The organism is Arthrobacter sp. AL05 (assembly GCF_029960715.1).
GTDB lineage: Bacteria > Actinomycetota > Actinomycetes > Actinomycetales > Micrococcaceae > Arthrobacter.
Window position 1 is genome coordinate 303,129 of record NZ_JASBRC010000004.1, and the last position, 57,671, is coordinate 360,799.

The 57,671-nt window shown below is 65.4% G+C and carries 52 protein-coding genes and 1 tRNA gene (1 of these 53 only partly in view); 24 read left to right on the top strand and 29 right to left on the bottom strand.

Annotated elements, in window-relative coordinates:
* Positions 1-82 precede the first annotated feature (82 nt).
* Entirely contained in the window at positions 83-3,982 is a 3,900-nt protein-coding gene (locus tag QK287_RS07805; protein ID WP_226774759.1) for a DNA-directed RNA polymerase subunit beta', read from the bottom strand.
* A 101-nt stretch (positions 3,983-4,083) separates the two neighbouring features.
* Complete coding sequence (gene rpoB / locus QK287_RS07810; protein ID WP_282359754.1) at positions 4,084-7,602, bottom strand: DNA-directed RNA polymerase subunit beta; 3,519 nt, start codon at positions 7,600-7,602, stop codon at positions 4,084-4,086.
* Positions 7,603-7,993: 391 nt separating this feature from the next.
* Here rpoB and QK287_RS07815 point away from each other — a divergent pair, with 391 nt between their 5' ends.
* Together QK287_RS07815 and QK287_RS07820 are read left to right on the top strand one after the other, a co-directional pair.
* Complete coding sequence (locus QK287_RS07815; RefSeq protein WP_282359755.1) at positions 7,994-9,193, top strand: acetyl-CoA C-acetyltransferase; 1,200 nt, start codon at positions 7,994-7,996, stop codon at positions 9,191-9,193.
* Positions 9,194-9,213: 20 nt separating this feature from the next.
* Positions 9,214-9,747 carry a YbaK/EbsC family protein gene (locus QK287_RS07820; protein ID WP_282359756.1) on the top strand — a complete coding sequence of 178 codons (534 nt, stop codon included), beginning with the start codon at positions 9,214-9,216 and terminating at the stop codon, positions 9,745-9,747.
* A gap of 103 nt (positions 9,748-9,850) precedes the next feature.
* Here QK287_RS07820 and QK287_RS07825 read toward each other — a convergent pair whose 3' ends face one another.
* The 9 genes from QK287_RS07825 to QK287_RS07865 all read right to left on the bottom strand — a co-directional run bounded on the left by QK287_RS07825 (position 9,851) and on the right by QK287_RS07865 (position 17,423).
* Complete coding sequence (locus QK287_RS07825; RefSeq protein WP_282359757.1) at positions 9,851-11,683, bottom strand: 5'-nucleotidase C-terminal domain-containing protein; 1,833 nt, start codon at positions 11,681-11,683, stop codon at positions 9,851-9,853.
* 215 nt (positions 11,684-11,898) lie between these two features.
* A complete protein-coding gene (gene rplL, locus QK287_RS07830) occupies positions 11,899-12,273 on the bottom strand; it encodes a 50S ribosomal protein L7/L12 (protein WP_024365995.1) in 375 nt (124 codons plus the stop codon).
* Between the two features lie 77 nt (positions 12,274-12,350).
* A complete protein-coding gene (gene rplJ / locus QK287_RS07835) occupies positions 12,351-12,953 on the bottom strand; it encodes a 50S ribosomal protein L10 (protein ID WP_226774764.1) in 603 nt (200 codons plus the stop codon).
* A 308-nt stretch (positions 12,954-13,261) separates the two neighbouring features.
* Complete coding sequence (locus tag QK287_RS07840; protein ID WP_226774765.1) at positions 13,262-14,371, bottom strand: GNAT family N-acetyltransferase; 1,110 nt, start codon at positions 14,369-14,371, stop codon at positions 13,262-13,264.
* Positions 14,372-14,592: 221 nt separating this feature from the next.
* Positions 14,593-15,300 carry a 50S ribosomal protein L1 gene (gene rplA / locus QK287_RS07845; protein WP_024365991.1) on the bottom strand — a complete coding sequence of 236 codons (708 nt, stop codon included), beginning with the start codon at positions 15,298-15,300 and terminating at the stop codon, positions 14,593-14,595.
* 141 nt (positions 15,301-15,441) lie between these two features.
* A complete protein-coding gene (gene rplK, locus QK287_RS07850; protein WP_024365990.1) occupies positions 15,442-15,873 on the bottom strand; it encodes a 50S ribosomal protein L11 in 432 nt (143 codons plus the stop codon).
* 130 nt (positions 15,874-16,003) lie between these two features.
* Positions 16,004-16,873: a transcription termination/antitermination protein NusG gene (nusG, locus tag QK287_RS07855; RefSeq protein ID WP_282359759.1), complete on the bottom strand. Its 870-nt coding sequence runs from the start codon at positions 16,871-16,873 to the stop codon at positions 16,004-16,006.
* Positions 16,874-16,987: 114 nt separating this feature from the next.
* Positions 16,988-17,272: a preprotein translocase subunit SecE gene (secE, locus tag QK287_RS07860; protein WP_226774768.1), complete on the bottom strand. Its 285-nt coding sequence runs from the start codon at positions 17,270-17,272 to the stop codon at positions 16,988-16,990.
* Between the two features lie 78 nt (positions 17,273-17,350).
* A tRNA-Trp gene (locus QK287_RS07865) sits at positions 17,351-17,423 on the bottom strand.
* 297 nt (positions 17,424-17,720) lie between these two features.
* Here QK287_RS07865 and QK287_RS07870 point away from each other — a divergent pair.
* Positions 17,721-18,938 (top strand): pyridoxal phosphate-dependent aminotransferase, encoded by a 1,218-nt coding sequence (locus QK287_RS07870; protein WP_226774769.1) that lies wholly within the window; start codon positions 17,721-17,723, stop codon positions 18,936-18,938.
* Between the two features lie 181 nt (positions 18,939-19,119).
* On the opposite strand, the gene QK287_RS07875 is transcribed toward QK287_RS07870, so the two are convergent.
* Positions 19,120-19,794: a response regulator transcription factor gene (locus QK287_RS07875; RefSeq protein WP_226774770.1), complete on the bottom strand. Its 675-nt coding sequence runs from the start codon at positions 19,792-19,794 to the stop codon at positions 19,120-19,122.
* Positions 19,791-21,098 (bottom strand): ATP-binding protein, encoded by a 1,308-nt coding sequence (locus tag QK287_RS07880; RefSeq protein ID WP_282359760.1) that lies wholly within the window; start codon positions 21,096-21,098, stop codon positions 19,791-19,793. The genes QK287_RS07875 and QK287_RS07880 overlap by 4 nt, the downstream gene beginning before the upstream one ends.
* Before the next feature lie 124 nt (positions 21,099-21,222).
* Between QK287_RS07880 and QK287_RS07885 the strand changes: the two genes are divergently transcribed.
* From QK287_RS07885 to QK287_RS07905, 5 genes are all read left to right on the top strand, one after another.
* A complete protein-coding gene (locus tag QK287_RS07885) occupies positions 21,223-22,818 on the top strand; it encodes a PspC domain-containing protein (RefSeq protein WP_226774772.1) in 1,596 nt (531 codons plus the stop codon).
* Position 22,819: 1 nt separating this feature from the next.
* Positions 22,820-23,101, top strand: a complete 282-nt coding sequence (locus QK287_RS07890; RefSeq protein ID WP_226774773.1) for a hypothetical protein — start codon at positions 22,820-22,822, stop codon at positions 23,099-23,101.
* Positions 23,102-23,104: 3 nt separating this feature from the next.
* On the top strand, positions 23,105-23,359 hold the full coding sequence (locus QK287_RS07895; protein ID WP_226774774.1) for a PspC domain-containing protein: 255 nt from the start codon (positions 23,105-23,107) through the stop codon (positions 23,357-23,359).
* A gap of 158 nt (positions 23,360-23,517) precedes the next feature.
* Complete coding sequence (locus QK287_RS07900; protein WP_226774775.1) at positions 23,518-24,543, top strand: 6-phosphofructokinase; 1,026 nt, start codon at positions 23,518-23,520, stop codon at positions 24,541-24,543.
* Positions 24,544-24,581: 38 nt separating this feature from the next.
* On the top strand, positions 24,582-25,292 hold the full coding sequence (locus QK287_RS07905; protein WP_282359761.1) for a GNAT family N-acetyltransferase: 711 nt from the start codon (positions 24,582-24,584) through the stop codon (positions 25,290-25,292).
* A 25-nt stretch (positions 25,293-25,317) separates the two neighbouring features.
* Here the strand turns inward: QK287_RS07905 and QK287_RS07910 are convergent, their stop codons facing one another.
* The 7 genes from QK287_RS07910 to QK287_RS07940 all read right to left on the bottom strand — a co-directional run bounded on the left by QK287_RS07910 (position 25,318) and on the right by QK287_RS07940 (position 31,420).
* On the bottom strand, positions 25,318-26,835 hold the full coding sequence (locus QK287_RS07910) for a DHA2 family efflux MFS transporter permease subunit (protein ID WP_226774777.1): 1,518 nt from the start codon (positions 26,833-26,835) through the stop codon (positions 25,318-25,320).
* Between the two features lie 72 nt (positions 26,836-26,907).
* Positions 26,908-27,471: a PadR family transcriptional regulator gene (locus QK287_RS07915; protein ID WP_226774778.1), complete on the bottom strand. Its 564-nt coding sequence runs from the start codon at positions 27,469-27,471 to the stop codon at positions 26,908-26,910.
* A gap of 111 nt (positions 27,472-27,582) precedes the next feature.
* Positions 27,583-27,978, bottom strand: coding sequence for an ankyrin repeat domain-containing protein (locus tag QK287_RS07920; protein ID WP_226774779.1), 396 nt, complete (start codon positions 27,976-27,978; stop codon positions 27,583-27,585).
* Positions 27,975-29,057: a folate-binding protein gene (locus tag QK287_RS07925; RefSeq protein ID WP_226774780.1), complete on the bottom strand. Its 1,083-nt coding sequence runs from the start codon at positions 29,055-29,057 to the stop codon at positions 27,975-27,977. The genes QK287_RS07920 and QK287_RS07925 overlap by 4 nt, the downstream gene beginning before the upstream one ends.
* A 22-nt stretch (positions 29,058-29,079) precedes the next feature.
* Positions 29,080-29,805 (bottom strand): flavodoxin family protein, encoded by a 726-nt coding sequence (locus QK287_RS07930; protein ID WP_226774781.1) that lies wholly within the window; start codon positions 29,803-29,805, stop codon positions 29,080-29,082.
* A 91-nt stretch (positions 29,806-29,896) separates the two neighbouring features.
* The gene (locus tag QK287_RS07935) at positions 29,897-30,511 is read right to left on the bottom strand and encodes an FABP family protein (RefSeq protein WP_282359763.1); all 615 of its coding nucleotides are present in this window, start codon (positions 30,509-30,511) and stop codon (positions 29,897-29,899) included.
* 174 nt (positions 30,512-30,685) lie between these two features.
* Complete coding sequence (locus tag QK287_RS07940; RefSeq protein ID WP_282359765.1) at positions 30,686-31,420, bottom strand: permease; 735 nt, start codon at positions 31,418-31,420, stop codon at positions 30,686-30,688.
* Between the two features lie 268 nt (positions 31,421-31,688).
* Between QK287_RS07940 and QK287_RS07945 the strand changes: the two genes are divergently transcribed.
* From QK287_RS07945 to asd, 11 genes are all read left to right on the top strand, one after another.
* Positions 31,689-32,387, top strand: a complete 699-nt coding sequence (locus tag QK287_RS07945; RefSeq protein ID WP_282359766.1) for a response regulator transcription factor — start codon at positions 31,689-31,691, stop codon at positions 32,385-32,387.
* Between the two features lie 277 nt (positions 32,388-32,664).
* Positions 32,665-33,648 carry a mycothiol synthase gene (gene mshD / locus QK287_RS07950; RefSeq protein ID WP_282359767.1) on the top strand — a complete coding sequence of 328 codons (984 nt, stop codon included), beginning with the start codon at positions 32,665-32,667 and terminating at the stop codon, positions 33,646-33,648.
* Positions 33,649-33,762: 114 nt separating this feature from the next.
* The gene (locus tag QK287_RS07955) at positions 33,763-36,027 is read left to right on the top strand and encodes an RNA degradosome polyphosphate kinase (RefSeq protein WP_226774786.1); all 2,265 of its coding nucleotides are present in this window, start codon (positions 33,763-33,765) and stop codon (positions 36,025-36,027) included.
* Positions 36,028-36,038: 11 nt separating this feature from the next.
* The gene (locus QK287_RS07960) at positions 36,039-37,016 is read left to right on the top strand and encodes an NUDIX hydrolase (protein ID WP_226774787.1); all 978 of its coding nucleotides are present in this window, start codon (positions 36,039-36,041) and stop codon (positions 37,014-37,016) included.
* Positions 37,017-37,090: 74 nt separating this feature from the next.
* Complete coding sequence (locus QK287_RS07965; protein WP_226774788.1) at positions 37,091-37,894, top strand: thymidylate synthase; 804 nt, start codon at positions 37,091-37,093, stop codon at positions 37,892-37,894.
* Positions 37,891-38,478: a dihydrofolate reductase gene (locus QK287_RS07970; protein WP_226774789.1), complete on the top strand. Its 588-nt coding sequence runs from the start codon at positions 37,891-37,893 to the stop codon at positions 38,476-38,478. The genes QK287_RS07965 and QK287_RS07970 overlap by 4 nt, the downstream gene beginning before the upstream one ends.
* A 3-nt stretch (positions 38,479-38,481) precedes the next feature.
* Positions 38,482-38,700, top strand: a complete 219-nt coding sequence (locus QK287_RS07975) for an NF038396 family protein (RefSeq protein WP_226774790.1) — start codon at positions 38,482-38,484, stop codon at positions 38,698-38,700.
* A 160-nt stretch (positions 38,701-38,860) separates the two neighbouring features.
* Entirely contained in the window at positions 38,861-39,955 is a 1,095-nt protein-coding gene (locus QK287_RS07980; RefSeq protein ID WP_226774791.1) for a WXG100 family type VII secretion target, read from the top strand.
* Between the two features lie 9 nt (positions 39,956-39,964).
* Positions 39,965-40,618 carry a hypothetical protein gene (locus QK287_RS07985; protein WP_226774792.1) on the top strand — a complete coding sequence of 218 codons (654 nt, stop codon included), beginning with the start codon at positions 39,965-39,967 and terminating at the stop codon, positions 40,616-40,618.
* On the top strand, positions 40,605-41,006 hold the full coding sequence (locus tag QK287_RS07990) for a hypothetical protein (RefSeq protein ID WP_226774793.1): 402 nt from the start codon (positions 40,605-40,607) through the stop codon (positions 41,004-41,006). The genes QK287_RS07985 and QK287_RS07990 overlap by 14 nt, the downstream gene beginning before the upstream one ends.
* Positions 41,007-41,072: 66 nt before the next feature.
* Positions 41,073-42,215 (top strand): aspartate-semialdehyde dehydrogenase, encoded by a 1,143-nt coding sequence (gene asd, locus QK287_RS07995; RefSeq protein WP_282359769.1) that lies wholly within the window; start codon positions 41,073-41,075, stop codon positions 42,213-42,215.
* A gap of 13 nt (positions 42,216-42,228) precedes the next feature.
* Here asd and QK287_RS08000 read toward each other — a convergent pair whose 3' ends face one another.
* A complete protein-coding gene (locus QK287_RS08000) occupies positions 42,229-43,335 on the bottom strand; it encodes a winged helix DNA-binding domain-containing protein (protein WP_282359771.1) in 1,107 nt (368 codons plus the stop codon).
* Between the two features lie 70 nt (positions 43,336-43,405).
* On the opposite strand from QK287_RS08000, the gene QK287_RS08005 reads away from it, so the two are divergent.
* Positions 43,406-43,885, top strand: coding sequence for a hypothetical protein (locus tag QK287_RS08005; RefSeq protein ID WP_282359772.1), 480 nt, complete (start codon positions 43,406-43,408; stop codon positions 43,883-43,885).
* A 47-nt stretch (positions 43,886-43,932) separates the two neighbouring features.
* On the opposite strand, the gene QK287_RS08010 is transcribed toward QK287_RS08005, so the two are convergent.
* The 4 genes from QK287_RS08010 to QK287_RS08025 are packed head-to-tail and all read right to left on the bottom strand — an operon-like array spanning position 43,933 to position 47,249.
* Positions 43,933-44,997 (bottom strand): UDP-N-acetylmuramate dehydrogenase, encoded by a 1,065-nt coding sequence (locus QK287_RS08010; protein ID WP_226774797.1) that lies wholly within the window; start codon positions 44,995-44,997, stop codon positions 43,933-43,935.
* Between the two features lie 33 nt (positions 44,998-45,030).
* Positions 45,031-46,320: an MFS transporter gene (locus QK287_RS08015; RefSeq protein WP_282359774.1), complete on the bottom strand. Its 1,290-nt coding sequence runs from the start codon at positions 46,318-46,320 to the stop codon at positions 45,031-45,033.
* A 15-nt stretch (positions 46,321-46,335) separates the two neighbouring features.
* On the bottom strand, positions 46,336-46,773 hold the full coding sequence (locus QK287_RS08020; RefSeq protein ID WP_282359775.1) for a MaoC family dehydratase: 438 nt from the start codon (positions 46,771-46,773) through the stop codon (positions 46,336-46,338).
* 2 nt (positions 46,774-46,775) lie between these two features.
* Positions 46,776-47,249 (bottom strand): MaoC family dehydratase N-terminal domain-containing protein, encoded by a 474-nt coding sequence (locus tag QK287_RS08025; RefSeq protein ID WP_282359777.1) that lies wholly within the window; start codon positions 47,247-47,249, stop codon positions 46,776-46,778.
* A 159-nt stretch (positions 47,250-47,408) separates the two neighbouring features.
* Here QK287_RS08025 and QK287_RS08030 point away from each other — a divergent pair, with 159 nt between their 5' ends.
* Together QK287_RS08030 and QK287_RS08035 are read left to right on the top strand one after the other, a co-directional pair.
* Positions 47,409-47,786 carry a metalloregulator ArsR/SmtB family transcription factor gene (locus QK287_RS08030; RefSeq protein ID WP_226774813.1) on the top strand — a complete coding sequence of 126 codons (378 nt, stop codon included), beginning with the start codon at positions 47,409-47,411 and terminating at the stop codon, positions 47,784-47,786.
* Positions 47,783-49,444: a SulP family inorganic anion transporter gene (locus QK287_RS08035; protein WP_282359778.1), complete on the top strand. Its 1,662-nt coding sequence runs from the start codon at positions 47,783-47,785 to the stop codon at positions 49,442-49,444. Before QK287_RS08030 ends, QK287_RS08035 begins: the two co-directional genes overlap by 4 nt.
* On the opposite strand, the gene QK287_RS08040 is transcribed toward QK287_RS08035, so the two are convergent.
* The 4 genes from QK287_RS08040 to QK287_RS08055 form a co-directional block, all read right to left on the bottom strand.
* Positions 49,434-49,658, bottom strand: a complete 225-nt coding sequence (locus QK287_RS08040; protein ID WP_226774802.1) for a DUF3188 domain-containing protein — start codon at positions 49,656-49,658, stop codon at positions 49,434-49,436. The two genes, QK287_RS08035 and QK287_RS08040, sit on opposite strands and share 11 nt — an antisense overlap.
* Positions 49,659-49,793: 135 nt before the next feature.
* Positions 49,794-50,657: a CoA ester lyase gene (locus QK287_RS08045; protein ID WP_226774803.1), complete on the bottom strand. Its 864-nt coding sequence runs from the start codon at positions 50,655-50,657 to the stop codon at positions 49,794-49,796.
* Positions 50,658-50,760: 103 nt separating this feature from the next.
* On the bottom strand, positions 50,761-51,741 hold the full coding sequence (locus QK287_RS08050; RefSeq protein ID WP_282359779.1) for an aldo/keto reductase: 981 nt from the start codon (positions 51,739-51,741) through the stop codon (positions 50,761-50,763).
* On the bottom strand, positions 51,738-53,444 hold the full coding sequence (locus QK287_RS08055) for a glycoside hydrolase family 13 protein (RefSeq protein ID WP_282359780.1): 1,707 nt from the start codon (positions 53,442-53,444) through the stop codon (positions 51,738-51,740). The genes QK287_RS08050 and QK287_RS08055 overlap by 4 nt, the downstream gene beginning before the upstream one ends.
* Positions 53,445-53,546: 102 nt before the next feature.
* On the opposite strand from QK287_RS08055, the gene QK287_RS08060 reads away from it, so the two are divergent.
* Positions 53,547-54,737: an ROK family protein gene (locus tag QK287_RS08060; protein ID WP_282359781.1), complete on the top strand. Its 1,191-nt coding sequence runs from the start codon at positions 53,547-53,549 to the stop codon at positions 54,735-54,737.
* A gap of 198 nt (positions 54,738-54,935) precedes the next feature.
* On the top strand, positions 54,936-57,671 hold the 5' portion of the coding sequence (locus tag QK287_RS08065; protein WP_282359782.1) for an FG-GAP-like repeat-containing protein. Its footprint extends 240 nt past the window's final position; 2,736 of the gene's 2,976 nt are visible here — the first part of the coding sequence; the start codon lies at positions 54,936-54,938; its stop codon lies off the right edge, out of view.

Sequence of the window (57,671 nt, forward strand, 5' to 3'; positions counted from 1 at the left end):
TCGAACCCAGCAAACGCAAAGGCCCCGCCTCCGCTCCGCTGTTAGGCGGAGCGGTGACGGGGCCCGACGTCGACCTGGCGGCTTAGCGGAAGTCGCTGCCCAGGTCGTAGTCATCCAGCGGGATGGCGTGGAACTCAGGAGCTCCGTCGCCGCCCAGGGAATCGTAGGAGAAGTCACTGAACGCGCTGGGGCCGGTAAACAGATTGGCCTTTGCTTCTTCAGTGGGCTCCACCGTGACCTCGGTGTAGCGCGGGAGACCCGTGCCGGCCGGGATGAGCTTACCGATGATGACGTTTTCCTTCAGGCCGAGCAGCGGATCGCTCTTGCCTTCCATGGCCGCCTGCGTCAGGACGCGGGTGGTTTCCTGGAAGGAAGCTGCGGACAGCCAGGACTCGGTCGCCAGGGACGCCTTGGTGATGCCCATCAGCTCGGGACGGCCGGAAGCCGGCGTCTTGCCCTCGGACACAACACGGCGGTTGGCATCTTCGAAGCGGCTGCGCTCGGCGAGCTCGCCGGGCAGCAGATCCGATTCGCCGGACTCGATGACAGTGACGCGGCGCAGCATCTGGCGGACGATAACCTCGACGTGCTTGTCGTGGATACCGATGCCCTGGCTGCGGTACACACCCTGGACTTCGTCCACCAGGAACTTCTGCGCGGCCCGGGGGCCCATGATGCGCAGAACCTGCTTGGGGTCGACCGGACCGTTGATGAGCTTCTGGCCGACGCTGACGTGATCGCCGTCTTCGATGAGAAGACGTGAACGGCGCAGCACCGGGTAAGCGATCTCTTCGGATCCGTCATCCGGGGTGATGACCAGGCGCATCTGGCGCTCGGACTCTTCGATGGTGATCCGGCCGGCTGCTTCAGCAATCGGCGCGACACCCTTCGGAGTACGGGCTTCAAAGAGCTCCTGGATACGGGGCAGACCCTGGGTGATGTCGTCGCCGCCGCTGGAGGAGACAGCACCACCGGTGTGGAACGTACGCATCGTCAGCTGGGTACCCGGCTCACCGATGGACTGTGCGGCGATGATGCCCACGGCCTCTCCGATGTCGACGGTCTTACCAGTGGCGAGCGAACGGCCGTAGCACAGGGCGCAGGTGCCGACGCTGGACTCACAGGTGAGTACGGAGCGGACCTTGACCTCGGTGATGCCGGCGGCGAACAGTTCGGCAATAACAACGTCGCCGCAGTCGGTGCCGCCCGCTGCCAGAACCTTGCCCTTGGAGTCAACGACATCCACGGCCAGGGTCCGGGCGTACGCGCTGTTCTCAACGTTCTCGTCCAGGACCAGCTCACCGTTGGCGTCAGCCACGGCAATGGCGGTCATCAGGCCGCGCTCGGTGCCGCAGTCTTCTTCCCGAACGATAACGTCCTGCGAGACGTCCACCAGACGGCGGGTCAGGTAACCCGAGTTGGCGGTACGCAGTGCGGTATCGGCCAGACCCTTACGGGCACCGTGCGTGGCGATGAAGTATTCCAGCACCGACAGGCCCTCGCGGTAGGAGGACTTGATCGGACGCGGGATGATCTCGCCCTTAGGGTTAGCCACCAGGCCACGGATACCCGCGATCTGGCGAACCTGCATCCAGTTACCACGTGCGCCCGAGGAGACCATGCGGTTGATGGTGTTCATCGGCGACAGGCTGTCACGCATCGCCTGGGCGATTTCGTTGGTTGCCTTGTTCCAGATCTCGATCAGTTCCTGGCGACGCTCGTCGTCGTCGATCAGGCCCTTGTCGTACTGTCCCTGGATCTTGGCAGCCATGGTCTCGTAACCGGCGAGGATCCGCGGCTTGTCCTTGGGTACCTCGATGTCGGAGATGGCGACGGTAACGCCGGACCGGGTGGCCCAGTAGAAACCGGCATCCTTCAGGTTGTCCAGCGTTGCCGCCGTGATCACCTTCGGGTAGCGCTCTGCGAGATCGTTGACGATCGTGGACAGTTCGCCCTTGTCCGCAACGTTCTCCACCCACGGGTAGTCCGCGGGCAGGGTCTCGTTGAAGAGGACCTGGCCCAGGGAGGTCTGGACGAGCACGGTCTGACCCGGCTCGTAGCCTTCCGGAGCTTCCCAGCCGGCGTAAGGGACAAAGCCCTCCAGCCGGATCTTGACCTGGGAGTTCAGGTGCAGCTCGTGCAGGTCGTACGCCATGATGGCTTCCGACACCGAGGAGAAGATCCGGCCTTCGCCAGCTGAACCGACACGCTTGGTGGTCAGGTGGTAGAGACCGATGATCATATCCTGCGACGGCAGGGTCACCGGGCGGCCGTCGGACGGCTTCAGGATGTTGTTCGAGGACAGCATCAGGATCCGGGCTTCCGCCTGGGCTTCGGGGCTCAGCGGCAGGTGCACTGCCATCTGGTCGCCGTCGAAGTCGGCGTTGAAGGCGCCACAAACCAGCGGGTGAAGCTGGATTGCCTTGCCTTCAACAAGCTGCGGTTCGAACGCCTGGATGCCGAGACGGTGCAGGGTGGGTGCACGGTTCAGCAGCACGGGGTGCTCGGTGATGATCTCTTCGAGGACGTCCCAGACCTGCGGGCGGTAACGCTCAACCATCCGCTTGGCCGACTTGATGTTCTGCGCGTGGTTGAGGTCAACCAGGCGCTTCATCACGAACGGCTTGAAGAGCTCCAGCGCCATCTGCTTCGGCAGACCACACTGGTGCAGCTTCAGCTGCGGGCCGACGACGATGACCGAACGGCCGGAGTAGTCAACGCGCTTGCCGAGGAGGTTCTGGCGGAACCGGCCCTGCTTGCCCTTGAGCATGTCGGACAGTGACTTCAGCGGACGGTTGCCCGGTCCGGTGACCGGACGGCCGCGGCGGCCGTTGTCGAAGAGGCTGTCAACGGCTTCCTGAAGCATCCGCTTCTCGTTGTTGACGATGATCTCCGGAGCGCCGAGGTCAAGCAGGCGCTTGAGCCGGTTGTTGCGGTTGATCACGCGGCGGTAGAGGTCGTTGAGGTCGGAGGTCGCGAAGCGGCCGCCGTCCAGCTGGACCATCGGGCGCAGTTCCGGCGGGATCACCGGGACCGCGTCCAGCACCATGCCGAGCGGGCTGTTGTTGGTCGTCAGGAAGGCGTTGACCACCTTGAGCCGCTTCAGGGCTCGGGTCTTGCGCTGGCCCTTGCCGTTGGCGATGATGTCCCGGAGCATGTCCGACTCGGCCTGCATGTCGAAGTTCTCAAGACGCTTCTTGATCGCCTCGGCACCCATGGAGCCTTCGAAGTACATGCCGTAGCGGTCACGCAGTTCGCGGTACAGGCCTTCGTCACCTTCGAGGTCGGCGACCTTGAGGTTCTTGAACCGGTCCCAGACCTGCTCGAGGCGCTCGATTTCAGCATCCGCGCGCTTGCGGACGTTAGCCATCTGGCGGTCGGCGGAGTCGCGGGCCTTCTTCTTGTCGGCAGCCTTGGCGCCTTCGCCTTCGAGACGGGCAAGCTCGTTCTCGAGGTCGCGGGCGATCGTGGCGATGTCGGAGTCGCGGTTGTCGATCAGCTGCTTCTTCTCGATATCGTGCTCAACCTGGAGGTTGGGCAGTTCTTCGTGGCGGCTGTCGGCGTCGACGCTCGTGATCATGTAGGCGGCGAAGTAAATGACCTTTTCGAGGTCCTTCGGTGCCAGGTCAAGGAGGTAGCCCAGACGGGACGGAACACCCTTGAAGTACCAGATGTGCGTGACCGGGGCGGCCAGCTCGATGTGGCCCATACGCTCACGGCGCACCTTGGCGCGGGTGACTTCAACGCCACACCGCTCGCAGATGATGCCCTTGAAGCGCACGCGCTTGTACTTACCGCAGTAGCACTCCCAGTCGCGGGACGGGCCGAAGATCTTCTCGCAGAAGAGGCCGTCCTTCTCAGGCTTGAGCGTGCGGTAATTGATGGTTTCCGGCTTCTTAACCTCGCCGTAAGACCAGCCACGGATGTCTTCCGCGGTGGCGAGGCCGATCTGCATGAGGCCGAAGGAGGATTCGCTGGACATATGGTCCCTGTTCTCTCTTGTTCTCTAAATTCTGAAGTCTTGGGTTACGGGAAGAGGGAGGTGCCGACGGCGGATGGGGACCACCCGCCGTCGGACGCCTGCTAAACCTCTTCTACGGAACTGGGCTCTGCACGAGACAGATCGATGCCCAGTTCTTCCGCAGCCGTGAAGACTGCGTCATCAGAGTCACGCATTTCAATTGTGGTTCCGTCCGTGGAAAGAACTTCCACGTTCAGGCACAGCGACTGCATTTCCTTGATCAAGACCTTGAAGGACTCAGGAACGCCCGGCTCGGGGATGTTCTCGCCCTTGACGATGGCTTCGTAGACCTTCACACGACCGTGGATATCATCCGACTTGATCGTGAGAAGTTCCTGAAGCGTGTAAGCGGCACCGTAAGCTTCGAGCGCCCACACTTCCATTTCACCGAAGCGCTGGCCACCGAACTGTGCCTTACCACCCAGCGGCTGCTGCGTGATCATGGAGTACGGGCCGGTGGAGCGCGCGTGGATCTTGTCGTCCACCAGGTGGTGGAGTTTCAGGATGTACATGTAGCCGACCGAGATCGGATCCGGGAACGGCTCGCCGGAGCGGCCGTCGAAGAGGCGGGTTTTGCCTGAGGAGTTGATCAGGCGGACGCCGTCGCGGGTGACGTTGGTGGAGTCGAGGAGACCGGTGATTTCCTCTTCCCGCGCACCATCGAAGACCGGCGTAGCGACAGTGGTCTGGCCACTCTCGCGCGGCAGGTTCGGCAGCTGCTTGACCCACTCGGGCTCGCCCTCGATCTTCCAGCCGGTCTTGGCAACCCAGCCGAGGTGCGTTTCCAGCACCTGGCCGACGTTCATACGGCCCGGAACACCCAGCGGGTTCAGGACAATATCAACGGGGGTACCGTCGGCAAGGAAGGGCATGTCCTCGATCGGAAGGATCTTGGAGATAACACCCTTGTTGCCGTGACGGCCGGCAAGCTTGTCGCCGTCGGTGATCTTGCGCTTGGCAGCGACGTACACCCGGACCAGCTGGTTGACGCCCGGGGGCAGCTCGTCGTCGTTGTCGCGGTCGAAGACGCGGACACCGATGACGGTGCCCGACTCACCGTGCGGAACCTTCAGGGAGGTGTCACGCACTTCGCGGGACTTCTCACCGAAGATGGCGCGCAGCAGGCGCTCTTCCGGGGTCAGCTCGGTCTCGCCCTTCGGGGTGACCTTTCCGACCAGGATGTCGCCTGCTTCAACCTCGGCACCGATGTGGATGATGCCGCGCTCGTCCAGGCCTGCGAGGACTTCCTCGGACACGTTGGGGATGTCACGGGTGATTTCCTCGGCACCAAGCTTGGTGTCGCGGGCGTCGATCTCGTGCTCCTCGATGTGGATGGAGGAAAGAACGTCCTCAGCCACGATCCGCTGGGACAGGATGATGGCATCCTCGAAGTTGTGGCCTTCCCATGACATAAATGCCACGAGCAGGTTCTTACCGAGGGCCAGTTCGCCCTGGTCCGTTGCCGGGCCGTCAGCGATGATGCCGCCGACTTCCAGGCGCTGGCCTTCGTTCACCAGAACGCGGTTGTTGTAGCAGTTGCCCTGGTTGGAGCGGGCGAACTTGTTGATGCGGTAGTTGGTTTCCGTACCGTCGTCGTTCAACACGATGACCAGCTCAGCGGAGACCTCGGTCACCACACCTGCCTTCTTCGCGATGGTGACGTCACCGGCGTCGACGGCTGCGGCACGCTCCATGCCGGTGCCGACGAACGGCGCCTCGGAACGGACCAGCGGCACGGCCTGGCGCTGCATGTTGGCACCCATAAGTGCGCGGTTGGCATCGTCATGCTCGAGGAACGGGATCAGGGCGGTAGCCACTGACACCATCTGGCGCGGGGAGACGTCCATGAACTCGACCTCGGCGGCGGGAACCAGCACGGGCTCGCCTCCACCACCACGGGCACGCACGAGGACGGTATCCTCGGCGAACTTCTTGTTCTGATCGAGCGGAGCGTTGGCCTGTGCAATCAGGACTTCAGCTTCGTCATCGGCCGTGAGGTACTCGACCTCGTCGGAGACGACCCCTTCAGCCACGAGGCGGTACGGGGTTTCGATGAATCCGAACGGGTTGATCCGCCCGTAGGACGCCAGCGAACCGATCAGGCCGATGTTCGGGCCTTCAGGAGTTTCGATGGGGCACATACGTCCGTAGTGGGACGGGTGAACGTCTCGGACTTCCATGCCTGCACGGTCACGGGACAGACCGCCCGGGCCGAGTGCGGACAGGCGGCGCTTGTGGGTCAGACCCGAGAGCGGGTTGTTCTGGTCCATAAACTGGGACAGCTGGGAGGTTCCGAAGAACTCCTTGATCGCTGCCACAACGGGACGGATGTTGATCAGGGTCTGCGGCGTGATGGCCTCGACGTCCTGGGTCGTCATCCGTTCGCGGACAACGCGCTCCATCCGGGACAGGCCGGTGCGGACCTGGTTCTCGATGAGCTCGCCGACGGCGCGGATACGGCGGTTGCCGAAGTGGTCGATGTCATCGATCTCCACACGGAGCTCGTGGTCCTGGCCGTCGCGCTTACCCGTGAGGGTCTTCTCACCGGCGTGCAGGGCAACGAGGAACTTGATCATGGCGACGATGTCTTCAACGTGCAGCACTGAGGCTTCCTTGTCACCAAGGGAGCGGTCGATGCCGAGCTTGCGGTTGATCTTGTAGCGGCCAACCTTGGCCAGATCGTAGCGCTTGGAGTTGAAGTACAGGTTGTCCAGCAGGGACTGGGCAGCCTCGACCGTGGGCGGCTCGCCCGGTCGCAGCTTCCGGTAGATGTCCAGCAAGGCATCTTCGCGGGTTTCGGTGGCGTCCTTCTCCAGCGTTGCGCGCATGGAGTCGTACTGGCCGAACTCTTCGAGGATCTGGCCTTCGGTCCAGCCGAGGGCCTTCAGCAGCACCGTGACGGACTGCTTGCGCTTACGGTCGAGGCGAACGCCGACCTGGTCGCGCTTGTCGATTTCGAGTTCAAACCAGGCGCCGCGGGACGGGATGATCTTCGCGGTGAAGATGTCCTTGTCGCTGGTCTTGTCGGCGGTGCGCTCAAAGTAGGCGCCCGGGGAACGGACCAGCTGCGAGACAACAACACGCTCGGTGCCGTTGACGACGAAGGTGCCCTTCTCGGTCATCAGCGGGAAGTCACCCATGAACACGGTCTGCTGCTTGATTTCGCCCGTGTTGTTGTTCATGAATTCGGCCTTGACATACAGCGGAGCCGAGTACGTTGCGTCCCGGTCCTTGCATTCAGCCATGGTGTACTTCGGATCAGCGAACTCCGGCTCCGAGAAGCTCAGGGACATGGTGCCCTGGAAATCCTCGATCGGGGAGATCTCTTCAAAGATGTCCGACAAACCCGAGGAGGAGGCGACGCTGAGGTCGCCTTCTTCGACGGCTTTGGCGACGCGTGCCTGCCAGCGTTCGTTTCCGACCAGCCAGTCAAAGCTGTCCGTCTGCAGGGCAAGCAGGTTCGGAACGTCAAGAGGTTCGTGAATCTTTGCGAATGAGAGCCGGCGGGTTGCACCGTCGGTACTGTCGGCATTGATAGCGGTTGCAGCGTTGTTTACATTAGAGGTGCTCGAGGCGACCAAGAGGGATCCTTCCACAGACCTTCAGGCGTTTTCAGATCTCCCCCGCTATGCACCCTGCGGAGTGACTCCGCAGTGCTACCAGTCCGGTTCCGCTATATGACCCGGGACCCGCGCTGGCCATGGTGGTGCACGTTGTAGACGGCACAATGATGGCGCAGCTGCCAGGCTAAGCCCACCGCTATATGAAGGCTGAAGGTAAACAGGGAAGACGCAAATATCTACGATACGGCAAAGCAACCTACTTGTCTACCCCACTTCGCCCGCGATTGCAAGCACTGGACCCGGCTCCCGGCTGGGGTGTCCACCCCCTGTGCCACAGGCCGCCGGATGGCCCCGTGACTGGGGTCACGATAGCCTTGCTGTACAACGTTCACGATTGGAAGAGACAACCATGAGCCACTCTGCAGACAACAATGATGTTGTCATCCTCGCCGCCGCCCGCACCCCCCAGGGGCGCCTCAACGGCCAGCTCGCAAGTTTCACGGCCGTAGAACTCGGCGCACACGCCATCCGGGCGGCCCTGGCCGCCAGCGGTGTAAAGGCCGAGCAGGTGGACTCTGTCATCATGGGACAGGTGCTGCAGGCCGGCGCGGGCCAGAACCCTGCACGGCAGAGCGCCATCGCGGCCGGACTCGGCTGGAACGTTCCCAGTGTGACCATCAACAAGGTCTGCCTGTCCGGGCTAACTGCCGTCATCGACGCGGCCCGAATGATCCGCAGCGGCGACGCCGCCGTTGTTATAGCCGGCGGCCAGGAGTCGATGTCCCGCGCGCCGCACATCCTCCCCGGTTCCCGGCAGGGCTGGACCTACGGGTCCATCCAGGCCCTGGATGTTGCAGCGCACGACGGCCTGACCGACGCTTTCGACGGGCAATCCATGGGCCTGTCCACCGAGACCAAGAACCTTTCGCTGGGCATTGACCGCAGCTCCCAGGACGAAGTGGCGGCAGCGTCCCACCAGCGCGCCGCGCGGGCCGCCAAGGACGGTGTGTTCGACGGCGAAATCGCCCCCATCAGCGTCAAGCAGCGCAAAGGCGAGCCGATTGTCCTGGCCTCGGACGAGGGGATCCGGCCGGACACAACTGTCGGCTCACTGGCGGGCCTGCGGGCGGCGTTCGTCACCGACGGCACCATCACGGCGGGCAATTCCTCCCCCCTGTCCGACGGCGCCTCCGCCCTCGTGCTCTCCTCACGGAAGTTTGCCGAAGAGAACGGCCTTGAGTACCTGGCCGTCGTCGGCAAGCCCGGGCAGGTGGCCGGCCCGGACAACTCGCTGCACTCCCAGCCCGCCAACGCGATTGCCAGCGCGCTGCAGAAAGCCGGCTGGTCTGCCGCGGACCTGGACTTCATCGAGATCAACGAGGCTTTCGGTTCGGTGGCCGTGCAGTCGCTCAAGGACCTCGGCTACCCGCTGGCGCAGTGCAACATCCACGGCGGCGCGATCGCCCTGGGCCACCCGATCGGCGCCTCCGGCGCCCGGCTGGCCCTGCATGCGGCGCACGAGCTGAAGCGGAGAGGCAGCGGCAAGGCTGCCGTGTCGCTGTGCGGCGGCGGAGGCCAGGGCGAAGCGCTCCTGCTGTTCCGCGACTGAGTTTGGTCAATGAGCCCACCATGAACGATCCAGGCGCGGCGGCGGACGCTCGTGGCGGCACCGGCCGGGAGCGGTTCCTGGCGGACGCCGCCGCCCGTGGCCTCAGCATCCGTCTGGTGGAACGCCAAGCCGCGAAAAGCCTCGAGGAGGCGGCCGATATCCTCGGAATTCAGCCCGCGGATATCGTGAAGTCCCTTGTGGTCAAACACAAGGACGGCAGCTTCCTCTTTGCGCTCATCCCGGGCGACCGGCAGATTTCCTGGCCCAAGCTGCGCGCGCTGCTTGGTGTCAACAAACTGTCCCTTCCCAGTGCGGAGGTCGCCCTTGGCGCCACCGGCTACGAACGCGGCACGATCACCCCGCTGGGAAGTACCAGGCCATGGCCGGTCTATGTGGACCGCAGCATCACCGGGCGCAGGATTGCCCTGGGCGCGGGCGAGCATGGCTACAGCGCGTTTGTGGACGCCGATGCCTTCGCCGCCGCCCTCGACGCCGTGGTCGCGGACATCTCCGAATTGAACGAACAGCATGCCGCGGCGCGGCACGGCGCGTGACGGCACGTGCCGGCGCGGGCCGTCACGCGCCGGCACGTGCCGGCACGTGCCGGCGCGGGATCTAGCCTGTCCGGGTTAAATCGTCCGGGTTAACCCGGGCCGGCTAGGCGGTGACGGTGAGTGCCGCGCCGTTGACGGTCAGCCGCCAGTTGTCCTGGCTGAACACCGAAACGTCCAGGGTGCCGTGATCCACAACGTAGTCGATAATCCGCTGCCGGATCTCCTGCTGGCTGTTGGAGAGTACCGGAGCCGCCATGACTGCCGGGAAGTTGCCGCCGCCGCTTTGCCGGTAGTTGTTGATGGCCAGCGCGAATTCCTGGTCCCGCCGAAGGACCTCGCCACCGTAGCGCAGCCCGGTGATCCGCTCCCCCACCGGTTTGGCAAGGTCGATCTCGTAGTTCAGTGCTGCGTCAAGACCGTAGACAACGTCGTAGTTGTAGTCCGGCGTCCCGCCCGGCGCCATCGCGGTGGCAGCGTTGGTAACGTCGGCGGCGCGTGCCGGGCTGCTGAACACCGGCTTGAAGTACCGCGCGGACCACTCCAGATAGTCCCGGACCTGAGCCCCGGTGACCTTGACGGAGAGCAGCGTGTTGTCGAAGATGTACAGCCCGGCAACGTCCCGGATGGTCAGCGGCCCGGCTTTGACGTCCACCGAGCGGGAGAAGGCCGCAGCGATGGAGAGCACCGGCAACCCGGCGGACGGGCCGCCGGCCAGCTCGGCCTTGATGGTGCTGGCCTGGACATAGTTGATGGCATCGATGGCCGCCGAGTCCTCCCAGCAAGCGGTGGCGGTGTTCAGCGGCGCCGTGGACGTGCCGATGACTTCGTTGACATACTTTACAGTCGCCTCGTGCCCTGCCTGGACGGCGCGCACAACGGCGGGATCGGCATCGACCGTCTTGGCGTCCAGCAAGTGCGAGTGGGCGGCGGTGACCGTCCACCGGCCTTTGTCCTTGGCCACTTCCAAATCCATTACAGCCACGCGCATGCCCCACTTCAGCGGCTCCGTCAGCAGTACCTGCCTTCCGGTGGCCTTGTTGGTGACAAAACGTTCCGGGATTTCCAGGTGCGCGTGCCCGACCAGGATAGCGTCGATGCCGGGGACCTCTTCGGCCAACTGCGTGGAGGCGTTCTCCGGGAACGGCAGCGCATCGCCGTAGGACGACCCCGGGGTTGCGCCCGAGTGGCTGGTGACGATAACGACGTCGGCTCCGGCTGCCTTGAGCTGCGGGATAACCGTCCTGGCTTCCTCCACGATGCCGTTGAAATCCAGTTTTCCCTGGACGTTGTCGCGGTCCCAGAGGGCGCAGCCGGGGGTGACAAAGCCAACCAGGCCCACGGTCAGCCAGCCGTTGTTCGTCTTCACGCGTTTGAGTACGTAGGGTGTAAAAGCGCGTTTGCCGGTAGTGGCGTCGTGGACGTTGGCGCCAAGCAGCGGGAAGTTCAGCTGGCTTTCCCAGGTCCGCAGCAGCGGGATGCCGTAGTTGAACTCGTGGTTTCCCAGGCCAACGGCGTCGTAACCCACCGCGTTCATGGCCAAGGCCATGGGATGGGTGACCGTCGCCGAGATGGGGCTGATCTTGGCGAAATAGTAGGCCAGGGGTGTGCCCTGGATGGTGTCGCCCGCGTCGATGGTAAGCGTGTTCGACGCTCCCCGTTCGTCCCGCATCGCCTTGATCAGGGTGGCCGCCTGCGCGATGCCGATCTTGTTCCCTGCGGTATCCGCATAGGGGACGTTCTTGAAGTAATCCCAGTTGAACACGTTGTTGTGCAGATCGGTGGTGCCAAGCACCGTCAGGTTGAACGTCTTCCGGCCCGCTGCGGGGGCTGCCTGGGCGGCCGGGGCTCCGGACAGGGCCGCAGCCGCCGCGCTGCCGCCCACCAGGGCTGCAGTCAGCATGGTCCGGCGCGAAAGCGAGTGATGGGGATCGGTCATTGTGGGGACTCCTCAGCGTTGGCGGCCTGTTGGCACAAAGCCACAGTCTAGGCGCGCATTCACCCGCGAGAACAGGGATTCCACAAACTCTTTGGGAAGTTCACCTGCCGTTGATGTCCGCCCGGAACGCAGGAAACCCCGCACACCGGGGTGCGCGGGGTTTCCCGGAGCGGAACGGGAACACGAGGTTCCCGGCCAGGTCCTGAAGCGGCGGGTTACTTGAGGGTAACGCGGGCACCGGCTTCTTCGAGCTGGGCAACAGCCTTCTCGGCAGCTTCCTTGGTGACACCTTCGAGGATGGCCTTCGGTGCGCTGTCAACAACGTCCTTGGCTTCCTTGAGGCCCAGCGAAGTGATGGCGCGAACTTCCTTGATGACTGCAATCTTCTTGTCGCCCGGGTGCTCCAGGATGACGTCGAATGCGGTCTGCTCTTCTTCTTCTGCAGCACCACCGGCAGCGGGGCCAGCAACGGCAACGGCAGCGGCCGTAACTTCGAAGGTCTCTTCGAAGAGCTTAACGAACTCAGAGAGCTCGATGATGGTCAGTTCCTTGAAAGCTTCAATGAGCTCTTCGTTGGTGAGCTTCGCCATGGTGTGGCGTCCTTCCTATAGTGGTGCTCGGCAGCCCGGGGGCTCGCCTTCGCACCGGAGTCTGGTTTGAAAGAGAGTTAGTTCTCTTCGGGGGCTGCGGCGTCAGCCGGAGCTTCGGTCTCTACTGCTGCATCTGCGGGAGCTTCGGCCGGAGCTTCGTCAGCGGCGGGCGCTTCGGCTTCGGCCGGGGCACCGTTCGCTTCTTCAAGCTTGAGGCGCAGAGCATCGATGGTGCGTGCAGCGGCGGCAGCAGGAGCCTTGAGGATGCCTGCAACCATGGCAAGCTGGCGCTCACGGGACTCGAGTGCTGCCAGGGCAGCTACCTCGCTGGCGTTCAGTGCCTTGCCCTCGAAGTAACCGGTCTTGATAACCAGCTGCTTGTTGGCCTTGGCAAAATCCGTCAGGCTCTTGGCAGCGGCAACTGCGTCACCCTTGATAAACGCGATTGCAGTGGGGCCGGCGAGCTGGCCGTCGAATGCTTCGACACCGGCTTCCTTGGCTGCAAGGGCGGTCAGGGTGTTCTTGACGACCGAGAACTTGGTGTCCTGGCCGAGAGAAACACGCAGCTGCTTGAGCTGTGCAACGGTGAGCCCGCGGTATTCGGTCAGGACAGCGGCGTTCGATTCCTTGAAATCGTTAGTGATCTCAGCTACTGCTGAAACCTTGCTAGGCGTTGCCATAACCCTCCTTCCGGGGATAGAGCCGGTAGTTCCCGGTCCCCGCTCAAAAGAGCTAAAAACTAAAAACGCCCCGCGCAGATGCACGGGGCTTGTCTCGACGCAGTCCATGACTGCGGAGCTTTGCTTCGTTCACCTGCGCCGGCCGCCCTATGTTCAGGGTCCTTCGTCTGGAGATTCACTGGTTCTCCCGGCGCAGCTGCAGAAGTGAGCCTTGCTTGGGAGAGTGAATGTCCAACAACCGACGGTCTTTGGTCCCCCCAGCCTACGCGAAACCTGGCCCTTGCTCCAAATCGGCGACGTCGGACGGTTCAGCTGTTGCTGGGGCCCAAATCCGGAAGTTCCTTCTGCCAGATCCCGGTGACTCCGGCGGTGGTGAATCCCAGCTGTTGGTTGACCGTGAGCAGGTAACGGTTTTCCGGTGCGTTCCAGGTGTACAGCACCCGGGCGTCCGGGAACTGTTCGGAGAGCCGCTCCATGTTGGCGACCTTGATCAGCAGGCCCAGTTTGTTGCCGCGGTGCTCCGGGAGGACGACTGTGTCATCTTGGAAGACCACATCGGGCCGCAGTGCCAGGACGCTGATCGTGGTCAGACCGACCAGGTCACCGCTGCCCAGACGCTCGACGGCGGTGACCACTGTCCGGCGGCCCTGCGCAATGGCGACATCTTCCGCTTGCCGGAGGATTCCGCCGTCGAACACCATGCTTGAATCATCGACACCGGGCACGCCGTCTTCGCCCGCGTTGTTTTCCAGTGCCGCGACGGCCTCAAGCCACTGCTCCGGGCACCGGTCCGTCCAATGGTGCAGCCGGTAGCGTCCTGCGTTCGCCTCCTCGGCCTCGGTTCCCAGCTCCGCCACGAGCTTGCCGTCAAGCGGCAGCGCGCAGGCACTGAACTGCTCGATGTGCTGCAGGGCATAGCCGCTGTGGCGGGCGAACTCGACTTCGCGGCTGTTGTCCGGGACGAACCCGAAGCCCGTGCCCGGCACCAGTTGCCCGGCTTCGCTGTCACCGAGCGAGGAACTCGGATGGTTCGTGTCGACCAGGATGGTGTGCCGGCCCTCGTCGCGGGCGAAGTGCTCCGCAGCTTCAAGCAGTTGCCGGCCCACGCCCCGTCCTTGGAATTCGGGCAGGATGTCGAGCGCGAATTCGGCCAGGTCGAGGTTGTCCGCGAGCGGCAGCGCGATGTCCACAGTACCGACGATTTCCCCGCTCACCTTGGCAACGAGAATGACCTGGCGCTCGTACGGGTCCGCCATTTCCAGCAGTTTTTCCTGCGGCAAGTAGGCGAGATCATCGCTGCCCCACGTCTGCATTCGCACCTTGCGTCCCACTTCGACGGCGGCAACGAAGTCGGAGGCATCCGACCCGTCAAGCGAATCGGGGATCCACAGCTGTTCAATCCGTACTTCATTTGCCATTGCGGCCATCATCCCCAGCGGTTCTGCCATCCGTGCGTGCCGGAAACCCGGCGATAACCGGGCAACCACGGCCAGCATATGCCGCTTTGGGCCGCTGTTCCATCAATACCGGTCCACCAGCGACGCGCGCCGGGCCCTGGCCGTTCGTCGTGGAATGCAGGAAAGACCGCCCCGCGGATGCGGGACGGTCTTTCCGTCGTGTGCTGTAAGGCTGGTGAGGATTAGACCTCGGTCAGGACCTTGGTGACGTTGGGGTCAACCGAGATGCCCGGGCCAAACGTGGTGGCGACGGTAGCCTTCTGGATGTACCGGCCCTTGGAAGCGGACGGCTTGAGGCGAAGAACTTCTTCCAGAGCGGCGGCGTAGTTCTCGGCCAACTTGAGGGCGTCGAACGAAACCTTGCCGATGATGAAGTGCAGGTTGGAGTGCTTGTCGACGCGGAAGTCGATCTTGCCACCCTTGATGTCGTTGACGGCCTTGGCGACGTCAGCGGTCACGGTGCCGGTCTTCGGGTTCGGCATCAGGTTACGCGGACCCAGGACCTTACCGAGGCGGCCAACCTTGCCCATAAGGTCAGGGGTGGCGACGGCGGCGTCGAAGTCGGTCCAGCCGGCTGCGATCTTTTCGATCAGGTCATCGGAACCAACGAAGTCGGCGCCGGCTGCGATTGCTGCCTCAGCCTTGTCGCCCGTTGCGAAGACCAGGACGCGGGCTGTTTTACCCGTGCCGTGCGGCAGGATAACGGTGCCGCGGACCATCTGGTCGGCCTTGCGAGGGTCAACACCCAGGCGGAAAGCTACCTCAACGGTGGCGTCGAACTTGGACGGGTTGGTGTCCTTGGCCAGCGTCACTGCCTCAAACGGCGCGTAGAACTTCTCCGCGTCGATTTTGGCTGCGGCTGCCTCATATGCTTTGCTGCGCTTTGCCATGCTGCTTATTTCTCCTTGTGCAGTTGTGGTCTGCGGACCGCGCTGGGCCCTGCCACAGTTGGGACTCCGGCTCGATAATCCGTGCCGGGCTTCCAACATTCAAATGTTTAGGTGGTGCCGGTTGCCCGGCGGTAAAGGCATTTAGCCTTCGACGGTGATACCCATGGAGCGGGCGGTGCCGGCGATGATCTTCGCGGCGCCTTCAAGGCTGGTGGCGTTGAGGTCTTCCATCTTGGTGGTGGCGATCTCGTTGACCTGGGCCTGGGTAAGCTTCGCGACCTTGACGGTGTGCGGGGTAGGCGAACCCTTGGCGACGCCTGCAGCCTTTTTGATGAGCTCTGCAGCCGGCGGGGTTTTGGTGATGAACGTGAATGAACGGTCCTCGTAGACCGTGATTTCAACCGGAATAACGTTGCCGCGCTGGGCTTCCGTCGCAGCGTTGTACGCCTTGCAGAATTCCATGATGTTGACACCGTGCTGGCCAAGCGCAGGACCGATCGGCGGGGCCGGGTTAGCGGCACCTGCCTGGATCTGCAGCTTGATGAGGCCGGTGACCTTCTTCTTGGGAGCCAATGTAGGGTCCTTCTCTCAATTACTTCCTGGGACACAGGAGCGTGCCGCAGCTTGGTGGCCGCCATGGCGAGGCGGCCGGCCGCCCCTGGCTGCTAAAGCGGGCAGCCCGGGACGAATTCTGTGGGAACAGCTAGATCTTGCTGACCTGGTTGAAGGCCAGCGTGACCGGCGTCTCGCGCTCGAAGATGGAAACCAGCACCACCAGGGTCTGGGAGTCCACCTTGATTTCGGAGATGGTGGCCGGGAGGGTCTCGAAGGGGCCCTCCTTGACGATGACCGACTCGCCGACCTCAAAGTCGACGTCGATCTGCGCCGCAGCGTGCTTGATGGGCTTGCCCTTCTCGGCCTGCTCTTCTTCGAAGACCGGCGCGAGCATGGAGAAGACCTCATCGAGGCGCAGCGGGACCGGGTTGTGGGCGTTGCCCACAAATCCGGTGACGCCCGGGGTGTGGCGGACGGCGCCCCAGGAGGCATCCGTCAGGTCCATCCGGACCAGGACATAGCCGGGGATCCGGACGCGGTTGATGACCTTGCGCTGAGCGTTCTTGATCTCAACGACTTCCTCCATCGGAACCTGGATTTCGAAGATGAAGTCTTCCATGTCCAGGGTCTGGATGCGGGTCTCAAGGTTGGCCTTGACGCGGTTCTCGTAGCCTGCGTACGAGTGGATGACGAACCAGTCACCTTCCTGGCGGCGCAGCTTGGCCTTGAACTCATCGGCCGGGTCAACCTCTGCAGCGGCCGCAGCGGCTGCCAGCGCGTCGGCCGATTCGTCATCGGATCCGGCTGCTTCGTCGCTGGCAACGGCTACCTCGTCCGAGTCCGCCTCAGCAGACTCTTCCGCAGCGGCTTCCCCGGCTTCTGCTGTGTCAGCGGCCTCGTCAGCGACGTCGGATGCGGGCGCAGCAGACGCGGCCTCGGACAGTTCCCCGGTCTCCACCGCGGCGTCCTGGCTCTTATCCAGCTCAGTCTCAGTTACCTCGAGCTCCTGCTCAGACACTTGGTCTCCTGCTTCCTCATTGCCTAACATGCCTATTTAAATGACTCAATTCCGCACACCCCGCAGAACCGCCGGAATCCCGGGGTAAGCCACGAAGTCTGCGGACCGGTCGCCTTAGCGGTCCGTGGGGCCTGTGCCGCCGAAGACCCAGCCAACGCCGACCCCGAAGGCTAGATCCAGCACTGTGGCGATGAGCATCATAATGACGACGAACACCAGCACCACAAGCGTGTAGTTGATCAGTTCCTTGCGGGTCGGAGCGACAACCTTCTTCAGTTCGCCGATGACCTGGCGGACAAAAAGCGCGATCCGGGCGAAGAAACCTGCCTTGGGGGCATTCTTGGCGGGGCGGCCACTGGAGCTGCCTGCAGCCGTTTCGGTCACCTGGATCTCACTCATCCTCGCAATGTCGGATACCCGGCCCTGAACTGAACCATGGTTGCTGCGCTTGTTCCGGAGAAACCGGAACAGCTTGCGCAGGGCAGACAGGACTCGAACCTGCAACCTGCGGTTTTGGAGACCGCTGCGCTACCAATTGCGCCACTACCCTATGGATCAAAAACAAGCCCCCGGCCTGTTTCCCCAGACTTCGCTGAGGCGCAGGCCATCGTCGTGTTTTCAACACCGGAGAACCAGTCTACGCAACAACTGCGTCTACGTCGAACCGGCCCCTTCGGACCGTGCGTCCGGCCGGGAGCAGTTGAGCAAAAAGCCGCGACCACGACTTTCCACGCTGCAGTCACACTTCCGCACGGGCACCTCTGAGGATCCGATGAACAGCATAGAGTAGATTCCGTCGAATCCCACCCGCAGCCGCCGAAGCTGCAAGCGAAGAAATGGACCCGCGATGCCTGCCGCCCGCATTTCACAGCGTATTTCCGCCATAGCCGAATCCGCCACATTGGCTGTTGATGCCAAGGCGAAGGCGTTGAAGGCGGCAGGCCGGCCGGTCATCGGTTTCGGCGCCGGGGAGCCGGACTTCCCGACCCCCGATTACATTGTGCAGGCGGCAATCGAAGCCGCCAGCCAGCCCAAGTACCACCGGTACTCCCCGGCCGCCGGCCTGCCGGAGTTGCGGCAGGCCATCGCGGACAAGACGTTCCGCGATTCCGGCTACCGGGCAGAGGCGTCCCAGGTGCTCGTCACCAACGGCGGCAAACAAGCCGTTTACAACACCTTCGCCACGCTACTGGACCCGGGCGACGAGGTGATTGTCCCGACTCCGTTCTGGACCACCTACCCGGAAGCCATCCGGCTCGCGGGCGGCGTCCCGGTCGAGGTCTTCGCCGGACCGGAGCAGGAATACCTGGTTGCCGTGGAGCAGCTGGAAGCGGCAGTTACGGACCGCACGAAAATACTCCTTTTTGTGTCCCCTTCCAACCCCACCGGCGCCGTGTACTCGCCGGAACAGGTCCGGGAGATCGGCCAGTGGGCAGCCGCCAAGGGACTCTGGGTGGTCACGGACGAGATCTACGAGCACCTGACCTACGACGGGGTGCCATTCACCTCGATTGCCACGGCCGTCCCTGAACTGGGCGACCGGGTGGTCATCCTCAACGGCGTGGCGAAGACGTACGCCATGACAGGCTGGCGCGTCGGGTGGATGATCGGCCCCGCCGACGTCATCAAGGCCGCCACGAACCTGCAGTCGCATGCCACGTCGAACGTCTCCAACATCCCGCAGGTTGCGGCGCTCGCCGCGGTGTCCGGTCCGCTGAGCGCCGTCGACGAGATGAAGCTCGCCTTCGACCGGCGCCGCAAAGCCATCGTGGCCGGACTGAACGCCATCGAGGGCGTGGATTGCCCGACGCCGAAAGGTGCCTTCTACGTCTACGCGGACGTCCGTGCCCTGCTTGGCAAGGAATTGCCGTCCGCAAACGGACCCGTCCGGCCGTCCACGTCCGCGGAGCTGGCGGCACTGATCCTCGATGAGGTGGAAGTGGCTGTGGTTCCGGGTGAGGCCTTTGGGCCCTCCGGGTACCTACGCCTCTCCTACGCCCTGGGCGATGAGGACCTCGCCACAGGCGTCGCCCGCCTGCAGGACTTCCTCGGCCAAGCCAAGTAAACAACCCTCCCGCACTTCCGGCGGGCGAATCACGAACGCTCCCGCAGCCGCTGCCGGCCGCTGCGGGAGCGTTCCCCGACAACCCGCCGAAACTGCGGGAGCGTTCCCCGACAACCCGCCGAAACTGCGGGAGCGTTCCCCGTCAACCCGCCGAAACTGCGGGAGCGTCGGGTTTGTGGGATTAGAGGAGCCTGCGCTCGGCGGCCCAGCGGGTGAGTTCGTGCCGGTTGGAGAGCTGGAGCTTGCGCAGCACGGCCGAGACGTGCGTTTCCACCGTCTTGATCGAGATGAACAGTTCCCTCGCGACTTCCTTATAGCTGTAGCCCCTGGCGATGAGCCGCATCACTTCGAGCTCGCGGGCTGAGAGCCTGTCCAGTTCGTCGTCGGCAATGTCGGCCGGGGCGGTGCCGAAAGCATCGAGCACAAAGCCGGCCAGCCGGGGCGAGAAGACGGCGTCGCCGCCCGCCACCCGGCGCACGGCGTCGGAAATTTCCTTCCCGGAGATGGTTTTGGTGACGTAGCCGCGGGCCCCGGCCCGGATCACCGACACAACATCCTCCGCCGCGTCGGAGACGCTCAGGGCCAGGAACCGGGTACTGCCCAGCAAGGGAGCTGAACCGGCCAGCACCTCTCGGCCGCCGCCGCCGAGCCCGCCGGGCAGATGGACATCCAGGAGCACCACGTCGGGACGCACCGCCGCGATCACCGCGATGGCTTCTTCCACAGTCCCAGCCTCGCCGGCGACGACAATGTTCGGGTCCAGGTCAGCTTTCAGGCCGGACCTGAAGATGGCATGATCGTCCACAATTACTACCCGGATCCCCGGTCCGGGACGTTCCTCCGCGCTAATGCTCACTGTGTTGCCTCTCCGTTGCCGTTGGCGGCCGCAGCGCCCGTGGCTGCTCCCGCCGCCAACGGAAGCCTCAGCCGCACCTCGGTGCCGTCTTCGTTGCTGCTGATGGTAGCGGTGCCGCCATGGCGGTTCATCCGGCCGACAATCGATTCACGGACCCCCAGCCGGTCAGCAGGGACGGCGTCCGGGTCGAAGCCGGGACCGCGGTCCTTCACGAAGACCTCCGCCGCGTCGTCGGCGACCTCCAGATACACGGACACGGCGCCGCCGCCGTGCCGGGCAGCGTTCAGCATCGCCTCTCGGGCGGCCTGGACGAGCGCCTCGTGGCGTTCGGCCATGGCGCAGTCCCCCACAGAGACCACTTCGACCGCGCGGCCCAGGGCGTCCTCCACGTCCGCCGCGGCGGCCCTAATACGCTCGGACAACTGACCGGATTCCCGGCCCGGATCCCGGTACAGCCAGCCCCTCAACTCGCGTTCCTGGGCGCGGGCAAGCCGGACGACGTCGGTCTCGTTGCCGGCCCGCCGCTGGATCAGGGCCAGGGTCTGCAGCACGGAGTCGTGGAGGTGGGCGGCAATCTCGGCCCGTTCGGTGGCGCGGACCCGCCCGGCCCGTTCCGCCTCCAGGTCGCGCCAGAACTTCAGCCCCCAGGGCAAGAGGACCAGCGCCACGCCCCCTAGCACCGCCACCGAGGCCAGCAGCGCAAGCCAGGTCTGTTCCCACGACCCGGAGCCGGACACCATAACCAGGACGCCGGTGACAACAAGTGCCAACCCGGCCGCAAGACGTGCCCAGCCGCCGGCCTGGTCCGCTTTGGTCTTGTCCACAAGGCCTGCCCGGCGGGTTTCATCCAACTGCATCCAGGCGATGGCCGCGCCGCACAGGATGGCCGCAACCGGGACGAGGGTCCCGAGCGGAATGTCAACGCCGAGCAGACGGGCAATCAGGATGCCGGCGGCCAGCAGCAGGCCCGACCCAAGCAGGATCTCCTTGCCGTAGCGCATTCCGGTGATCCTGCCGCGCCACCACCCGGCTGGAAACTCACCGTCCGGCACGCTCACAGCGGGAGCAATGGGCGACACCGGCTGGCGGGCGCTGCGCCTGGCGCTTTCATCAGCGGTGGGAACCATGATCCAAAGCCAGGCGTAGAACGCCACCCCGGCACCGCCGGCGAGCGCGGCAACCGCCATACCGATTCGGATCATCCGCACCGGCCAGCCCAGATGCCCGGCGAGGCCGGCGCAGACCCCGGCGATCACCCGGTCGCTGCCGCGGACCAGCGGCGGGCGGGAAGCGGCTGTTGTCATAAGGCAATCCAAACACGGATCAGGGTTTCCCTGCCGTGTTTCCGGCCCGAACCGGGGTCGACTCAGGGGCAGTTCAGGGTGTTCCCCAGTAGAACGGAATCGTGGCGGACGGCAGGATCGAAGTATGAATCCGCACCCTGAGCACCCCAATGAAGGAAACGCCCCTGCAGGCGGTGCCGCAGAAGAGCCTGCGGCGCCGGCCGCGGAGACCTCTGCCGGCACTGCCGCCAACACCTCCGCGACCGCGCCGCTGGAGGATTCGGCCGGTTCCGGGGCCGGCAACCCGCCTCCTCCGCCCTACGACTACGCGCCAACACCTCCTCCGCCTCCGCCTTACGACTACGCGCCAACACCTCCTCCGCCTCCGCCTTACGACTACGCGCCAACGCCTCCGCCGGCCGGCAGCCCGCCGCAGGATTTCTTCGACTGGATCCGGAGCCACGGCGTCCACCGAGGCCGCGAGCGCTGGGTCGGCGGGGTGGCAAGTGGCATAGCCCGGCACTTCGGCGTCGACCCGTTGATTGTCCGCGGCATCCTGATAGTGCTGGCAATCTTCGCCGGCGTCGGCGTCCTGCTCTACGGCATCGCGTGGGCACTCCTGCCCGAACCGGACGGGCGCATCCATCTGCAGGAAGCCGCCGCGGGCCGCTGGTCATCCGGCATGACCGGGGCCCTGATCACCACGGTCGTCGGCTTCCCCAGCCTGGGCAGCGGCGCCTGGGGCTGGGACCGCTACGGCGCTGGCCCCTTCCTTTGGACAGTTTTTTGGGTCGGCGGCGCCATCTACCTCATCTACTACCTCACGCACCGCAACAAGTCCCGGAACGGCGCCACCGGCCTGTCCGCTGGCCATCCGGACGGTGACCCGGCGGTCCACACCGCCTACCCGCCAAAGCAGGCAACGCCCGCGGTACCGGCAGGGGTGGCCCCCTTCGCCGCAACCGGCTACGGGGCCTCGGAAACACCGGCCCACAACGGCGAGTCAACGCTGCCGGCACCGGGCTGGGGCACACCCCAACCGCCGGGTGCAACACGCCCGTTCCGTGGCGGCTACCAGCCGGTGCCCGGGCCCGTCCAGCCGGGCAAACCCCGGAAGCTGGGCCCGGGCACTCCCGCCGTCGCGGTGACAGCCGGCCTTGCCCTGCTGGTGGGCGGCGGTATCAAGATCCTCGACGTCGCGAACCTCATCAACCTCGGTACCTCCAGCAGCGCCGTTATCTGGGCCAGCGCCGCCGTGGTCCTGGGTCTCGGCATCCTTATCGCCGGTCTCAGGGGCCGCACGTCGGGCAGCCTCGGGTTCTTGGCAGCGCTCGCCCTGGTCGTCGGCGGAATCTTCAATGTGTTGCCCAACGGCGACCGCTTCCGTCCGCAGAATGCGGACTGGTCACCGGTGAGCATCGAGCAGGCACTGGGAGGCTTCGACATCACGGCCGGCACCGGAACCGTGGACCTTACCGGGCTCTCGCTCAACCCTCCGTTGAAAACCGACCTTGTGGTCCCTCTCGACGCGACAGCAAGCAACCTCACGGTGGTCATCCCGGACACCGTTCCGGTGGAAATCCAGGCAGACATGACCATGGGCAACCTCAATGAGGGCAGCCAGAATCACAGTGGCATGACCACTCGGCAGATCGATTACAACACCGAAATGCCGGGGGCGACCCTGATCGTCAAGATAGACGGCACCTTCAGCAACGTCACCATCAAGGAAGGTAATTGACATGAGCAGCTATGACGCACCGGCCGGCAGCCCGGCAGCCCCGCCTCCGCCGGGAGCGCGGGAACCGCAGGTGGAATCACCGCCCCGCGTGGGCACCATCGTCTGGGGCTTGATAGTGATGGCACTGGCCGCACTTATCATCGTTTCCGAGCTGCGCCTCGTGTCGCTCAACGGCAGCTACGTGGTGATCGGCCTGATGATTGGCGCCGGAGCCGCTCTCGTCGTCGGCGGGCTGCTCTCATCGCGCGGACGTGACAAAGCCACCCCGACAAGGAAGTCTTGAACCATGGAAAAATTCTTCAGCACCGTCAGGGGCCTTGGGCTCAAACGCGGCCCGCAGCGTTGGCTGGGCGGAGTCTGCGGAGGCATCGCCGCCAAACTGAACGTGGATGTTGCGTTCGTCCGGATCGCCTTTTTGCTCGTCGCGCTGCTGCCTGGACCGGCTTTTGTGCTTTATCTTGCGGCCTGGCTTCTCCTCCCGGACCAGCGGAACGCCGTCGTCCTTGAGACGTTCCTCGCCAAGCGCTCGGGACGACCCTGACGCCGTCCCCGCGAGGAAACGCAGTGCCCCGGCCGGCCGGCCGGGGCACTTTCCCGAAGTCACAGGTTGTGTCCTGCCCCACAGGCGCCACTAGACTCTAGGTGAGCTCAGCGTGGCGCTCTTCCTGAAAACCTACGAACCAGGATTTGAGCCGAGACATGAAAATTGGAATCCTCACCAGTGGCGGCGACTGCCCGGGACTGAACGCCGTCATCCGAGGCGCCGTCCTGAAGGGCATCGCCGTGCACGGCCACGAGTTCGTGGGGTTCCTGGACGGCTGGCGTGGCGTCGTCGAAGCAGACACCATCGATATCCCCCGCAGCATGGTCCGCGGCATCGCCAAACAGGGCGGGACCATCCTGGGGACGTCCCGGACCAACCCGTTTGAAAACAACGGCGGACCCGAGGTGATCAAGGCCAATATGGACCGGTTGGGCATCGACGCCCTCATCGCCATCGGCGGGGAAGGCACGCTGGCGGCCGCCAAACGCCTCACCGACGCCGGCCTGAAGATCGTGGGCGTCCCCAAGACCGTCGACAACGATCTCGACGCCACTGACTACACCTTCGGCTTCGACACCGCCGTCGAAATTGCCACCGAGGCGATCGACCGGCTGCGGACCACCGGCGAGTCCCACCACCGTTGCATGATCGCCGAAGTGATGGGACGCCACGTGGGCTGGATCGCCCTGCACGCCGGCATGGCCTCGGGCGCCCACGCCATCCTGATCCCGGAGCAGAAAGCCTCGATGAAGCAGATCGCCGACTGGGTTGTCTCGGCTCGGGACCGTGGCCGCGCGCCGCTCATTGTCGTGGCCGAGGGATTCGTCCCGGATGACCAGGAAACGCCGCACTCCGAACGCGGGCTGGACACCTTCGGACGTCCGCGCCTTGGCGGGATCTCGGAAAGGCTGGCCCCCGAGCTCGAAGCCATGACCGGCATCGAAACCCGTGCGACCGTCCTGGGCCACATCCAGCGCGGCGGTGTTCCCACCGCATTCGACCGTGTCCTGGCGACCCGGCTGGGCATGGCCGCGATCGATTCGGTCGTCGAAGCGCGCTGGGGCACCATGGTGTCCCTCAACGGCACCGACATCGTCCATGTAGGCTTCGACGCCGCGCTCGGTAACCTCAAGACCGTCCCGCAGTACCGCTACGACGAGGCCGCGGTCCTCTTCGGTTAGGCCCCGGGCCCCGGCGCGCCGGTGGGTAGGGTGGAGTCATGACACTTGAGCCCGGTTCCGTCGACATCATCCAGCTCGCGTGGGCCCGTTCCCTCGGTCTGGACGACGGCGCGTTTGCCGCTGCGGCGGGCGAACGCATCACGCGGGCAGACGACTCGGCCCGCGCCGTCCGGTTTGTCCGGCTGTTCGGCAATTCTGCATTCGTGGGACCACAATGGGCGCTGGACGCCGCCAGGGGGCTAACCGACGGGGAGCTGGCGCAACACGGCACGCTGCTCGCCCTCACCCGGGAGCACGGAGGCCACGGTCTCGGCGCCACGGCACTTTTTTTCGCAGATGATCTGCCCCTGCAACAACCCGCTGAGGAGCTCACCGTCTCGCCGGGCAGCCCGGAAGCTGTCGAGCTGGAATCCGCCTGCCCGCCGGATGACGTCAACGAAGTAGGCCTCGCGGACCTTGAGCACCGTTTCACCATCATGCATGTGGAAGACGGCCGCAAGACCCCGGTGGCCTGCGGTGCCTACACCGAGTGGGAAGGCATCCTGGCCCAGATGGGGGTGCTGGTCGCCCCGGACTGGCGCCGCCGGGGGCTGGGATCACTGGCGGCCTCCATCGCGGCTCATGAGGCACTCGCCTCAGGGCTGACGCTGCAATGGTGTGCCGAGGTCAGCAACAAGGGCGCACTGGCCATCGCCCGCAGCCTGGGCCTGGCCGCCGGCGGCATCCAGACCAGCGTGCTGCTGGGCTGATCCGGAAGCCGCCGGGGTTGGAGCGTTAGCGCTGCTTTGCCGGCGCCTGCTCATCTGACGAAGCCCCCGCCGGAGCGGTTGCGGGCCTGCCCCAGCCCTGAACCGGCTGGGGCTTCGCGAAGAACAGCGCCACCGCCGCGCCGAGCAGAATCACGGCAGCGGGAAGCATAATGGACTGGCCCATCGCCGTCGAGAATCCCTCGCGCAGGGCCTCAGGCAGGGTGCCGCCAAATGCCATCGGGCTGGCGCCGGCGGGAGCTGCCGGCAGCTCCGATGCCAGGCGGGACTGAATGAGCACTGCAATGGCAGCGCTGCCGAGGACGGCCCCAATCTGCCGGGTGGTGTTGTAGACCCCGGAACCGGCACCGGCCTGGCGGGGCTGCAGGTTTCGGGTGGCGGTCGAACTAAGGGGCGCCCAGATTCCGGCGTTAGCGAAGCCCAGCACAGCGCTCGGCAGCAGGAACAGCCAGATCGGCGTGTCCGGGTGCATCAGGGAGGAATTCCAGAACAGCGCCACGGACATCAGAACCAGGCTTGTGGCGGTGATGTACTTCGGATTGACCCTGTCGATAATCTTCCCGACGACGGGTGCCAGGCCACCAGCGATCACGGCCATCGGAACCATCATCAGGGCAGACTGGGTGGGCGTCAGCCCGCGGACAATCTGGTAGTAGAAGATCAGCGGCAGGGTGAAGGCCGTGACGGTAAAGCCGACGGTGGTGATGCTGATGTTCGCGAGCGAGAAGTTCCGGTCCTTGAAGAGGGACAGCGGCAGCAGCGGCTCGCCCTTGTTGATCTTTTGCCACCAAACGAAGACCACCAGGACGGCGATTCCCGAGATGATTAGGCCCCATACCGTAATCGGCCCGGTGATGGTCCCCCAGTCGTACGTCTCACCTTCCTGGATGCCGAATACCAGCAGGAACAATCCGACGGCGCTGAGCACTACACCGGGGATGTCGAACTTGTGCGGGTGGGTGCTCAGGGCCGGCACGTACCGCACGGCCAGGACAAACCCGACGATGCCAACCGGAACGTTAATAAAGAAGATCCATTCCCAGCCCAGGCCGTCGACGAGGACGCCGCCGAGGATCGGGCCGACGAGGGTCGCGATGCCTGCGGTGGCGCCCCAGACGCCCATCGCGGCACCCCGCCGGTCCGGTGCGAAGATCCGGGTGATCACCGCCATGGTCTGGGGTGTCATGAGTGCGGCGCCGAAGCCCTGGAACACCCGGGCCACGATCAGCATCTGGACGTCGCCGGAGAGACCGCACCAAAGGGAGGCCAGCGTGAAGACGACCAGGCCGGTCAGGTAGAGCTTCTTGGGGCCGAAGCGGTCGCCCAGCCGGCCGGTGATCAGCAGCGGCACCGCGTAGGCGAGCAGGTAGGCGCTGGTCACCCAGATTACCGAGTTGATGTCCGCGTTCAGGCCTTCCATAATGCGGGGGTTGGCCACCGAGACGATGGTGGTGTCGATCAGGATCATAAAGAACCCGATAACGAGGGACCAGAGTGCCGGCCACGGCCTGGCTACAGTTTCCATGTGGTTCCTTAGTGCTGGTGGTGATGCCTGGGGATGTCTGAAATTATTCGTCGAACGCGGAGCCGGGGGTGGCTACCAGGTCAGCTGGCCGGTTCCGAGCTCCTGCTGGAGGCTCCGGATCCAGCCGGTCTCTGCGCGCAGCATGACCTGCTGGTACTCCATGTCGATCCAGTACTTGCGGTCGACCTGCTGCGCCCGGACCCGTTCTTGCGCGGCGGAGAGGAAGTCGAGCTGCTCCCGGAGCCCGATAAGGCGCCGGTCGAGCAGTTCGATCACGACGCCGGCACGCAGGTTGTACGCCTCCGAGACGGCCATCGGGAAGGACGGATATTCATTGACGGGAGTAGCGAGCATGTCCTGCAGCCGCAGGGTCAAAGCCTCCCGGCCCGCCCCGGAAATCTCGTAGGTGGTGCGTTCCGGGCGGTTGCCTTCACGGTCGGTTCCGGTCGCGGCCACCAGCCCCTGCTCTTCAAGCCGCCCGACTGCGTGATAAAGCGTTCCCGGACGGACCTTGACCAAACGGTCCTCATGCCGGGCGACCAGGAGCTGGTACATCTCGTAGGGATGCATCGGTTCTTCTGCGAGCAGGGAGAGTGCGGCAACGCCCAATGGTGTCAGCGGCGTGGCTCGAGGCATGGTGCGGGGTCCTTTGGTAATGGCGGCCGGTGAGCCCGAAACACTATTCCAGCACGACTATTCCACATGGAGTATACGGGCGCAACAGTGTTGGGAATCCCGGGAACCGGATCAGCCCAGCAGCGCCAGGATGTCGTTGCGCTCGAACATTTGCGCGGCCGCCCGGGCCGATGGCGTCCCGGCGTCGGGGTCCGCCCCGGCGTCGACCAGCACCCGGGACACCTCCGTGTAGCCCTTGAACACGGCCCCTGCCAGCGGCGTCTGGCCTCGGTCGTTGGCGGTGTTCGCGTCTCCGCCGTGCGCCAGGATGAGCCGGACGGCGTCGGCGTGGCCGTGGTATGCCGCAAGCATCAGCAAGGAATCCCCCGCCGTGTTCGTTAAGCCCGCCGGGGCCCCGGCGGCGAGGTAGCTGCCAAGAGTGGCGGAGTCACCCTGCCGGGCAGCGTCAAAAAGTCTGTGTGCCAGCGCCAGGGTCTCTTCGTCAGGCACGGAGCTTCCCTCAGTCATCGAGTCCCCCGCAGGAAACCGGTCTGCCGTCCTACAACCTGTCCGGCGTCGGGAGCCACAATAAGTTCCTGCGCCGCGGTGTAGGGCTCTTCGCCGTCAAGTACTGTCAGCACGTCCTCCGGCGAGACCGAGCGTTTGACCACTGCCAGGGCCACCGGCCCCATTTCATAGTGCTGGGCTACGGAGGTGACGGTGCCCACCTTGCGCTCACCGGCGCGGACTTCGCTGCCGACGGCGGGCATGGTGTGCTGTGATCCGTCGAGCTGCAGGAACACCAGCCGGCGCGGCGGGTGGCCCAGGTTATGCACCCGGGCCACTGTTTCCTGGCCCTTGTAGCAGCCTTTGTTCAGGTGCACGGCGGTGCGGAGCAGGTCGAGTTCGTGCGGGATGGTCCGGTCGTCGGTTTCGGCGCCCCAGCGGGGCCGCCACGCCGCGATGCGCAGCGCTTCGGCCGCCCAGACCCCCGCGAGCGGGCGTGCCCCGACGGTGGCTTCAAGTTCCCCGGCCGGGACGAGGTACTCGAACCACGGCCGTTCGAGCCCCGGGTGGGAATCCTCCCCCACCACCGCGTACGAGTAGCCGCCGGCCCCGACATGGGGCCACGGGTCTTCCCAGACCAGCAGGCCGGAGAACTCAGGTACCCGGCGGGTGGTACCCAGCACGGCCCAGTCCGCGGATGCGTCGATGATCTCGACCCGGAGCATAAACTTCATTTTGTTCAGCCACTCGGCCAGCGGCGCGGCCTCGGCCGCCTCGACAACAAGCCAGGTCGTGGCACCGTCGTCCACGACCCGTGCGTCGAATTCGATCCGGCCCTGCACGCTGAGCAGCAGCAGTTCACTGGACTGCCCCGGCCCAAGGGTGGTCAGCTGCTGGGAGGAGAGCGTGTTAAGCCAGCTCAGCCGGTCCGGCCCGGCAACGGTGACGACGCCGCGGTGGGACAGATCCACAAGGGCGGTCCCGGCAGCCAGGGCCCGCTGTTCGCGCAGCGGTTCGCCGTAGTGGGAGGCGACGCCGGCATCAGCCCCGACGGCCTCGACGGCGCCGGGCCGCTCCAACAGGGGGTTTTTGGTAGTCATATGTAGTAGAAGTCCTCAACGCTTAGCGGTATTCCGGATTTTCGAAGTCAAACCTGGTGCCGGCCTTCCAGGCCTCGGGCAGGTTCCCGTAGGCAGGAATGCCGCCTGCATCCTTGAGGATCCGTGCCAGATGCAGCAGGTTCCAGGTCATGAAGGTGGTGTTGCGGTTGGTGAAGTCACTTTCCGGACCGCCGGAGCCTTCGTCAAGGTAGCTCGGACCCGGTCCCACGGCACCTATCCAGCCGGCGTCGGCCTGCGGCGGGATGGTGAAGCCGACGTGCTGGAGGCTGTAGAGGACGTTCATGGCGCAATGCTTGATCCCATCCTCGTTTCCGGTGATGAGGCAACCGCCGACCTTGGGGTAGAACGCCCACTGGCCCTGCTCGTTCAGCTCGCCCGAGTGCGCGTAGAGCCGCTCAATCAACTTCTTCGTCTGCGAGGAGTTGTCGCCGAGCCAGATGGGTCCGGCCAGCACCACAATGTCCGCGTCCCGGACGGCCGGATACAGTTCCGGCCACTCATCGGTCTGCCAGCCATGCTCGCGCATGTCCGGATAGACGCCGCTGGCGATGTCGTGGTCCACCGTCCGGATGACCCGGGTGCTGACGCCGTGTTTTTCCATGATGGCGCGGCTGACGTCAATCAGGCCCTGCGTGTTGGAGGTCTCGGGGGACCTCTTGAGGGTGCCGTTGAAATACACGGCCTTCAGGTCGCTGAAATCGGCAGTTGTTTTGGGTATGGCATTCACTGTGATGCTCCCTGCGGTCGTTCCGGACAACTGACTTTCAGTGAGAGATCAAAGCCGGGCTTTTCCGCCGGCAGGCACCGTGCGCCGCCGATCAGCTCGCTTTGTGCAGGATGGCGGATGCGTGCGCCGCCAGGCCGCTTCCCCCCGCAGATCCCTTGCCCGAGGCCACGTCCCAGCGCCACAGCAGGTTGCCTTCCACCAGGCCAAAGATCCGGGTCGCGGCGGTGTACTCCTTGGAGTGGCTGCCGCGCATCACCATGTCGGTGCTGAGCTGGATCTGCGGGCCCTTAATTTGGCCGTAATACAACTCGGAAATCCCGCCGGGATGGGAGATCGAGACCGAGATATCGAAGCCGCCGTCGTTGTTGCGCAGGGCCTCGACTTCGTCGGCGCTCTTGAGCACGGGAACGATGTCCGCCGGGATCAGCCCGGGGCCGCCATCCTCCTCGCGCTGTTTGCGTTCCAGGGCCCAAAACCCGGTTTCGACAGTGAGCGGACGCAAGGTGGTGCCGGTGGCGTCGGTCAGCCAGCTCTCGGCCCGGTACTGCAGGTACGGCAGGCCGTTGTGGGTGAAGGACACGTGTTGCCGGAAGTGCTCGGAATCCTCTTCCCCGGCGCCCAGCCTGCCCTCACCCTCCCACTCACCTATGAGCCAGGACAGCGGAACGATTTCGGGTGTCAGATCGGTCGGTATTTCAATCGGCACAGCAGCTACCCCTGGAAACGAAGACGGCTAGTGGTTCTGGTGTCTACTTCTGGCCCTTGAAGAGGCGGTACACAACAAAGCCGGCGAACCACGCCATGGCCACGCTGGCAACGCCGAGCAGTACAAGGAAGAAGATTTCAAATGCAAGTACGGACATGATGCCATCCTAGCGCGTTAGTAGATGAGTAGTTTGTCTATGAAGTAAGCCAGCGAACCGACGGCGGAGACCGGGCCCAGCCCCATTCCGAGGGCCGCCGCAAAGCTGAGAGATTCGCCGCGAAGGATCACCAGGCGGCGGAAACTCATCAGCACGGCGCCCACCACCACCCCAACGACCGCGGCCGGCAGCACCGCGATGTCGGAAAAGACGAGGCCCGCGAGCGGCCCGGCCAGCCCTGCACCGACGATGCCCAGCGGCGCCACAACCCTGTCCGGCCAGCGGATCAGGCCGGCCAGCAGGGCAATCGCAGCGCTGATTGCCGCGACCAGGAGCATTTCACGGACGCCGTTGAATCGGGAGCACGCGATCCAGCCTGCGCCCAGGCAGGAGAGCAAAACACCGGCGCTGGAACCGAGCGTGGACTCCAGGCGCTGCGCCTGGCCGGTCCCGCGGATCAGCTGCATCACAAAGACCGCCATCACCCCGGCCGCCATAAACGATGGCGTCCAGTCAAGGAAACCCGGGCCGGGAAGGTACGTCGCGGCAACGGCGGCGCCGGCGCCGGGCAACCCGATCAGGACGGCAAGGGTCTTTTTGGCCGGGATGCCCAGGAAATGCGGCCAGCCGACTCCGACGGCGGCGGCGGCGATCACTGCCACGGCCAGCAGCGCCGCCGCCGAGATGTACGATGCGCCGACTATCGCGGCGAGTCCGGCCAAGCCGATAACGCCGATGATCCAGGTTTTCACTGCTCACCCGACATCTTTATATCCGTCATCCGTCTTCCGATCGTCTTCCCGGTCGTGGTCGTACTTTCGCTCACCTGCGGACCCCCAATCGAGCTGATCAACGTCACCGGGCTGCGGGCCCGACGGATCAATCCTGCCTTATACGACCGTTTTGTGTCGCAAATGAACCGGACGAAGGTGACGAAAGCATGTCCGGAAAGGTGCGTTTGGGTATACTCGAACTCAGCTACAGACGCCCAACGATGCGCGGACACCCCTTGGAGGAAACATGTCGCACATCCTGCTACTGACGAACAGCACCGGCTCATCGGTGGACGTCCTGCCTGCGCTGGAATTACTGAACCACCGGGTCCACATTCTCCCCGCCGAGCCGACAGCCCTCCTGGAGACGGACCCTTGCGACATCGTCCTCCTCGACGCCCGCAAAGATCTCGTCGGCGCGCGCTCCCTGACCCAACTGCTCAAGGCCACCGGCCTGAGCGCCCCGCTGATGTTGATACTGACCGAGGGCGGCATGGCCGCCGTCTCCTCTGCCTGGGCCGTCGATGACATCGTTCTCGAGTCGGCCGGGCCCGCAGAAGTCGAAGCCCGCATCCGCCTCGGCATCGCCCGGGCCGTCCCTGACAAGGACGATGCCCCCGCCGAAATCCGGGCCGCCGGCGTCGTGATCGATGAGGCCAGCTACACGGCCCGCGTCAACGGCGCTCCGCTGAACCTGACATTCAAGGAATTTGAACTGCTCAAATACCTGGCCCAGCACCCCGGCCGGGTCTTCACCCGCCAGCAACTGCTGACCGAGGTCTGGGGCTACGACTACTACGGCGGTACCCGCACCGTGGACGTCCACGTCCGGCGGCTGCGGGCGAAGCTCGGCGCCGACCACGAGAACCTGATCAGCACGGTCCGCAACGTCGGCTACCGCCTGACCCTGGTCCGGCACCCGGAGGAAGAACTCACCGGGGCCTGACCCGGCAGCGCCGACAGCCAGCGCCTGCGGCAGCCCAAGGACGCACCAGCGCAGACGCAGAAAGCCCCGGACATCAGTCCGGGGCTTTCTGCTAACCAGTGGAGGACATACGGGTCGAACGTATCGAGGCCACCCCAGTGGTGGATCCCCCTCGCATCTGCGCTGACCGAACCGGGAATACTTCCCGACCAGGCACCGGATGACTTAACGACTATACGTAGAAGTTCCCGGATCGACAAAATCCGCCCTGCCCGGCGCCACCGTATAGCCTTGCACCATGAGTCCTGCGCATCCTGAAACCTGGCCCGTCCTCGCCGCCAAAGGAGCTGCGGATCCGCAGCTCCTGAAGGACGTCACGGCACTCGCGGCCGCCGCGGAGGAATCCGACGGCAATCCGCCGCTGTCCGAACAGACCCTCCTGACGCTGCGTGCCGCGGACACCGGTGGGAGCGTCGGCACCACAACGGCCCGGACACTCGCCCTGTACAGCCCCGATGACGGGTCCGACCCGGCGACGGCACAGGATCTCGCCGGGATCGCCGTCGTCATCGAGGAACCGGACGGCACCGGTGTGCTGGAAATCGCCGTCCACCCCAGCTACCGCAACCAAGGCGTGGCGGACCGGCTGGTCGGCGAACTCCGGAGCACCCGCGGCTTTGCTGGCCTGAAGGCCTGGTCCCATGGCAACCACGAAGCCGCTGCCGACCTCGCCGCACGCTACGGTTACGGACCGGTCCGGGAACTGTGGAAGATGCGCCTCACCAGCACGGCCGCGGAACTGCCCGCGATTCCCCTGCCGGACGGTGTAAGCCTTCGTGCCTTCGTCCCGGCGCGGGATGAGGACCGCTGGCTCGCCGCGAACCGGGCCGCTTTCGCGCACCATCCTGAGCAGGGAAACATGACGCGGGCAGATCTCGACGCGAGGATGGCAGAACAGTGGTTCGATCCGGCCGGTTTCCTGCTGGCCGTCGATTCCTCGGACCGGATTCTCGGCTTCCACTGGACCAAGGTGCACCCGCGGCACGGCGACCACCCCGCTATCGGCGAGGTCTACGTGGTGGGCGTGGCACCCGGTGCGCAGGGCACCGGGCTGGGCAAGGCACTGACAGTCGCCGGCATCGGATATCTGCAGCGTCAGGGCCTGCACGCAGTGATGCTCTACGTCGACGCGGACAACGTTCCTGCCGTCTCCTTGTACCGGCGCCTGGGCTTCACCCGCTGGGACGTCGACGTGATGTACGCGCCGCTTCAAGGGCGGTAATCCAATCGGCGGACATCACGCGTTCACCCCGTGGAAATCTGGGCTCCTCGAAAGCTGACCGCGCGGTGAATGCTTGTAAGGTTGAAGCAAATCGCGCCAGCAATAGGAGAGACCATGCAACGGGAATCTGCCCGGACGGCCACGTCCGAGGGCGCCACGTCGGAGAAAAAAGTGCGGCCGGCGCGTGCCCGGTTCGGTTCCTCCGAAGTGCCTGCCTCACGTGCCACCCAAGACCGGATCGACATTCCTGAATTTGCGCCAAATCTGGAGCCGGAGGGTGATTTCAGCCCCGACCGCTTCCTGGACCGCGAGCTGAGCTGGCTCTCTTTCAACGCCCGCGTCCTGGAACTCGCCGAAGACCCCAACCTCCACCTGCTGGAACGCGTCAGCTTCCTCTCCATCTTCGCGTCCAACCTGGATGAGTTCTTTATGGTCCGCGTCGCCGGGCTGAAGCGCAGGATCGCCACCGGGCTCGCCGTCCCGTCTCCCGCCGGCCTCAGCCCAATGCAGGTCCTCGAGCAGATCGGCGACGAGGCCCACAGGCTGCAGCAGCGCCACGCCAATGTCTATGCCGAGCAGATCCGCCCGGCCCTGGCCTACGAGCACATCCACCTGATGCACTGGGATGAGCTCGACTCCCAGGCCAAGGACCAGCTCAGCGCCATGTTCGCGGAGAAGGTCTTCCCGATCCTGACCCCGCTGGCCGTGGACCCGGCCCACCCCTTCCCCTACATTTCCGGACTTTCCCTGAACCTCGCCGTCGTGGTCCGCAACCCGGTCAGCGACAAGGAGCTCTTCGCCCGCCTCAAGGTCCCGGACCAGCTCCCCCGGCTGATCTCGATTGACGGACCGCGCGCCGGCTCGGTGCCGGGCCGGGTGGCACGCTTCATCGCTCTCGAGGAAGTCATCGCCGTCCATCTGGACCAGCTCTTTGCCGGCATGGAGGTGCTCGAACACCACACCTTCCGCGTCACCCGAAACGAAGACGTCGAGGTCGAAGAGGACGACGCCGAAAACCTGCTGCAGGCCCTCGAGAAAGAACTGCTGCGCCGCCGCTTCGGCCCGCCGGTCCGGCTCGAAGTCACCACCGACATCAACCCGAACATCCGTGCGTTGCTGATCCGCGAACTGGGCGTCGAGGAATCCGAGGTCTATTCGGTTCCGGCCCCCTTGGATCTCCGGGGCCTCTCGGTCATCGCCGGAATAGATCGGGCTGACCTGCACTATCCCAAGCATGTCCCGCACACCTCCCGGTACCTTAACGAATCGGAAACGTCCAAGGCGGCGAATGTCTTTGCGGCCATGCGGCGCCGTGACATCCTGCTGCACCACCCCTACGACTCGTTCTCCACCTCGGTGCAGGCGTTCCTGGAACAGGCGGCGTCGGACCCCAAGGTCCAGGCCATCAAACAGACCCTCTACCGCACCTCGGGCGACTCCCCGATCGTTGACGCCCTGATCGATGCCGCCGAGGCAGGCAAGCAGGTGCTGGCCCTGGTCGAGATCAAGGCCCGCTTCGACGAGCAGGCCAACATCTCGTGGGCCCGGAAGCTCGAGCAGGCCGGTGTCCACGTGGTTTACGGCATCGTGGGGCTCAAGACGCACTGCAAGCTGTCACTCGTGGTGCGCCAGGAAGTGGACGGACTCCGCCGGTATTGCCACATCGGCACCGGCAATTACCATCCCCGCACGGCCCGCTACTACGAGGACCTCGGTCTCCTCACCGCCAATGAGCAGGTAGGCGAGGACCTCTCCAAGCTCTTCAACCAGCTCTCCGGCTACGCTCCGAAATCGACGTTCAAGCGGCTTCTGGTGGCACCGCGCTCGGTCCGTTCAGGACTCATCGACCGGATCGAAACAGAGATCCGCAACGCCCGCGCGGGCCTCGCCGCCCGGGTCCAGATCAAGGTCAACTCGATCGTGGACGAAGCAATCATTGATTCCCTCTACCGGGCGTCCCAGGCCGGGGTCCCGGTGGACATCATCGTCCGCGGCATATGCTCGCTGCGGCCGGGGGTGCCCGGGCTGAGCGAGAACATCACTGTCCGGTCCGTGCTGGGCCGCTTCCTGGAGCACTCCCGCGTTTTCGCCTTCGCAAACGGCGGGGATCCGGTGGTCTACATCGGTTCAGCGGACATGATGCACCGGAACCTTGACCGCCGCGTCGAGGCCCTGGTTCAGCTAACCAGCGGGGACGACACAACATACGTGATGGATCTGCTGCGCCGCTACATGGATCCTGGCACCGCCAGCTGGCACCTCAACAACCAGGCGGAGTGGACCCGCCACCATCTCGCCGAAGACGGTCAGGACCTCGGCGACATTCAGTCCTGGCTGCTCAATTCCCGCTCGCGGCAGCGCACCTCCGGGCTGCGGTAGGGGCTCTGGCATTGAGTAGCGATGCACCGGTTGCCGACCAGAGCGACCATCCCGGCGAAGCAATTGCCGTGGTGGCGGCGGGCGCCCTGCCCTGGCGCGTCACCCCGGGTGACAAAGGCCAGCTTCAGGTCCTGCTGATCCACCGCCCGCGCTATGACGACTGGTCCTGGCCCAAAGGCAAGATCGACCCGGGCGAGACCGTACCCGAATGTGCAGCCCGGGAGGTCGAGGAGGAAATCGGGCTGACGGCGCCGCTGGGCATCCCCTTGCCCGCCATCCACTATCACGTCCCCGCCGGGCTGAAGGTGGTCCATTATTGGGCCGTCGACGTCGACGGCGCCCCGCTCCGGCCGGACGGCAAGGAAGTGGACAGCGTGATGTGGTGCTCGCCGGAGAAGGCAGCGACGCTGCTGAGCAACCCGAGCGACATCGCCCCGCTTGAGCACCTGGCGGGCGCCCATTCCCGGGGTGAGCTGAAGACCTGGCCGCTGCTGGTGGTGCGCCACGCCAAGGCCAAACCGCGCTCCTCATGGTCCAAAGCCGAAGGGGACAGGCCGCTGGCCGCCACCGGGATGCGGCAGGCGCAGGCGGTGGGCCGGCTCCTGCAGGCATGGAAACCACTGCGGATAGTTTCAAGTCCGTGGTTGAGGTGTGTGGCCACCATCGCCCCGTACGCCAAGGCTTCGGATGCGAAAGTAAAGCTTAATGAAGCCCTTACGGAACACCGTCACGGCCGCCATCCGCACAAGACTGCCGCCGCCGTCGAAGACCTCTTTGACAAACAGCGGGCCGTGGCGCTGTGCACCCACCGCCCGGCGCTGCCTACCGTGTTCGCCCAGCTCGGAAAGCACATGGGTTCCCGGTTGCGCGCCCAGCTCCCGGAGGAGGAACCGTTCCTGGCCCCCGGCGAGATTGTGGTGTGCCATGTGGCGCACCACAGCGGGGACAAAGTGGTCGCCGTCGAGCGGTTCAGGCCCTTCGACGACTAAGCCGTGTGACCTGCCGCCGGTAATGCCGGCACGATGGATAAGGACCTGCGGCGACTTCTCAGTAGACTGGGAACGTGAGCATCCCAACACCCTATGAAGACTTGCTGCGCGATGTCATCGAACACGGCACGCACAAATCCGACCGGACCGGCACCGGCACCTTGAGTGTGTTCGGCCGCCAGATGCGCTTCGATCTGAGCAAAAGCTTCCCCCTGGTCACCACCAAACGAGTGCACTTCAAGTCCGTCGCGGTCGAGCTGCTGTGGTTCCTCCGCGGGGACACGAATGTGAAGTGGATGCAGGACCAGGGTGTCACCATCTGGAACGAATGGGCCGACGCCGACGGCGAACTCGGACCGGTCTACGGCGTCCAGTGGCGCTCCTGGCCGACTCCCGACGGCGGCCACATCGACCAGATCGCCGAACTAATCGCGAACCTCAAAACCGACCCGGACTCGCGCCGGCACATCGTCTCCGCCTGGAACGTCGCCGAGCTCAAAGACATGGCTCTCCCGCCGTGCCACGCGTTCTTCCAGTTCTATGTGGCCGACGGCAAACTCTCCTGCCAGCTCTACCAGCGTTCCGCGGACACCTTTTTGGGTGTGCCGTTTAACATCGCCTCGTATGCCCTGCTCACCTGCATGATCGCCCAGCAGACTGGCCTGGAACCGGGCGAATTTGTCTGGACCGGCGGCGACGTCCACGTTTACGACAACCACATGGACCAGGTTCTCAAGCAGCTCACCCGCACGCCCTATGACTACCCGCAGCTGGCGTTCGCCCGTAAGCCGGAGTCCATCTTCGACTACACCCTCGATGATTTCGAAGTGGTCGGATACCGGCACCACCCGACGATTAAGGCCCCGATAGCCGTATGAGCGACGACAATATACAGACCGCGCAGCCCGCGGATTTTTCCACCAGGCTGGCAGCCCTCACCGGGCTCGGCGTGGTGTGGGCCCAAACCAGTACCGGTGTCATCGGCCAGGACGGCGGAATGCCGTGGCGCCTGCCCGAGGACATGGCACACTTCACCCGGCTCACGACAGGCCACCCCGTCATCATGGGCCGGAAGACATGGGAATCCTTTCCGGACAAGTACCGCCCGCTGCCCGGGCGGACCAATATTGTTATCACCCGCCAGCGCGGCTGGGGCGAAACTCCGTCCGCGGCGGGCGCCACCGCCGTCGCCTCACTGGACGATGCACTCCTTGAGTCCCAGTTCGCACCGGGCAACAACATGGTCTGGATTGTCGGCGGCGGCAACATCTACGCCCAGTCCATGGACCTCGCCGATGTCGCCGTTATCACCACAATCGACGCCAGCACGGAGGGCGACACCTTCGCCCCCGAGCTTGGGTACGACTGGACCTTGGACGGAAGCCTGCCGGCCGACGGCTGGGAGACCGCCGGAAACGGCGCCCGCTACCGCATCAACGTGTGGCGCCGGACGGAGGCCTAAGCGATGCTGACGAAACCCGAACTCCTTTTTGTCCTCGGCTACATGCTGCTCCCGCTGCTCGCGCTGCTGTCCGCTGTCGTGGGGCTGACCATGATCCTGGGCGGGGACAAGATTGCCGGTGCGATCGTGCTCGTGGTGGTCACCCAGGCCTTTGCCTTCGGGGCATTTTTTGTCCTGCGCAGACGCAAGCAGAACCTGCTCACGGAGCGACAGGGCGACTAGCGGCCGGGCCCCCGACGCCGGCCGGGACCTGATGGGGAGAACACCCCATCGCCGCGCACGAGTGTTGCGGTTAGATTGGTGCCGGTTGAATACACACGCCGGAATACACCAGGTCCCGGTCGCAGCCGGTTAGGCTGATGCACGAAGAGGGGGAGCCGCTATGGCAGGAAACTTGTGGGGCGCCGACGTCGCCCAGTTGCGCACGCTCGCACAACAGTTCGGCAAGACGTCCGAAACGCTGCTCCGGCAGTCGAGCACGCTGACGTCGGCCATCAACGGCAACACGTCCTGGAAGGGAGCAGACGGCGCCCGCTTCACCTCCGAGTGGAACGGCAGCCACCGCGCCCTGATCCAAAGGACCGCCCAGGCCCTCAAGGAAGAGTCCAAGCGGCTGTTGACCCACGCCGACCAGCAGGAGAAAGCCAGTGTTACCGCCGCCGGGGCCGGCGGCGGGCCCGGCCCGCTCGGCGGCAGCCACGGCAGCAGCAACGGCGGTGGCATCGGGCCGCTGCTCGGCGGTGCAGTCGCCGGCGGCATTGGCGGCATCAGGGCCGGGATGCAGATCCAGAAATACCTCAAGGCACCGCTGACCCTCGCCAAGCATGCCGGCCAGTTCGGCTGGGTGCTGAAAAACCAGCGCGCGGATTTCGTCAAGTCCTTTGTGCAGGGCAAGCACCGGATCGGCGGTCCCGGCTTCGCCCCGCACCGCCTGATCAGCAACCCGGCCCTCGATAAGCTGCTGAAAAGTTCCGCAGCAACAAATCGGGGCCTCGCCGCCGTCGACAAAGCCTCAGACATCGTCTCGCTGCGGAACCTGGACAAGTATGTCGGGCCGCTGGGCAAATTCGAAAAGGTCTTCGCGGAGAAGCCGTGGCTTGGTGCCGGCACCAAGCTGGAGTGGCTGGGGAAGTCCGGCCTCGCGAGGGGCCTCGGCTGGGCCGGCGTCGGCTTCAGCGCCGTCGACTCGGTGCGGAGTTTCGCCGATGGCGACGTCAAGGGCGGGATGGCCAGCGCCGGCAAGGGACTCCTCGGGGTCGGCTGCTTTTTGCCGCCGCCCGCCGGGACCGTCTGCCAAGTTGCCAGCGTGGGAATAGCCATCTACGAAAACTGGGACACGATCAGCAGCGTCGGCAAGAACGTCGGCGAAGGAATCGTCAACGCGGTCCAGGATCCAGGCAAGTTCGTCAGCGATGCCGCGGATAACGTCAAAGACGCCGGAAAGTCCGTGGCCAAGTTCTTCGGCTTCGGGGATTAGGAGACTCACATGAGCGTTCAGGATCAGACACAGCAGGAGCCACGGCTCGGCATCGACGTCATCGGCTTCGGCGTGGGCGAGTTTGCCTATTTGCTCAACGTCTTCGAGGGGCCGGCGAGGGACCGTTCGGTAAGCGTTTTCCGCGCCCAGGACATGGTGGATGATCTCACCCTGTCCACGGCAGGCGCATCGTCCCTGATGGCGCGGGACATGGCCACCATTGATGATGACGGTGACCTCGGAGTCAACGGCGTCGCGTCCGCGGTGGCCACGGCCCTGGGGCAGGCAACCCGCTGGACCGAAGTTTCCCTGCTGACCGGGGACGCGATGGACAACGTGGTGCTGATCGAGGCCCCCGGAGTGGCCCTCATGCTGCAGCCGCGGCTGCTGGGCACCTGGTTCGTCTTCGCCCAGGACACCAGCATCAGCTCTGCCGAAGCGACCCTCCGCCTGGTGCGCCAGCACATCGAGCAGAATGCCGGAGGCTCTGCCTATCTCGTGTTCAAGACTCTCGATACCGAGCAGCACCTGCTGGTCCGGCGCGAGGAAGGTTCGTGGACGACCGGAGTCCCCGACTTCGCCCAGGACAAGGTCGCGGAAACCGAAGGCCTGGACGACGGCGGACTGCTCCGGGCCATTGAGGTGTCCCGTGGCCAGGCGTAGTTCGGACGTACCACCGGAACCTGGCTACACGGGAGCCCGGACCGGGGAAGACGGCCGGATCCACCGCCGGGGCGCGAACGGCGAACTGATCGCTTACACCCCGGACGAGTACGGAGTCCGCAAGGATGACGGCCATGGGCTGGTCAAACCCGTCAGCTCCTCCGGCGGCCTGCTCTTCCTCGCCGTCCTGGCCTCGCTCTTCGCCGGCGGTGTCGCCTACGGCCTGGCACGGATTGCGATTGACGGCACTTGGGAGATTCTCGGTGACATCTGGTGGACCATCCCGGTGGGAGTGCTGGTGCCGCTGGTCGCCTGGACGAGCTACGCCAAGGAGCGCCGGGCGGAGAAATTGCGCACGGTCCGCAACCTCCCCCGGCCCCTTGGGTGATCCCGGACCGGGACGCGATGACGTAACCGACTGCGCCCCGGCGCCGGCAAAGCCTAAACTGGGCTAATGACTACAGCAGCTACCCCGTCCGTTGGACTGGTCGGTTGGCGTGGCATGGTCGGCTCCGTCCTGATGCAGCGTATGCAGGACGAGGGCGACTTCGCCACCATCAACCCGGTCTTCTTCTCCACCTCGAACGCGGGAGGGGCGGCCCCATCCTTGGCCGGTCCCGCCGGGGGCGATGCCGGCACCCTCGAGGATGCGTTCGACGTCGAGACTCTGGCGAAGCTGCCCATCATCGTGACAGCCCAGGGCGGCGACTACACCAAACAGGTCCACGGTGCGCTGCGTGACCGCGGCTGGGACGGCCTGTGGATCGATGCCGCCTCCACCCTGCGGATGAACGACGACTCGATCATCGTGCTGGACCCGATCAACCGAGACGTGATCGACGCCGGCCTCTCCGGCGGCGTTAAGGACTACATCGGCGGCAACTGCACGGTCTCCTGCATGCTGATGGGCCTCGGCGGGCTGTTCAAAAACGGGCTCGTCGAGTGGGGCACCTCGATGACCTACCAGGCGGCGTCCGGCGGCGGCGCCCGGCACATGCGTGAGCTCCTGAGCCAGTTCGGCACACTCAACGCCGAGGTCAGCACGGAACTGGACGACCCGGCGTCGGCCATCCTGGAGATCGACCGCAAGGTCCTGGCGCACCAGCGCAGCAACATTGACGCGAGCCAGTTCGGGGTACCGCTGGCCGGCTCCCTGATCCCGTGGATCGACGCGGACCTCGGCAACGGCCAGTCCAAGGAAGAGTGGAAGGCCGGGGTGGAGACCAACAAGATCCTGGGCACCGCCGGCGATGATCACATCATCATGGACGGTCTGTGCATCCGGATCGGCGCCATGCGCTCGCACTCCCAGGCCTTGACGCTGAAGCTCCGCGAGGACCTCACCGTCGCGGAGATCGAGAATCTCCTCGCTGCTGACAACGAGTGGGCCACAGTGGTGCCCAACACCAAGGACGCCTCGATGGCAGACCTCACCCCGGTGGCGGCATCCGGAACGCTGAACATTCCGGTGGGCCGGATCCGGAAGATGGAGATGGGCCCGCAGTACGTCAGCGCGTTCACCGTCGGTGACCAGCTGCTGTGGGGCGCTGCCGAACCGCTGCGGCGTATGCTCAACATAGCCACCGGCAACCTCTAGGCGCACCCCCGGTTCAGACGCCGAGGAATCTGCGGTATTTCGCGGCCTGCAGCTCAAAGGACTTTTGCGCCGCAGGCCGCAGCCCATTGGCATCGTCGAACGGCTCGGGCACGGCGGCCGGGGCCCTGCCACTGCCGGTCACACCCCAGGTGCCGACGATCCGTCCGCCGGCCACAATGGTCTTCTTGAACACGCCGTTGCCGCCCGGCACAATCTTGTTCGCATGCTCCGGCGGCAACACCAGCGACCGGTCGGTGTAACCGAGCAGGAACTCATCAAAGCCCGGCAGCGCGAGCACCGTGCGCGCACCGGGGACACCGTCGTCGAGCAGTGCCGCAGTCTCCGGGGAGAGCCAGTAGCTGGTCCCCTCGAAGTCCAGCTCCACCAGCTGGCCCTTGACGTCGGCCAGTGCTGCCCGGACCTCGGCGAGCGGGATGCCCGCCCACCAGGAGAAGTCACGCCCGGTGGCGGGCCCGTGGCTGCGCAGGTACCGCAGCAGCCACTCGGCGATGCCCTCGGCCCGGTCCAGGCTCCGCGACCCTGTGATCCAGTCGTCAAAAGCCACCACCAGCTGCTGGTTGCCGGCCAGTGGTCCCTGCACCAGCACGGCCCGCTGGCAGAGGGCACCGAGCAGGTGAATGCCGCGCTGGCCGGCCGTGGACTGGCCAGCGAGTTCAAAGGCGTTAAAGAGTTCGCTCCGGCTCGCGGCTGCACCGCCGGAGACCAGCTGGAGAGCGGTTCCGGCTGCGGCGTCGACATCCGCAGCCGAGATGCGGAGCTCCCTGTGCCGCCCGGCCAGGCCGCGGATCAGCCGATCGGAGGTAATGGCCAACACCCACTTCAGGTCTTCGGGGGCCAGCACGTGCAAGGTGCCGCGCATCGGCCAGGAGCGGACGATCTCCCCCCGGTCCAGGGCGTTGCGGACATCGCCCACGAGGGAGCCCGGCACCCGCTGGCCAATCGCCCAGAGGACGGAGCGCATGTCCTGCGCCTGCATCGCCGGCATCGAGCGCACGGCCGCCGGAACGCTGCTGAATCCGGCCCCGGCCAGCCCCTGCGAGGCCAGTCGCAGCCGGCCCATGATCCCCCTGGTCAGCCGGTAACGCCGCGGTGCTCCCATACACCCCATGCTAGGACGACTGCCGGGACGTTCCCAGCCGCCTTCCAGCCGGATTCCCTACCCTTGATGGATGACCTTGAGTGAGATGTGGCCGCTGCTGCGGCCCCTGAGCCGGCGGCTGGCCCTGCTGGGCTGGGCTTCCAGCGCTGCCGGCATGACCGCCGGACTCACCGTTGCCATTGCCAGCGGGACCCGGCTCTCGCCGCTGATGAGCACCATGCAGCTGGTATCGGTGGTCGCCATGGCGGTGGCGGTGGCCAGCTTCGTGACGGCAGCTTCTCTCCAGCCGCGTTATCCGGCGCATGGCGGCAGTGATTCCCGGGACGGCAGCGGCCCCGGTGAATTCCCCGATACCGTGCAGAGCTTCCTGCTCGGTTCGCTGGCCCTGCTGGCAGGGGCGGTCGTCTTCGCTTGCGCCGGTTTCCTGCTCCGCAGCGGTCCCAGCGACCAGTCCGTGGCGTTTTGCCAGGTCTTCTTCCAGGGTGCCGCCGCCTCAGGCTTCACGTTTATGTTGTTCAGCCGGGTCGTCGGGCGGCGCAGCCGGAACTGATCGGCGGCGCCGGACCCGATCCGCGCGGACCCCTTGGGTCGAGGATTTTAGAGCTCCACGCCGATCAGCAGCGGTTCCGGATGCAGTTCAATCCCAAAGCGTTCGACGACGCCGCGGCGCACTTCGCGGGCGATCGCGAGCAGGTCCGCGGTGCTTGCCGTTCCCCTGTTGGTGATCGCCAGGGTGTGTTTGGTGGACAGCGAAGCCCGGCCGCCGGAAACGCTGTCCGGCTCCAGCCCGAAGCCCTTGCCGTAACCGGACCGGTCGATCAGCCAGGCTGCCGAGAGCTTGGTCAGCCCGTCGGCACCGGGGTAGCGCGGCGCATCCCCCGGCAGCGCGGCGGCTACGGCTGCCGGCACGATCGGGTTTGTGAAGAAGGATCCGGTGGAGTACGTGTCCCGGTCCGCGGGGTCCCACACCATGCCCTTGGCCGCCCTGAGCCGGCGCACCTCACGGCGGACATCGTTGGAATAGGCCCGCTGGCCCACCTCAACGCCCAGTGCGCGGGCGAGCTCGGCGTAGCGGATAGGGGCGCTCATCCGGCCCAGCGGCAGTTGGAACTCGACCGTGAGCACCACATAGCGCGGGGAGCCGTTGACAGTGGTTTGTTTGAGGATCGAATCGCGGTAGCCGAACTTCAACTCCGAGTTGGTGAAGGTCTGCACGGCCTGACGTTGCCGGTCCCAGGTCCGGACGGCGGCGATGGTCTGGGAAACGTCCGCGCCGTAGGCACCGACGTTCTGGACCGGGGTGGCGCCCGTGGCGCCCGGTATCCCGGCGAGCGCTTCGATCCCGGACCAGGCGTGCAGCACGGCGTGTTCCACGAGGGCATCCCAGTTGTGGCCGGCCTGGACGACGACGGCGACGCCGCCGCAGGAGTCCTCCGCGTTGACCGTAAACCCTTCCGAGGCGATCTTCACTACGGTGCCGGGGAAGCCGTCGTCGGACACGAGCAGGTTGGAGCCGCCCCCGAGGATCAGCAATGGCTCACCGGCAGCATCCACTGAGCGGACGGCCTCGATGATTTCGGCCTCGGTGCGGGCCTCGATCAGGGTGCCGGCGGGGCCACCGACGGCGGCCGTGGTAAGGGCAGAGAGCAATGTCTGGGTCACCTGACCAGCCTAGCCGGGTATGGCCGGAGTCCCCTAAGCAGGTCGCTGGTCGATCTTCCGGGCCACCGGGGAGAGCAGGAAGCTGACCGCCAGCATCACCATCACGGCCAGCAGGGAGTGCAGGATGCCAACGTGTTCCGCGAGCAAACCCAGCAACGGGGGCCCGCAGAGGAATGCGCCGTAACCGATCGTGGAGACCACGGAAACCCGGGCGGCTGCCTTGAGGGGATCGTCGGCGGCGGCGGACATGCCCACCGGGAAGCCCAGCGAGGCGCCCAGTCCCCAGACCGCCAAGGCCACGTAGGCCACCCAAGGCGCCGGCGCGAAGACGAACAAACCCAGGCCCAGCACCGCCAGGGCCGCGCACCAGCGCATCACCGGGACACGGCCAAAGCGGTCCAGGACCACTGTGCCGGCAAAGCGTCCCACCGTCATAAACGTAACGAAAAGCCCGTAGCCGGCGGCACCCGCCGCGTCGGACTGGCCGTGGCCATCGGCGAGCGCCAGGGCCACCCAGTCCCCGGCCGCGCCCTCCGCGAGAGCGAGCCCCAGCACAAGCACACCCAGCAGAAGGGTCCGCCGGTCCCGCCAGGCCTGGGCGATCTGGCGTTTGTTGTCCAGCGGAGCCTCGGGCCGGTCCGCCTCAAGCCTGATGAGGGGTATCGGCCCGGTGGAGGGGTCGTCGAAGGTATCCGGTGTGGCCGGCGTGAAGCCCAGGCCGGGTTCGATCGGGGTACTGTCCGCGCGGAACCATAAAGCGGCGGTGGCCACGGAGCCGGCCACCAGCAGCCCCACACCGGCGAAGTGCCAGAACACGGGCACACCGGCCCCCGCCGCCCAGGCACCGGTGCCGGCGCCGGCGACGGTACCCAGGCTGAAGGCACCATGCAGCCGGGGCATAATGTGCCTGCGGACGGCGCGTTCGACAGCAGCACCCTCGACGTTGGAGGCCGTGTTCCAGCTCGCTGTGCCGAGGCCGATGATGGCCAGCCCCGCGGCGACAACGAGCGGATTGACCAGGACGGAGGTTCCCAGGCCCGCGAGCAGCAGACCGGAGCCCACCATGATGCTGCCAATCCGGATGGTCTGCTTCGACCCGAACCGCAGCACAATCAGCCCGGACGCGGAGACGGAGATAAAGGAGCCCACGGTCAGGCACAGCAGCAGCAGCCCCACATTTCCCGGGGTGAGGTCCAGTCCGTCGCGGATGGCCGGCAGCCGCGACACCCAGGTGGCGAACGCGATGCCGCTGACCGCGTACGCAACAACAACTGCGTTGCGCCAGTGCGTGACCTCCGCCGCCTGGCCCGTGCGCACGTTCACGGCGTCGCCATGCGCCTACGCCAGCCTGACGACGGCTTGGGCCTTCATCAGTACTTTCTGGCCGGCCGAAATAACGGTGAGGTCCACCCGGACGGTGCCTGCGTCGGCGTCGATCGCCCCGATGGCGCCGCTGATTTCGAGCACGGCGCCGGCCGCTGCCGTGCCTGTGGTGTCTGACACCGGGACCGGCTTGGTGAACCGGGTCTGGAAATCCACGACTGCGGCGGGGTCGCCGGCCCAGTCGGTGACGAGCTGGACGACAGACCCCATGGTGAACATCCCGTGCGCAATGACACCAGGCAATCCCACGCCCGTAGCGAAGGCCTCGTTCCAGTGAATGGGGTTGAAGTCACCGGACGCGCCCGCGTACTTAACCAGGTCCGTGCGGGAGATCTCGATGTGGCGGCTGCCGATGTTCTGGCCGACCGCGAGCTCTGTGAGTATGGGTGTCATGTCTACTGTCCCTCTCCGCGGACCAGGATGGAGGAGGTGGCGGTGGCCACGGCTTCGCGCTCCGTTGCGGCGCCGGTCTCCGGGGCAAGGGCGAAAATTTCCGACCGCGTAGTGATCATGGCTCCCCCGCCCATGGCACGAACGCCGTCGACGTGCAGTTCTGCCACGAGCCTGTCCCCGGCAAAGATTGGCCGGTGGTGGACGAACCGCTGGTCCGCGTGGACCACCCGGGAGAAGTCGATGCCGGAGTCCGGGTCTTCGACCAGCTGGGCGTCGGCCCGCTGGGCGACAATGATCGCGAAGGTAGGCGGCGCCACCAGGTCGCTGTGGCCCAGGGCTTTGGCCGCATCCACATCGAAGTGGGCGGGGTGGGTGGCCTTGACCGCGCGGGCGAACTCGCGGATTTTCTCGCGGCCGACGTCGTACACCTCTTGGGCAGGGTAGTTGCGTCCCTGCAGATCCGGATTGATAGTCATGGGTTCCAGCCTAGCGTCAGGCCACGGGTGGACCGCGTCGAAGACATGGAGCTGTACAGAGACAACAATTGCGGTATGATGAAAACATCAAGTCATCAACTGATGTCCTCGGCTAAGTCCGCCCGCCGGATCCGCGCCGACAAGAAAGCACAGGCAGCAATGATTTCACCGGCGCAAACCCCTCTCTACGAGATCAAGGCGAACCTGTTCAAGGCCCTCGCCCACCCGGCGCGGATCCGCGTGCTCGAACTGCTCTCGGCTGCACCGGATAACTCGGCTCCCGTCAGCTACCTGCTGGCCGAGACGGGGCTTGAGGCATCCCACCTGTCCCAGCACCTCGCTACGCTGCGCAGGCATGGGGTGGTGACTTCCACCCGAACCGCCAACGCCGTGACCTACCGGCTGGCCCATCCAAAGATCGCCGAGCTCCTGGCCATTGCCCGGGCATTCCTGCTCGACAGCCTGGCCGGTTCCAACGAACAGCTTAAACTCGCGCAGACACTTCCCAGCGAGCATCTGAAGAGTCCCACTTCATGAGCGCCGCACTGAACCAGCTCAGCCGGTTCCTGCCGTCCCGCCGGGACTATGCGGGGCTGCGTTCGTCCTGGAAGACGGATCTGTTGGCGGGAATCACCGTGGGCATCGTCGCCTTGCCGCTGGCCTTGGCCTTCGGAGTGAGCTCGGGCGTCGGCGCCGAGGCCGGACTCATCACCGCCGTTGTGGCCGGGCTGGTGGCCGCGGTCATGGGCGGCTCCCACGTCCAGGTCTCCGGCCCCACCGGCGCGATGGTTGTGGTGCTGGCCCCGGTTGTTGCCGCCAACGGCGCCGGCAGTATTGCCTTGGTCTCCCTGCTGGCCGGACTGCTGGTGGTGATCCTGGGCTTAAGCGGACTGGGCCGGGCCGTGGCTTTCATCCCGTGGCCGGTGGTCGAGGGGTTCACGCTCGGCATCGCTGCCATTATTTTCCTTCAGCAGGTGCCGCTCGCCACGGGCACGCAGGCAATACCAGGGCACAATACCGTGCTGGCTGCTTTCGAGAGCGCCTCCCTGGCCACGGCGCCCACCGTCCTGCAGACGCTGGCCGTCGTCGCCGGCGTCGCCGCCGTGATGCTGCTTCTGCCGAAACTGAACAAGGCGCTGCCCGCAAGCCTGATCGCTGTACTCCTGGCCACCGTCGCCGCTGAAGTACTGCAACTGCAGATTCCGCGGATCGGCGCCCTGCCGCATTCCTTGCCCGCACCCTCGCTCCCGGCGCTGAACCCGGCCGCGCTGGGCTCGTTGCTGATGCCCGCAGTATCCATCGCGATGCTGGCCGCCATCGAGTCCCTGCTCTCCGCCCGGGTAGCCGCCGGCATGGTGGGCCCCGACGGCCGGCCATCCGGGGTATACAGCCCGGACCGCGAGCTGATGGGCCAGGGACTCGCCTCTATTGCGGCCGCGTTCTTCGGCGGCATGCCTGCCACGGGCGCCATCGCCCGGACCGCTGTCAACGTCCGCTCGGGAGCCAAAACGAGGCTCTCCGCGATCGTGCACGCCTTGGTGCTCCTGGCCATCATCTATGCGGCGGCAGCTTTGGTCGGGAAGATCCCGCTGGCGGTCCTGGCCGGGATCCTGATGGTGACGGCCAGCCGGATGGTGTCACGGCACACGGTCACCGCCATCCTGCGCTCCACCCGCGCCGACGCTTTTGTGTTCGTCCTGACAGCCGTTATTACAGTGGCCTTCGACCTCATTGTGGCCATCGAGATCGGCCTGGTCGCCGCCGCCCTCTTCACACTGCGGAAATTCGCCTCGCTCAGCGGGGTGAAGCGCGAGCAGATTCCGGCACCCCCAGAGGACGGGGACGAGCACATCGCCATCTTCAGGCTGGAAGGGGCCATGTTCTTCGGCGCTGCGGAACGGGTCCTGCAGGAAATCAGCCAGGTCAAGGACATCCAGGTGGCCATCATCCGGCTGTCGCAGGTACGGATGCTCGACGCTACAGGGGCTCACACGCTGGTGGAGGTCATCTCCGCACTCGAACTTCGCGGCGTGACTGTCCTCTTGAAGGGCGTCCAGCCCCAACACCTGGAGCTCGTAACAAACGTCGGGGTCATTCGCTCGCTGCGCCACCACAAACACCTGTTCACGTCGCTGCCCGAGGCCGTGGCGCACGCCCGCAGCCACGTCCGACGGAATACCGCCGCTATCGTTTGAGGTTTTTCCGGATCGCCTGGCCGCGGACCACAATGCCGGCAAGATGCAGGATCAGGCCCAATCCGATCACGGCAAGGGAGGAGACCGCCAGCGGCTCGTTGCCGGTGCTGTTGCCGATCAGGTTCAGGACTATGCCCACGCCAAGCAGAGCCATGGCACTGAAAACCAGCACCTTGTACGTGGTTGGCGCGGACTCCCAGAATTCTTTCAGCACCGCGCCAGTCTACCGGGCCGGGCGCGGAACCGGGCTCCCGCGGTTGGTGTGCGGGCCGCCCCCGGTTCGGTTTCCCAAAAGACCCCGCGGACCACAGAACGGGGATTGGTCGCGGGGTCTGCTTGGTGCGATTGCCTAGACGGCCGGCTGCACCCCAAAGGCTACCGCGAGCTTCATGATCTTCTCGGCGCGGCCCAGGCGCGGGAGGTCCGAGCCGTCGCGGATGACGCGGCCGCTGGCCTCGAAGTCGGCCATGAAGTCGGTGGCCCAGGCGACATCCGACGGCGTTGGGCTGATGACCTCGTTGATGACGTTGGTCTGATCGACGGCGAGACAGAGCTTGCCAGTCATGCCCATCATCACCGTGATCCCGGTCTGTTCGCGCAGGATCGGGTGGTTGGTGCCGACAGTGGGGCCGTCGATGGGGCCAGGCAGGTTCCCGACCCGGCTTGCCACGACCAGCTTGGCCCGCGGGTAGGCCATCGCCTCAGGGGTGGCCGCCATACCCGTGTCGCGGCGGAAGTCGCCGGAGCCAAACGCGAGGCGGAACGCGCCCTGGGCCTTGGCGATGTTGTTGGCTTCCTCGATGCCCACGGCAGACTCGACGAGCGCGATGACCGGCGTTTTGCCGTCCATCCGGTGGAAGCTTTCGGTGACCTGGTCCGCGGACTCGGTCTTGGCCAGCATCACACCGAGTAGGCCCGGGGTACCCCGGAGACCGGCCAGATCGTCGGCCCAGAACGGGCTGGTAGCGTCGTTCACCCGGACCCAGGCACTGCCGCCGGCAGTCAGCCAGTCCACGACGTGGCCGCGGGCGGCATCCTTCTGGGACGGGTCCACCGCATCCTCGATGTCCAGGATGATGGCGTCCGCGCGGGAAACGGCCGACGGGTCGAAGAGTTCGGGTTTCATAGCGTTGACCAGCAGCCAGGAGCGGGCGATCTCAGCTGGAATGTTGCGTTGAGGCCGGACAGTCCCGGCGGTGGTGGTGGAAGTCATGGGTCTACGCTATCCGTTCGAGGCCGTCCCCAGCCAAGTATTCCGCCTTCGAGACGGACCAATACGAGCAAAGTCACAAGCTACGGGATGTTAATGTCGCCAGTTACGGGATGTTACTGCCGCGGGCCGTCACCCAAAGCCGGTACCACTCGGCCCGGGTCATGCCAGCGGCCACTGCTGCGGCATCAGCACAGGCCCGGATGCGTTCCGGCTTCGCAGTCCCGATCACCGGGGCAATCCCGGCCGGGTGCTTCATCAGCCAGCCCAGCACGATCGATTCCCCGGCGACGCCCTTCCGGGTGGCCAGCCCGGCCACCAGATGGCTGGTTGCTTCCTCCGCCGGCGACGGCGTTGTGGCCGGCGCTCCGGTGTAGAGCCCCCGGGCCAGGGAACCGTAGGCCTGCAGGGCGATGCCGTGCCGGCCGCAGTGTTCCACCGTGCCGTGCGGGAAGCTGTAGTCCGCTCCTTCGGCATGGTTGACCAGCACCGTACTCTCCAGCCAGGCGCGTTGGCGCAGGCTCATCTCCAACTGGTTGGCGATGACCGGGGTTTCGAGCCGGTCCTGCAGGACCTCGATCTGCGCCCCGGACATATTGGATACCGCCACGGCCCGGACCTTGCCTTCGGCCATCAACTGGCCGACGGCGGAGGCCACCTCGGCGGGGTCCATCAGCGGATCGGGGCGGTGCAGCATCAGCACGTCCACGTAGTCTGTCCGGAGCCGGGAGAGGCTTTCATTGACTCTCGTCAGGATCCCGCCCCGGCTCAGGTCGTAGTACGCCTCAAGACCCTGCTCGTTGAGCCGGATGCCGCACTTGGTCTGCAGCCGGATCCGGTTCCGCAGCTCCGGGGTCTGCGCCAGCACCTCGCCGAACACGGCTTCGGACTTGCCGCCACGGTAGATGTCGGCATGATCGAACAAGGTGATGCCAACCTCAAGGGCAGCGTCCACGGCCAGCGCCGCCTCGTCCACGTCGGCGGACGCGTACGGTTCCGGAGACCAGCTGCCGCCCAGGCCCATGCAGCCGTAGATCAGCTCTTGGCCGCTACGATTTGCTGCCCCGCTTCCGTCCCGGGAGCTCACCGCAACCAGGCGGTAGTGCTGCCCGGCAGGAGATTCCCCTCGAGCGGCCCGCTGCTGAGCAGGACCGTCCCGGCCGGAAGTTCAACGGGCTCGTGGCCGAAGTTGGTGACGACCTGCCAGCCGCCGGGGCGGCGGAAGTGGAGGACACGGGCGTTGCCGGTTTCGAGCCATTCCAGTTCCTCCGAAGTCTGCAGTTCACGGCGCAGCTTCAAGGCCCGGCGGTAGAACTCAAGGGTGGAACCTTCCGCACCGTCCTCGGCTGCGACGGCGTAACGGCTGAACCACGCCGGCTGCGGCAGGTGCGCGCCGCCGTCGCCGAAGCCGAAGGAGGTACCCTCGGCGGTCCAGGGCAGTGGCACGCGGCAGCCGTCGCGGCCGACCTCCACGCCCTTGTTCCGGAAGAAGGTGGGGTCCTGGCGTTCCGAATCGGGGATGTCCCCCACTTCCTGCAGTCCGAGCTCCTCGCCCTGGTACAGGTACGCGGAACCCGGCAGCGCCAGCATCAGCTGTGTGGCGGCGCGGGCGCGGCGCAGTCCCAGCTCGACGTCGAGTTCCCCGGCCGGGGCGCCGGCCAGCAGCCAGCCCTTGCCGTCCTGGCCCTTTGCGTGCTTACCGCCGCCCTGGGGCAGGCCGTAGCGGGTGGCGTGCCGGACGACGTCGTGGTTGGAGAACACCCACGTGGAGGAGGCACCGGATTCGGTGGCTTCGGCGAGGTTGCGGGTGATGATTTCATGGAACTCGTCAGCGTCGAAGTCGGCCTGGAGCAGGTCGAAATTGAACGCCTGGCCCAGGCCCTCGGGGCTGGCGTAGCGGCCGCGGCGGCTGGCATGGACCCAGGCTTCGGCCACGGCGGTGCGGGGAGGGTTGTATTCGTTGAAGACCTCGCGCCATTCGACGTAGATCTCGTGGACCTCGTCGCGGTCCCAGAACGGGTGCGATCCGTCGTCGAAGCCGTCAATTCCACTGTTGGCCTCGCTCAACTCGACCTTGGACAGCAACGGCTCGGTGAGGTCCTTGGTCAGGGCGTGGGCCACGTCGACGCGGAAGCCGTCCACACCGCGGTCGGACCAAAAACGCAGGGTCTTGAGGAAATCGTCGCGGATCTCGCGGTTGGCCCAGTTAAGGTCCGGCTGTTCCTTGGCGAAAATGTGCATGTACCACTGGCCGGGGGTGCCGTCCGGCTCGGTGATGCGTTCCCAGGCCGGCCCGCCGAAGACGGATTCCCAGTCCGACGGCGGGATCTCGCCGTTTTCGCCCTTGCCATCCCGGAAGATGTAGCGCTCCCGGGCGTCGGAGCCGCGCGGAGCTGCCAGGGCCTCTTTGAACCATTCGTGCCGGTTGGAGGAATGGTTCGGGACGATGTCCGCGATCAACTTAATGCCGGCGGCGTGCAGCGCCGCAGACATTTCGTCGAAGTCCGCCAGCGTGCCGAGCTTGGGGTCGACGTCGCGGTAGTCGTCGACGTCGTAGCCGCCGTCGGCCAGTGCCGAGGGGTAGAACGGGGAGAGCCAGACGGCGTCGATCCCGAGTTCTTTCAGGTACGGAACCTTGGCCGTGATGCCCTTGATGTCACCCAGGCCGTCGCCGTTGGAGTCCGCAAAGCTGCGCGGGTAGATCTGGTACACGGATGCTTGGCGCCACCAGTTGGGGTCGGCGGCGAGTTCGGAACCGGACAGGGTTGCCAGCGTGGCGGTATTGGACAAGGTGGTTATCCTCCGGGGCTCGAGACGGGTTCTGGTAATTTAGATACAAGCTAAATATATTGCCTGAACAATTATGGGTCCGGATCCGGAAGAGGTCAACATTTGCAGCCGACTGCCGCCGCCACCCCCCAGCTGCTGCGCCGGGTTAACGCAAGGTCCGTGCTCGGCGTCATCCGCGCGACGGAGGTGGCCACGGGGACAGAGCTGATGGCCCGGACCGGGCTGACGCGGGCATCCGTCATTGCCGTCTGCGAAGACCTGATCCGGCGCGGCTGGATCAGCGAAGTGGACGCCCGCGGTGCGGAACAACCCGCAAACCCCCGCAAAGGACGCCCCGCCCGACGCTTCGAGCTCAATTCCCGGGCTGGTTTTGTCCTGGGCCTGGATATCGGCGCAGCCACCACCACCGCGGCCGTCGCGGACCTCCGCGGTACCGTGCTCGGACGTTCCAGCCAAAGTTTTCGAGCCGCCGACATCCCTGCTGAGGAACGGATCGGCATCGTCGACCATGCCTGCCGCCGCGCTCTGGCGGCCGCGGGGACGAGCCCGGAACGGGTACTGGCCGTAGGGGCTGGAATCGCCGCGCCGGTGGACCGCGACGGCAGGGTGCTGGCGAACCAGCAGTTCTGGAGCCTGTTCGACGTCGGTCTCCGCTCCGCGCTGCACGAGCTGCACGGCTGGACGGTTTTGCTGGAAAACGACGCGAACCTTGCCGCGCTCGGTGAACGCTGGCGGGGTTCAGGCGCCGGCGTCGATGACCTGGTGGTGCTGCTGGCCGGGGAACGGTTGGGAGCAGGGGTGCTGGAGTCCGGGCGGCTGCTCCATGGCCGCAGCGGAGCGGCCGGAGAAATGGGCTACCTGGACCTTGTGGAAGGCGTCGGCTCCAGCGACGGCATCGCCAGCCTGGCCCGGCAATGGTCCGCCGCCGAGGGCGGCTCCGGGTCCGGGGTCACGCCCGGGGTCACGGTGAGTGCGCGTCGTGTCTTTCAGGATGCCGCCGCCGGGGATGCTGCGGCGCTGGCCATCCTGGACCGGATTTGTGACCGGATGGCCCGGGTCATTGCCTCCGTGGCGAGCTTTATCAACCCCGAACAGGTGGTGATCGGGGGCGCGGTCGCTGAATCCGCCGGGGTGCTGCTGCCGCGGATCACCGAACTGCTCCCCCGGTTCACGGCCACTCCCCCGCGCGTTACCGTCTCACCCCTCGGCGGCTCGATTGTTAGTGTCGGCGCCGTCCGGCACGCCCTGGACTACGTCGAGGCGAACGCCCTGGAGCTTGAACTAGCGCAATAGCGACCCCGGGCCGAGGAGGGGATTCCCCAGTCCTGGCTCAGGATTAGGCAACGATTCGCTACTTTAGGCGAAATTTTGGTGCAAGTTGCCGTTTCCTGGTCCACGCCGTCCGTAGACTGACCTCGTCTCCCGGTCTCCCGGTCTCCCGGCCGTCTCGCTGAGCGTTCAGTGCGGCGGCAGTCTCATGAAAGTCTCCAATTGAATCTAATACGGAAGACGACTGCGCTGCTGGTGGCGCTAATCGTCACCCTTGCCACGCTGACCGCCGTGCCGCTCCCGACTGCCCTCGCAGAGCCCGCTCCCGTGGCGACGCCAACCGCGGCTGCTTCCCCGGGAGCGGCCACCACGGCCGAGCCGACTGCCGCCCCGAGTCCTGCGTCCAGCACCGCGCCCTCGACTGCGAGCTCCCCCTCGGCGACTGCCGCGCCGGCCCAGACGCCCCGTCCGGCCGCGACAACGACTTCCCCTCCGACGGTCGAGTCGCAGACCGTGACAACTCCGGAACCGTTGTTCACTGAAGTACTCGGCGGCAGCAACCCCACATCCAGCAAGCCGGTCGGGGTCGCTCCGACACCGGGCCTGAAGGGGGCAGCACCGGCAAAGGCAGCGACCGAGGCCTACTCCCTCGCCCGGAGCGGGGACATCAAGGTGAGGCTGGTTATGGTCCAGCTCGCGGACCGGAAAGCGGCGATCCCGGAGGCGGACGCCCGCGCCGCCATCGGCACCAGCAGCACCTACTGGCAGGCCATGTCGAACGGCAGGCTGTCCATGAGCGTCGCCTCGGTCGAAAACAGGTCGAGCCGGGCAACCTCCACGCAGAGCTATTCATCAATGATGAACACGATTGTCGGTGAAATCGGGTGGGCCCCCAGTGACTACACGGCGCTCGTCGTCTTCGTTTCCACCCCCACCCTCTCCGACGGAGCCTATGGCGCGGGCTGGAGCTACAGCGGGACGAGCGGACGCGTCATCATGCCGGTCCCCGCCGCCCTGACCAGAAGCGTGCTGACCCACGAATTCGGCCACGTACTGGGGCTGATGCATGCCAACCGGCTTCGGTGCGCGGACGGGGCAGTGGACACTGCCAGCAACGCCGATGGTTCGTTCGCCAACGGCACATGCAGCATTGAGGAGTACAAGGACAACCTTGACCTGATGGGTGTGTCCCAGACCAGCCAGCCGGTGGTGAGCTCCCCCATCTACGAATATGGCGGATTCGGCTCCGGCAACGAGGTCAGAAACCTCGGGAAGGTGGAGGGCAAAAATTCCTACACATTGAGGGCCTGGGGAAGTGCGGACGACCAGCGCTCCCTCAAGTTCACCGACCCCGTCAGCGGCGAGACCTACTTTCTGGAACTTCGTCTTCCGATTGGGAACGACTCGGCAACTGCAGTCAGCGGCAACCGCGGGGTCAAGGTTGTGCAGAGCTACGGTGCAGGCTCCATCGCCCTGCAACCCAATACCACGACGTTCAGCGGCTATTACAGCTATAACCAGGCCTGGCAGGCGGGCCAGACTTTCACCACCCATGCTGGGACTAAGGTAACTTTCGACTGGGTCTCCGACTCCGCCGCCGGAGTCACGATCGATGCGCTCCCGCCGGCAAAGGCTGTCCTTGTTACGCCGGGCGATTTCAACGGCGACGGGGTGGCGGACCTCATCCAGCGCAAGACCAACGGGGAGCTGTGGTTCTACCAAGGCGACGGCACAGGAAAATTCCCCGCCGGCCAGAGGATCGGTACGGGTTGGGACATCTACGACACCGTGCTTGGCACCGGAGACTTCAACGCTGACGGCAAGAATGACCTGGTGGCCAGGAAATACGACGGATCCCTGTGGTTCTACCCGGGGACCGGAGTGGTTTCCGGCAGCAGCGAGGGATATTCAGCCAGCGTCAAGATCGGCAACTTCGGCTGGGACGCCTTTGACGCGCTACTGGGCGTCCGGGACTTCGACGGGGACGGTAAAGCAGATATTCTGGCACGCCGGCCCGACGGAGTTCTGGTTCTCTATCCAGGCACTGGCACCGGTCGGCCCGGGGCGGCCCGGGAGATCGACTTTGGTTGGCAGATCTTTGATCGGCTCATCGCGATCCAGGATTTCAACGGCGACGGAACAAACGATCTGGCTGCACGCCGCCCGGACGGTACCCTGTGGCTGTACTCCAATACGGGGCAGGCAAAGCTCGTCAACGCCAAGAAGATCGGGACCGGGTGGGGCATATATGACAGCATCGCAGGTCCCGGCGATGCAAACATGGACGGCATGGCGGACATCGTGGCAAGCCAGGCAGACCGCAGCGTCTTCTTCTACGCAGGAACAGCAGGACGGGACCAGGGCTACTCCGGTGCCCGCAGGATAGGTGACTTCGGCTGGGACGCTTTCAACTACCTTGCCGCCACGAAGGACCTCAACGGCGATGGCATTGCAGACCTGCTGGCGCGCATGCCCGACGGCAGCCTTTGGTTTTATCCGGGGTCAGGCAGCGGTGACTACCGGGCGCCCACAAAAATCGGCAAGTTCGGCTGGGAAGTCTTTGATTCACTCGTGAGCGTCGGGGACTTCAACGGCGACGGAAAAAACGACCTCGTCGCCCGCATGCCGAACGGTACCCTGTGGCTGTATGCGGGTTCCGGGCGGGTAGACGGCACAAGTTCAGCGTTCTCCGGCGTCCAGAAAATTGGTGAGTTCGGCTGGGATTCCTTTACCTCATTGACCGGCACCGGCGACCTCACCGGCGACGGGAAAAGCGACATTCTGGCCCGCAAAGCCGACGGCTCACTGTGGCTCTACGCCGGATCCGGCAGGGTGAATTCTGCCAACAACGGTTATCTCAGCGGCCGGAAGATCGGCAACTTCGGCTGGGAGGTATTTGACCAATTGCTTGGCGTCGGTGACTTCAACGCCGACGGCAAGAACGACGTCGTTGCCCGG

What these genes read in the sequence shown, in the direction of transcription:
- QK287_RS07805 (WP_226774759.1), bottom strand. Translation starts at nt 3,982, where the DNA reads ATGTCCAGCGAATCCTCCTTCGGCCTCATGCAGATCGGCCTCGCCACC.
- QK287_RS07815 (WP_282359755.1), top strand. Translation starts at nt 7,994, where the DNA reads ATGAGCCACTCTGCAGACAACAATGATGTTGTCATCCTCGCCGCCGCC.
- QK287_RS07820 (WP_282359756.1), top strand. Translation starts at nt 9,214, where the DNA reads ATGAACGATCCAGGCGCGGCGGCGGACGCTCGTGGCGGCACCGGCCGG.
- QK287_RS07825 (WP_282359757.1), bottom strand. Translation starts at nt 11,683, where the DNA reads ATGACCGATCCCCATCACTCGCTTTCGCGCCGGACCATGCTGACTGCA.
- rplL (WP_024365995.1), bottom strand. Translation starts at nt 12,273, where the DNA reads ATGGCGAAGCTCACCAACGAAGAGCTCATTGAAGCTTTCAAGGAACTG.
- rplJ (WP_226774764.1), bottom strand. Translation starts at nt 12,953, where the DNA reads ATGGCAACGCCTAGCAAGGTTTCAGCAGTAGCTGAGATCACTAACGAT.
- QK287_RS07840 (WP_226774765.1), bottom strand. Translation starts at nt 14,371, where the DNA reads ATGGCAAATGAAGTACGGATTGAACAGCTGTGGATCCCCGATTCGCTT.
- rplA (WP_024365991.1), bottom strand. Translation starts at nt 15,300, where the DNA reads ATGGCAAAGCGCAGCAAAGCATATGAGGCAGCCGCAGCCAAAATCGAC.
- secE (WP_226774768.1), bottom strand. Translation starts at nt 17,272, where the DNA reads ATGAGTGAGATCCAGGTGACCGAAACGGCTGCAGGCAGCTCCAGTGGC.
- QK287_RS07870 (WP_226774769.1), top strand. Translation starts at nt 17,721, where the DNA reads ATGCCTGCCGCCCGCATTTCACAGCGTATTTCCGCCATAGCCGAATCC.
- QK287_RS07880 (WP_282359760.1), bottom strand. Translation starts at nt 21,098, where the DNA reads ATGACAACAGCCGCTTCCCGCCCGCCGCTGGTCCGCGGCAGCGACCGG.
- QK287_RS07885 (WP_226774772.1), top strand. Translation starts at nt 21,223, where the DNA reads ATGAATCCGCACCCTGAGCACCCCAATGAAGGAAACGCCCCTGCAGGC.
- QK287_RS07890 (WP_226774773.1), top strand. Translation starts at nt 22,820, where the DNA reads ATGAGCAGCTATGACGCACCGGCCGGCAGCCCGGCAGCCCCGCCTCCG.
- QK287_RS07895 (WP_226774774.1), top strand. Translation starts at nt 23,105, where the DNA reads ATGGAAAAATTCTTCAGCACCGTCAGGGGCCTTGGGCTCAAACGCGGC.
- QK287_RS07900 (WP_226774775.1), top strand. Translation starts at nt 23,518, where the DNA reads ATGAAAATTGGAATCCTCACCAGTGGCGGCGACTGCCCGGGACTGAAC.
- QK287_RS07905 (WP_282359761.1), top strand. Translation starts at nt 24,582, where the DNA reads ATGACACTTGAGCCCGGTTCCGTCGACATCATCCAGCTCGCGTGGGCC.
- QK287_RS07910 (WP_226774777.1), bottom strand. Translation starts at nt 26,835, where the DNA reads ATGGAAACTGTAGCCAGGCCGTGGCCGGCACTCTGGTCCCTCGTTATC.
- QK287_RS07915 (WP_226774778.1), bottom strand. Translation starts at nt 27,471, where the DNA reads ATGCCTCGAGCCACGCCGCTGACACCATTGGGCGTTGCCGCACTCTCC.
- QK287_RS07920 (WP_226774779.1), bottom strand. Translation starts at nt 27,978, where the DNA reads ATGACTGAGGGAAGCTCCGTGCCTGACGAAGAGACCCTGGCGCTGGCA.
- QK287_RS07925 (WP_226774780.1), bottom strand. Translation starts at nt 29,057, where the DNA reads ATGACTACCAAAAACCCCCTGTTGGAGCGGCCCGGCGCCGTCGAGGCC.
- QK287_RS07945 (WP_282359766.1), top strand. Translation starts at nt 31,689, where the DNA reads ATGTCGCACATCCTGCTACTGACGAACAGCACCGGCTCATCGGTGGAC.
- mshD (WP_282359767.1), top strand. Translation starts at nt 32,665, where the DNA reads ATGAGTCCTGCGCATCCTGAAACCTGGCCCGTCCTCGCCGCCAAAGGA.
- QK287_RS07955 (WP_226774786.1), top strand. Translation starts at nt 33,763, where the DNA reads ATGCAACGGGAATCTGCCCGGACGGCCACGTCCGAGGGCGCCACGTCG.
- QK287_RS07970 (WP_226774789.1), top strand. Translation starts at nt 37,891, where the DNA reads ATGAGCGACGACAATATACAGACCGCGCAGCCCGCGGATTTTTCCACC.
- QK287_RS07975 (WP_226774790.1), top strand. Translation starts at nt 38,482, where the DNA reads ATGCTGACGAAACCCGAACTCCTTTTTGTCCTCGGCTACATGCTGCTC.
- QK287_RS07980 (WP_226774791.1), top strand. Translation starts at nt 38,861, where the DNA reads ATGGCAGGAAACTTGTGGGGCGCCGACGTCGCCCAGTTGCGCACGCTC.
- QK287_RS07985 (WP_226774792.1), top strand. Translation starts at nt 39,965, where the DNA reads ATGAGCGTTCAGGATCAGACACAGCAGGAGCCACGGCTCGGCATCGAC.
- asd (WP_282359769.1), top strand. Translation starts at nt 41,073, where the DNA reads ATGACTACAGCAGCTACCCCGTCCGTTGGACTGGTCGGTTGGCGTGGC.
- QK287_RS08000 (WP_282359771.1), bottom strand. Translation starts at nt 43,335, where the DNA reads ATGGGAGCACCGCGGCGTTACCGGCTGACCAGGGGGATCATGGGCCGG.
- QK287_RS08005 (WP_282359772.1), top strand. Translation starts at nt 43,406, where the DNA reads ATGACCTTGAGTGAGATGTGGCCGCTGCTGCGGCCCCTGAGCCGGCGG.
- QK287_RS08020 (WP_282359775.1), bottom strand. Translation starts at nt 46,773, where the DNA reads ATGACACCCATACTCACAGAGCTCGCGGTCGGCCAGAACATCGGCAGC.
- QK287_RS08025 (WP_282359777.1), bottom strand. Translation starts at nt 47,249, where the DNA reads ATGACTATCAATCCGGATCTGCAGGGACGCAACTACCCTGCCCAAGAG.
- QK287_RS08030 (WP_226774813.1), top strand. Translation starts at nt 47,409, where the DNA reads ATGATTTCACCGGCGCAAACCCCTCTCTACGAGATCAAGGCGAACCTG.
- QK287_RS08035 (WP_282359778.1), top strand. Translation starts at nt 47,783, where the DNA reads ATGAGCGCCGCACTGAACCAGCTCAGCCGGTTCCTGCCGTCCCGCCGG.
- QK287_RS08045 (WP_226774803.1), bottom strand. Translation starts at nt 50,657, where the DNA reads ATGACTTCCACCACCACCGCCGGGACTGTCCGGCCTCAACGCAACATT.